Here is a 56,030-nt window from a genome sequence, read left to right on the forward strand (position 1 = left end):
CTCAGGTTGTCATCGTGCCTTACGGCCGAATCACATGATCACGCGGACGTCGTCCAGCTGTCCTGCGAACACGAAAACCCGTGGTCAGCCAAGGGGCCAACCACAGGCAGAGGTTAAAGAACAAGCTAGGTCAACGCTCGTGATCAACACACCTGGCGGCCCACTGTGCTCCAGCCGGCGGGAGCAGGCGGACCACGACATCACCGCCGGTGGACCACGACATCACCGCCGACGGAGTCTGAATCACCGCCGGCGGAGCCTGAGCGGGCCCGTTGGACCACTCCGGCGGGGCCGAGGCTTCTTCGGAGAATCGTGTGGAGGGATCCGTGGCCGTCCGGAGGTCCGGAGGACGGGCGAGGAAGTTCGTTCACGTCGTGCGGTCAGGGGCCGCTGTTCCCCTCGAAGTCGCCCAGGTTGACGAAGCTCACCCGATCGTCCCAGGCGTCCCACGTCACATGCTTCCGGGCGCCCCAGTAGTAGGTTTCGTAGCTCATGAGGTCGCCGTACGCCTCGTTCTCGCGTATTCGATCGGGCCGGCCGAACGTGGTCAGGAACTCCTCGTACGAGGTCAGATGGGCGAAGTGCGAAAGGTGCACGCCGCTGATCGCGAAGCCGACCACTGCTCCGGCGCACACCTTGTAGTTGATCTTGTCGACGCCGTAGAGGAATCCGTCCGACCGGACGACGTCCTCGATGACCTCGTCCAGCGTCAGCCTCCGGCCGTCAGCGTCGTAGTACTCGCTTTCGATGTCGGTCCCCCCGCGATACCGGGCGACGATGGAGGACTGGCCGCCCACGATGCGCCGGCGTGGAACGGTGGCTGCCGGGTCCCCCAGGGATATGCCGTTCACCTCGACACCGGCGAGGTCGAGGTTCGGCCGGTACAGCAGGTCCAGGTTCTCGAGGATCTCGATCATCATCGGAGTCTAGGGGGACGGGCGGCCGGGCTCCGCGCCCCAACAGGAGCGTGACTGAGCGCCGTAGTTGGCCCCAAGGGACAACCACGGCGCTCAGTTGTCATGAGGAGGCGCCGCATCCGGGCTGTGCACGTGTCTGAAGGCGATATGCACTGACGGGCGGGCCGGCCGGGGGCGGCATGCGCTCACCTGCCGAAGCGGCTCTTCTTGGGGGGCTCGGCAGGGATCAGCTCCTGGAAATGGACGAGCTCGGCCGCCCGGACAGTCAAGTGCTCGACCACCGTCGCCGGCTCCTTGTCGCTCTTGGACCAAAGCGACTTGGTCAGCTCGACGAACCAGCTTGTCGGCGAAGTCTGGAACACCATTCGACCGATCGGGGTGCCGCTCAGATGCATGGCGGGGGTGCAGGAGCGGGCGACCTCCTCAGCGCGGGTAACGGCCGCTTCCCTTCCGCCTTCGACCGGAATCTTGCTCGACAACTCCGACTCCCCGTACCGGCTCCGTTCAACCAAGACGTACCAGCTCACAGTTCTGTCCCTCCCGCAGCGTGGCGACCCGCCGCCTCGTGCAGCAACCCGCCCTCGTGTCCATAATCCAGAAACTAACTCGCGGGCCACCTATCGCGCTCAGGGGCCGACTCGCGTACTCAAGGGCCACCTATCGCGCTCAGTCACAAGGAGCCCTCGCTGCGATCACTCCCACGATTGCATAAAAGTGCGGCTCTGCGTATAGTCATGCCATCAACGAGGAGGGCTCCGATGGTGGTCAGCGCAGCAGTGGCAGGGGCGAGCGGATACGCCGGCGGGGAGCTGCTCCGCCTTCTCCTGGCGCACCCCGAGGTCGAGATCGGCGCTCTCACCGGGCACTCCAACGCCGGGCAGGCGCTCGGCCCGCTCCAGCCGCATCTGCGGCCGCTGGCCCACCGGGTGCTGGCACCCACCACCGCCGACGTGCTCGCCGGGCACGACGTCGTCTTCCTGGCGTTGCCGCACGGGCAGTCCGCCGCCGTCGCCGAGCAGCTCGGGGACGACGTCCTGGTGGTCGACATGGGGGCCGACTTCCGGCTCGAGAGCGCCGCCGACTGGGAGAAGTTCTACGGGTCACCGCACGCCGGGACCTGGCCCTACGGGCTGCCCGAACTCCCGGGCGGGCGGGCCGCGCTCGCCGGGGCGCGGCGGATCGCGGTGCCCGGGTGCTACCCGACCGCCGTCTCCCTCGCGCTCTTCCCGGCGTACGAAGCGGGAATCGCCGAACCGGAGGCCGTGATCGTCGCCGCGTCCGGCACCTCCGGGGCGGGCAAGGCGGCCAAGCCGCATCTGCTCGGCTCCGAGGTGATGGGCAGCATGACCCCGTACGGCGTCGGCGGCGGGCACCGCCACACCCCCGAGATGATCCAGAACCTCAGCGCCGCCGCCGGCGAGCCGGTCACCGTCTCCTTCACGCCCACCCTCGCCCCCATGCCGCGCGGCATCCTCGCCACGTGCAGCGCGAGGGCGAGGCCGGGCGTGAGCGCGGAGGGCCTGCGGGCGGTGTACGAGAAGGCGTTCGCGGACGAGCCGTTCGTCGACCTCCTGCCCGAGGGGCAGTGGCCCGCCACCGCCTCGGTGTACGGCTCCAACGCCGTACAGATCCAGGTCGCCCACGACGCGGCGGCCGGGCGGATCATCGTCGTCAGCGCCATCGACAACCTCGCCAAGGGCACCGCGGGCGGCGCCCTCCAGAGCATGAACATCGCCCTCGGACTCCCCGAGGACACGGGTCTTTCGACGATCGGAGTCGCTCCGTGAGCGACGAACGCGCGGCCGCCGGGCCGCGGAAGGCCGCAAAAGCCGCGCCGCTGCGCCGCGCGGTCACAGAAGCGAACAAGGAGATGCAGTGAGCGTCACGGCAGCACAGGGATTCTCGGCGGCGGGCATCGCCGCGGGGATCAAGGACAGCGGTGGCCCGGACCTGGCCCTCGTGGTCAACCACGGGCCGCGCCGCGCCGCCGCGGGCGTCTTCACCTCCAACCGCGTCAAGGCCGCCCCGGTGCTCTGGTCGGAGCAGGTCCTCAAGGGCGGCGAGGTCACCGCCGTCGTCCTCAACTCCGGGGGAGCCAACGCCTGTACGGGCCCCAAGGGTTTCCAGGACACCCACGCCACCGCCGAGAAGGTCGCCGAGGTGCTGGACGGCCACAGTGCGGGCGAGGTCGCCGTCGCCTCCACCGGGCTCATCGGCATCCCGCTCCCCATGGACAAGCTGCTCCCCGGAATCGAGCAGGCGGCGGCCGCCCTCAGCGAGCACGGCGGGGAGAAGGCCGCCATCGCCATCAAGACCACCGACACCGTGCACAAGACGGCCGTCGCGGGCGGCGAGGGCTGGACGGTCGGCGGCATGGCCAAGGGCGCGGGCATGCTCGCCCCCGGCCTCGCCACCATGCTCGTCGTCCTCACCACCGACGCCGATGTCGAGAGCCCCGCGCTGGACGCCGCACTCCGCGACGCCACCCGGACCACCTTCGACCGGGTCGATTCGGACGGCTGCATGTCCACCAACGACACCGTGCTGCTGCTCGCCTCAGGGGCCAGTGGAATCACCCCGGAGCAGGGCGAGTTCGCCGAGGCCGTACGGGTCGTCTGCGACGACCTGGCCCGGCAGCTCATCGGGGACGCCGAGGGCGCGTCCAAGGACATCCGCATCGAGGTGATCAACGCGGCCACCGAGGACGACGCCGTCGAGGTCGGCCGGTCCATCGCCCGCAACAACCTCCTCAAGTGCGCCATCCACGGCGAGGACCCCAACTGGGGCCGTGTCCTGTCCGCCATCGGCACGACGAAGGCCGCCTTCGAGCCGGACCAGCTCAACGTCGCCATCAACGACGTCTGGGTCTGCAGAAACGGCGGTGTGGGGGAGGACCGCGACCTCGTCGACATGCGCTACCGGGAGGTCAAGGTCACCGCCGACCTCGCCGCGGGCGCCGAGTCCGCCGTCATCTGGGCCAACGACCTCACCGCGGACTACGTCCACGAGAACAGCGCGTACAGCTCATGAGCGCCGCACGGAAGCACACCGCACTCCCGAAGGCGCAGATCCTCATCGAGGCGCTGCCCTGGCTGACCCGCCACAACGGCAAGACCGTCGTCATCAAGTTCGGCGGCAACGCCATGATCGACGAGGAGCTGAAGGCCGCCTTCGCCCAGGACGTCGTCTTCCTGCGGCACGCCGGCCTCAAGCCCGTCGTCGTGCACGGCGGCGGCCCGCAGATCAACGCCCAGCTCGACAAGCAGGGCCTGGTCAGCGAGTTCAAGGCCGGGCTGCGGGTCACCACCCCCGAGGCGATGGACGTCGTACGGATGGTGCTCGCCGGACAGGTCCAGCGCGAACTGGTCGGCCTCCTCAACCAGCACGGCCCCCTCGCCGTGGGCATGACCGGCGAGGACGCCCACACCATCACCGCCACCCAGCACCGGCCCACCATCGACGGCGAGTCCGTCGACATCGGCCGGGTCGGCGAGATCACCGCCATCGACACCGGGGCCATCCAGGCGCTCCTGGACGACGGCCGCATCCCGGTCGTCTCCTCCATCGCCCGCTCCGCCGACGACCACCACGTCTACAACGTCAACGCCGACACCGCCGCCGCCGCGCTCGCCGCCGCCCTGAACGCCGAGACGCTGATGGTCCTCACGGACGTCGAGGGGCTGTACGAGGACTGGCCCCACAGCGACGACGTCATCAGCCGCCTCACCGCCACCCAGCTGGAGAAGCTGCTGCCCGAGCTGTCCAGCGGCATGGTCCCCAAGATGCAGGGCTGTCTGCACGCCGTGCGCAACGGTGTCGAGACCGCCCGAGTCATCGACGGCCGGGTCCAGCACTCGATCCTGCTGGAGATCTTCACCGACGAGGGCATCGGCACGATGGTCGTGCCGGACGCCCCCATCGACGTACACACAGGACCTGAACAGGGGGAGTCATGACCGGCACCGGAGGACTCGCGGGAGGACTCACCTCGCGCTGGCAGGACGCGCTGATGGACAACTACGGCACCCCCCGCCTGCCGCTCGTGCGCGGCGAGGGCGCGTACGTCTGGGACGAGGACGGCGCCCGCTACCTCGACTTCGTCGGCGGGATCGCGGTCAACGCCCTCGGCCACGCCCACCCGGCCGTCGTCGAGGCCGTCTCCACCCAGATCGCCTCCCTCGGCCACGTGTCGAACCTGTTCATCGCCCAGCCGCCGGTCGCGCTCGCCGAACGGCTGCTCGGCCTCTTCGGCCGCGCCGGACGGGTCTTCTTCGCCAACTCCGGCGCGGAGGCCAACGAAGCCGCCTTCAAGATCGGCCGGCTCACCGGGCGCACCCGCATGGTCGCCACCGACGGCGGCTTCCACGGCCGGACGATGGGCGCCCTCGCCCTCACCGGCCAGCCCGGGAAGCAGGAGCCGTTCCGCCCGCTGCCCGGCGACGTCACGCACGTGCCGTACGGAGACGCGGACGCGCTCCGGGCAGCGGTCACCACCGACACCGCGCTCGTCGTCGTCGAGCCGATCCAGGGCGAGAACGGCGTCGTCGTCCCGCCCAGGGGCTATCTGGAGGCCGCCCGGGAGATCACCCGCGCCACCGGCACGCTGCTGGTCCTCGACGAGGTCCAGACCGGGATCGGCCGCTGCGGCCAGTGGTTCGAGCACCAGGCCCACCAAGGCGTCGAGCCCGACATCGTCACCCTCGCCAAGGGCCTCGGCGGCGGCCTGCCGATCGGCGCGACCGTCGCGTTCGGCCCGGCGGCCGACCTGCTGAAGCCGGGTCAGCACGGCACGACGTTCGGCGGCAACCCGGTCGCCTGCGCCGCCGGACTCGCCGTCCTGGACACCCTCGCGGCGGACGGCGCGCTCGACGAGGTCAAGCGGCTCGGCGAGAGGATCCGCGACGGCGTGGAGGCGCTGGGACACCCGCTGGTCTCCCATGTCCGCGGCAGCGGCCTGCTGCTGGGTATCGTGCTCACCGGACCCCTCGCACCGAAGGTGCAGCAGGCGGCCCAGGGAGCCGGCCTCCTGGTGAACGCGCCCGCCCCCGATGTCGTACGGCTCATGCCGCCGCTGATCATCGGTGACGCGGAGGTGGACGCGTTCCTGGAGATCCTGCCGAGCGCTCTCGACGCGGCACACGGGGACGGACGATCCGGGGCATGACCCTGCGGAGAATGAGGCGACGACGATGACCGAGGCGCAGGAGACCGAGCACGGCGGACCGTCCGTGCCGCAGACCCGCACCGCCCGCCACCGCCGGATCGTGGACATCCTGAACCGGCAGCCGGTCCGCTCGCAGAGCCAGCTGGCCAAGCTCCTCGCCGACGACGGGCTGAGCGTCACTCAGGCGACGCTCTCCCGCGACCTCGACGAGCTGGGCGCGGTCAAGATCCGCAACACCGGCGGCGAGCTGATCTACGCGGTGCCCAGCGAGGGCGGCTTCCGCACCCCGCAGGCCCCGCTGGGCGGCTCGGCCAAGGAGGAGCGGATGCGCAGGCTCTCGGCCGAACTGCTCATCTCGGCGGAGGCGTCGGCCAATCTCGTGGTGCTGCGTACGCCGCCGGGCGCGGCCCAGTTCCTCGCCTCGGCCATCGACCAGGCCGAACTGCACGACATCCTCGGCACCATCGCGGGCGACGACACGCTGATGCTCATCAGCCGCGACGCGGGCGGCGGCCAGGCGCTCGCCGACCATCTGCTGAGGCTCGCTCAGAACGACCGGTGAGCCGCCCGGTTCAGTAGCGGGTGATCGCGGTCGGGCCCGAGGCGGTCCCGACCGCGATGTGCGGCCGGCGCGCCGGATTCGCCCAGGCCAGGATCTCGGCCATGGCGTCCGCCGGCACGGAGACGCACCCGGCCGTCGCCCCGCGCCCGTTCACATGCAGGAAGATCCCCGCGCCCCGGTTGCGTACCGGACGCTCGTAGTTGAAGCCGATGACCAGCGCGCGGGCGTACTGCGTGCCGTACGCGACCAGGTGCTCGGCCTCCTCCGCCCGGCAGTCGGCGGGTCGCGGCTCCACCCACCGGTTGTACGCGCGCGAGGCGTTGTCCTGGCACCACCAGGAGTCCTCGGTGACCTCGCGGTACGGATACCTCGTCCCGGCCGGGGCCTCCTCGATCCCGAAGGCGTACGGCAGGTCGTACAGGCCGGTCGGCGTGGTGCTGGTGCCCTGCTCCCGGGTCGCGCCATCGGCCAGGCCGTTCGCCCCGAACCGCGCGGGCGCGGACCCGGCCTCCACCCACCGGCCCCCGCGCCGCTCCCACCAGGTCACCGTCCCGGTCGTCGACGCGGTGTCGGGGGCCTCGGCGGTGATGAGCTGGGAGCCGCCGCCGGTGTCCGCCAGCCGGTACGGGAGGGGAGGCGGGTTGTCGGCGGGGGCGGCCCCGAGGGAGCCCAGGGCCAGGGTGAGGAGTACGGCGAAGGTCGGCAGAGGTCGGCGCATGCTCCGGACCGTACGGCCGCCGGGGGCGACGGCCCACCGGACCTGCTCCGTACGGCCCAGCGGCCCGCTCCGCCAAAGGCGCTACCCCGAGGACCTCCCCGCCGAAGGGGCGCTACCCCGAGGACCTCCCCGCCGCCCGCAGCAGCCGCTTTGCCGCCACCCGCACCGCGCGCGGCCGCTCCGGTGCGGTCCGCTCGCGCAGCAGGGCCTCCGGAATCCCGGCGGCCTCCGGCAGCAGGGCCCCGGTCGCCGCCCGCACCACAGCCGGGCTCGGGTCGTCCAACGAGGGCGTCAGCCGCTCCCGTACCACCTCGTCCAGAGCGCGCAGCCCGGTGATCGCGTGCAGGCGCACGGCGGGCACCGGGTGCTCCACCAGCGCCCACAGCCGGTCGGCGTCCGCGCCCCGCTCCCCGCACTCGCCCAGCCCCGCGGCGGCCCCCGGACGCGCGGCCGGTTCGGCGCACAGGGCCCGGCAGACGGGCAGCGGGTCGATGCCGCCCTGCCGCAGCACATAGCGGGCGCAGGCCCGTACGACGGCGGAGCGGTCGGCCAGGAACGGCCGCGCCTCACCGTGGCGACCGGTCCGCCGCAGCGCGGTCACCCCGGCCGCGCGCACCCGGGCGGCGCGGGCCGTCAGCAGCCGGCCGAGCACGGCGACGGCCTCGTCCCCCACGGCGTGCCCGTCCGGCTCCCGCTCCGGCAGGGCCGCGACGGCGGCCTCCGCGCAGAGGTCCTGGAGGGTGACGTCACCGGTGGTCGCGGCCGTCGTGGCCAGCTCCGCCGGGGTCAGCAGTCCGCGCTCCACCGCGATCCGGTACGCCAGCCGGTACGTGGCCCGGTCCCGGCGGGCCGTCAGCGCCACGACGTCCGCCGCCGGGCCCTCCCGCAGCGCGCGCTCCAGCAGGGACCGGGCGCCTTCGCCCCGGGAGCGGCGTGACAGCAGGAGGATCAGCTCGGCGAGGGGGAGCAGGGCGCTCCCGGGCAGCTCGGCGAGGAGCGCCCGGGCCCGCTCCCGTACCGGCAGCGCCCAGTCGGAGCACCGCACCACCAGCAGCGGGCGCAACTCCGGTGCGGTGCGGGCCTCCTCCAGCGCCGCCTCCCGGACCCGGCCGTCCGGGTGGCACAGGGCGATGGCCAGGGGCGGAGGAGACGGCGGCGGGGGAGCCGTGCGGGGAAGGGCCGTTCCGCGCAGCCGGTCCAGCAGCGTCCGGGCCGGCCGTGCCGGCTTCTCGGGCGGGCGGGGCGACAGCCACGGGCGGTCGTCGAGGTTCCGTACACCGGCGTCGAAGGCCACCCACGCCTCGGCCGACGTCACGTCCAGCACCTCGGCCGGCGAAGCGCCCCGGCACACCCGCACCACGGCCCTCAGGGTCTCCCCGTCGCTGCCCTCCACCGCGCACCCTCCCCGTCGTCAGGTGCCGATGTTAGGGGGCCTGCCGGTCGGACGGCGACGAGGTTTTCCGCCCACGAAGCCGCTTGCGCCGCCCTGACCTGCACTTTTGACAAAGCATACGGAGTACCGCATAGTTATACCCATCAGTGATTGCACCGTAAGGAGAAACCCGTGACCGAGCGCGTCGTACTCGCCTACTCGGGCGGCCTGGACACCTCCGTCGCCATCGGCTGGATCGCCGAGGAGACGGGCGCCGAGGTCATCGCCGTCGCCGTGGACGTCGGCCAGGGCGGCGAGGACCTGGACGTCATCCGCAAGCGCGCGCTCGCCTGCGGTGCCGTCGAAGCCGAGGTCGCGGACGCCAAGGACGAGTTCGCCGAGGAGTACTGCCTCCCCGCGATCAAGGCCAACGCCCTCTACATGGACCGCTATCCGCTGGTCTCGGCCCTCTCCCGGCCGACGATCGTCAAGCACCTCGTCGCCGCCGCCAAGAAGCACGACGCCGGGATCGTCGCCCACGGCTGCACCGGCAAGGGCAACGACCAGGTCCGCTTCGAGGCCGGCATCTCCGCGCTCGGCCCCGACCTGAAGTGCATCGCCCCCGTCCGCGACTACGCGATGACCCGGGACAAGGCGATCGCCTTCTGCGAGGAGAAGAACCTCCCGATCGCGACCACCAAGAAGTCCCCGTACTCCATCGACCAGAACGTCTTCGGGCGCGCCGTCGAGACGGGCTTCCTGGAGGACATCTGGAACGCGCCGATCGAGGACATCTACGAGTACACCTCCAACCCCGCGACCCCGCGCGAGGCCGACGAGGTCGTCATCTCCTTCAAGGAAGGCGTGCCGGTCGCCATCGACGGCCGCCCCGTCACCGTCCTCCAGGCGATCCAGCAGCTCAACGAGCGGGCCGGCGCGCAGGGCATCGGCCGGATCGACATGGTCGAGGACCGGCTCGTGGGCATCAAGTCCCGCGAGGTGTACGAGGCGCCCGGCGCGATCGCGCTGATCACCGCCCACCAGGAGCTGGAGAACGTCACCGTCGAGCGCGAGCTCGCCCGCTACAAGCGGCAGGTCGAGCAGCGCTGGGGCGAGATGGTCTACGACGGCCTGTGGTTCTCCCCGCTGAAGCGGGCCCTGGACGGCTTCATCAACGAGGCCAACCAGCACGTCACCGGCGACATCCGGATGACCCTGCACGCGGGCCGCGCGGTCGTCACCGGCCGGAAGTCCGACGAGTCGCTGTACGACTTCAACCTCGCCACCTACGACTCGGGCGACACCTTCGACCAGTCCAAGGCGCAGGGCTTCATCGAGCTCTTCGGCCTCTCGTCCAAGATCGCGGCCAAGCGCGACCTCGCCTGACCCCCTCTCGTTGTACAGCCGCCTCCCCGTCCGCACGCGGCAGGGAGGCGGCCGCATATCCGCACCCGGGCCCACGCCTTGGCCCATGCCTTCGCTTTCTTGAGGAGCACGCAGTGAGCAGCAACAACGGTGACGTCCGGCTCTGGGGCGCGCGTTTCGCCGATGGACCGGCCGAGGCGCTGGCCAAGCTGTCGGCCTCGGTCCACTTCGACTGGCGGCTCGCGCCGTACGACATCGCCGGCTCCCGCGCCCACGCCCGCGTCCTCAACAAGGCCGGTCTGCTCACCGAGGACGAGCTCTCCCGGATGCAGGGGGGCCTTGACCAGCTCGAAGCCGATGTCGCGGACGGATCCTTCACCGGCTCCATCGCGGACGAGGACGTCCACACCGCGCTGGAGCGCGGACTCCTCGAGCGCCTCGGCCCCGACCTCGGCGGCAAGCTGCGGGCCGGCCGGTCGCGCAACGACCAGATCGCCACGCTCTTCCGGATGTACCTGCGCGACCACGCCCGGATCGTCGGCGGCCTGATCGCGGACCTCCAGGGCGCGCTGGTCGGCCTCGCGGAGGCCCACCCGGACGTGGCGATGCCCGGCCGCACCCACCTCCAGCACGCGCAGCCGGTGCTCTTCGCCCACCATGTGCTCGCCCATGTGCAGTCCCTGTCCCGGGACGCCGAGCGGCTGCGCCAGTGGGACGAGCGCACGGCCGTCTCCCCGTACGGCTCCGGAGCGCTCGCCGGGTCCTCGCTCGGGCTCGACCCGGAGGCGGTCGCCGCCGACCTCGGTTTCGAGCACGGTTCGGTCGCCAACTCCATCGACGGCACCGCGTCCCGGGACTTCGTCGCGGAGTTCGCCTTCATCACCGCGATGATCGGCGTCAACCTCTCCCGGATCGCGGAGGAGGTCATCATCTGGAACACGAAGGAGTTCTCCTTCGTCACCCTCCACGACGCCTTCTCCACCGGCTCCTCGATCATGCCGCAGAAGAAGAACCCGGACATCGCGGAGCTGGCCCGGGGCAAGTCCGGCCGCCTCATCGGCAACCTGACCGGCCTGCTCGCCACGCTGAAGGCCCTCCCGCTCGCGTACAACCGCGACCTCCAGGAGGACAAGGAGCCCGTCTTCGACTCCTGCGACCAGCTCGAAGTCCTGCTCCCCGCCTTCACCGGCATGATGGCCACCCTCACCGTCAACCGCGAGCGCATGGAGGAGCTGGCCCCGGCCGGGTTCTCGCTCGCCACCGACATCGCGGAGTGGCTGGTGCGGCAGGGCGTGCCGTTCCGGGTCGCGCACGAGGTCGCGGGCGCGTGCGTCAAGGAGTGCGAGCAGCACGGCATCGAGCTCGACGAGCTCACCGACGAGCAGTTCGCGAAGATCTCCGAGCACCTCACCCCGGAGGTCCGCACGGTCCTCAACGTGCGCGGCGCCCTCGCCTCCCGCGACGGCCGGGGCGGAACGGCCCCCTCCGCCGTCGCCGTACAGCTGGCCGAGGTGAAGAAGGACCTGGAGGCCCAGAACGCCTGGGCGACCGCCCGCCGCTAGCCGTACGGCCTCGCGTACGAGCCGTACGAGCCGTACGACCTCGCGTGCGCACGGTCGCGCCCGGGCGGCGTACGCACGGCGTCGTCGCAGGTGTACGAAAGGTGTCGCGGGCTACGTTGACCGGGGTAGGAGTATCCGCAACCGACCCCGAGGAGCCCGCGATGCCCTTCACCGCCCTGGCCACCGCGACGACCCCGACCGCCCACATCGGACTGGGCCTCGCAGCCGTCGGGAGGCCCGGATACATCAACCTCCACCGCGACCGGGACTTCCCCGAGGGCCGGGAGGTCGAGGCCCTGCGCGCCCGCACCCACGAACTGCTGGACGCGGCGTACGCGCAGGGCGTCCGGTACGTCGACGCGGCCCGCTCCTACGGCCGCGCCGAGGAGTTCCTGGGCGAGTGGCTCGACGCCCGCCCCTCCTTCACCGACCTCGTCGTCGGCTCCAAGTGGGGGTACACCTACACCGCCGACTGGAGCACCGAGGCCGAGGCCCACGAGGTCAAGGACCACGGCCTCGCCACCTTCGAGCGCCAGCGCGCCGAGACCCGCGAACTCCTCGGAGACCGGCTCGACCTCTACCAGATCCACTCGCTCACCCCCGACAGCCCGGCCCTCGCCGACAAGGAACTCCACGAGCGCCTGGCCGCCCTCGCCGCGGACGGCGTCGCGGTCGGCTTCTCCACCAGCGGCCCCGCCCAGGCCGACGCCATCCGGGCCGCGCTCGCGCTCACGGTCGACGGCAACCCCCTCTTCCGTACGGTCCAGGCCACCTACAACGCCCTGGAGACCTCGGCCGCCCCCGCCCTGGCCGAGGCCCATGACGCCGGGCTCACCGTGATCGTCAAGGAGGGCGTGGCCAACGGCCGCCTGGCCGGGGACGAGGCGCCCGCCGTGTTCCGCGAGATCGCCGCCGACGCGGGGGTGGGCGGCGACGCGGTGGCCCTGGCGCTCGTCCTGCACCAGCCGTGGGCCGGGGTCGTCCTCTCCGGCGCGGCGACCGTCACCCAGCTCGCCGGCAACCTCCACGCCCCCGTCGTCGACCTCGACGAGGAGCAGCGGGCCCGGCTGGACGCGCTGGTGGAGGAGCCGGAGTCGTACTGGCGTCACCGCGCCGCCCTGCCCTGGCACTGACAGGCGCCGGGCGTCAGGAGCTCGTCAGGACGACGAGCTCCTGGGTCGCCCGCGTCATCGCCACATACCGGTCGACGGCTCCCTCGACACCCGCCCCGAACGCCTCCGGGTCCACCAGGACCACCAGGTCGAATTCGAGGCCCTTCGACAGCTCCGGGGTCAGCGACCGTACGCGGGACGTCCCCCGGAACGCCGGATCCCCGATGACACACGCCACCCCCTCCGCGTGCGCGCCGAGCCACGCGTCCAGGACCGCGTCCAGGTCCGCGACCGAACCGTGGACGACGGGCCGGCCGCCGGAGCGGACCGAGGCCGGCACGTTGGCGTCCGGCAGCACGGCCCGGATCACCGGCTCGGCCTCCGCCATGACCTCCTTCGGCGTCCGGTAGTTGACGCTCAGGGAGGCCGACGCGACCCGGTCGAGCCCGATCCGCTCCAGCCGCTCCCGCCACGACTCGGTGAACCCGTGCCGGGCCTGGGCGCGGTCCCCGACGACCGTGAAGCTCCGGGACGGGCAGCGCAGCAGCAGCATCTGCCACTCGGCGTCGGTCAGCTCCTGCGCCTCGTCCACGACGATGTGCGCGAACGGGCCCGCGAGCCGGTCCGGTTCGGGGCCGGACGACCCGTCCGGGTCGACCAGGGTGTCCTTCATGTCCTGGCCGTGCAGCATGACCAGCGCGCCTTCGCTGTCGACATCGGCGTCAACCAGGGTCTCGTCCGCCAGCAGCGCGTCGATGACCTGCGCCATGCCCGCGCGTTCGGCGGCCGCGGCCGCCTTCCGCCGACGCCTGCGCCGCGACGCCTCCGGATCCCCGACCCGCTGCCGCGCCGCGTCCAGGATCGGCAGATCGGACACGGTCCACGCCCGCGCCTCGGCACGCTGCAACAGCCGCACTTCGTCCCGGCCGAGCCAGGGCGCGCACCTGCGCAGATACGCGGGGACCGACCACAGGTCCCCGACGACCTCGGCCGCGTCCAGCAGCGGCCACGCCCGGTCGAAGGCGGCGGCCAGCTCCCGGTCCTGCCCCAGCGCCGTCCGGATCAGGTCGGGCGAGACCTCGCCACCGTCGCCGTCCTCCGCGCCGTCACCGCCGTCGTGCTTCTCCACCAGGAGCGTGAGCAGCTCCTCCCAGACCTGGTCGCGCGCCTCGTTGTGCACGGCCCCGGGGCCCGCCGCCTCGAACGCCAGGGCCCAGTCGGCGGCGCTCAGCCGGACGTCCGCCCAGGGGGTCGTGACGGTCATGGACCGGCCGGGCGGCTCCTCGTAGAACCGGACGGCCGCCTCGACCGCCCTCACCAGGCCGGCCGACGCCTTCAGGCGGGCCGCTTCCGGGTCGGTCTCGGCCGCCGCCGTGGCCCCTTCCTCCACCAGGTCCCGCAGGGTGCAGGTCTGCACGCCCTCCTCCCCGAGGCTCGGGAGCACATCGGCGACGTACCCGAGGTAGGGCCGGGACGGGCCGACGAACAGCACGCCGCCCCGCCGGTGCGCGAGGCGCGGGTCGGCGTACAGGAGGTACGCGGACCGGTGGAGGGCGACGACCGTCTTCCCCGTGCCCGGGCCGCCGTCCACCACGAGAGCGCCCCGCGAGCTCGCGCGGATGACGGCGTCCTGGTCGGCCTGGATGGTGCCGAGCACATCACGCATCCGCTCGGACCGGTGGGAGCCCAGACTCGCGATGAACGCGGACTGGTCGTCGAGCGCGGCATGCCCGGCGAAGGCGTCCGGGGAGAACACCTCGTCCCAGTAGTCGCTGATCCGGCCGCCGGTCCAGCGGTATCTGCGGCGGCTCGCCAGACCCATCGGGTTGGCGTGGGTGGCCCCGAAGAACGGCTCGGCGGCGGGGGAGCGCCAGTCGACCAGGAGCCGGCGGCCCTCGCTGTCGGTGAGGCCGAGCCGGCCGACGTACACCGGTTCGGAGCCGTCCTCGCCGACCATGCGCCCGAGGCACAGGTCGAGCCCGAAGCGGCGCAGGGTGCGCAGGCGGGCGGTGAGCCGGTGGATCTCCGCGTCGCGGTCCATCGCCTGCCGGCCCGTGCCGCCGGGCGCCCTGCGCTCGGCGTCGAGGCGGCCGGTCAGCTCGGCGATCGACTCCTCCAGGGTCCGCGCGATGGCCGCGAAGTGCTGCTCGTCGGCGGCGATCAGCGCCGGGCCGGCCTTGGGGGAGAGGTGGTCGGGGAGGTGGAAAGCGCTGGTGGAGAGGGGGTTCACGTGATCCGTTCCGTTCCGGGGTGTCCGTCGAGGGGGCGAGGCCGCTCCAGCGGGTTCAGGCCGCCGGCGCGGGCGCGCCGAACCACCGCCGCAACGCGCCGGCCAGCTCCTCCTGGTCCTCGCCGGCCCACACCACATGTCCGTCAGGGCGCACCAGGACGGCGGGCACGTCCAGTTCCTCCGCTTCCTCCGTTACGTCGACCACGTGGTCGACCCGGTCCCGCCTGCCCGCCACCGACAGCCGGCCGGTCCGGTCGAGCAACAGCCCACGGCCTTCGCGCATGAGCTCGTAGAGGCGGCCGCTCCGCTTCAGCCGCATATCCCGCAGCCGCCGGCCGACGAGGGCGTGGCCCTCCCCGAGGTCGTAGCGGACGTCGACGGCGGTGATCATCCCGGTGACGTACGCGTTCGCCTCCTCGAAGTCCAGCAGCCTCGCGAACAGCTCCCGCAGCGCGGTCGCCCCCGGACTGGTCCCCAGCAGCGTGATCTGCGCGCGGGTGTTGTCCAGCACGCGGGCGCCCACCGGGCGCCGTTCGGCGTGGTAGCTGTCCAACAGCCCTTCCGGGGCCCAGCCGTTGACCTCGGCGGCCAGTTTCCAGCCGAGGTTGAACGCGTCCTGCACCCCGAGGTTGAGCCCCTGTCCGCCGGTCGGCGGGTGGATGTGCGCCGCGTCGCCGGCCAGCAGCACCCGGCCCACCCGGTAGTGCTCGGCCTGCCGGGTGGCGTCCCCGAACCGGGAGAGCCACCGGGGCGCGTGGACGCCGAAGTCGGTGCCCGCGAGCGCCCGCAGCCGCTCCTTGAACTCCTCCAGGGTCGGCGCGGCCGCCCGCTCCCCGGACACGCCCGCGGCGGGCACGATGACGCGGTGCGTCCCGTCCCCGTTGGGGATGGTGCCGAACCGCAGATGTGTCTTGCGGACCTCCTCGACCACGGCGGCCACGACCGCCGGGTCCTCGGCCATCTCCATGTCGCCGAGCAGCGTCTCGACCGTGGCCGGCTCGCCGGGGAACGCGACGCCCAGCTCCCGGCGCACCGCACTGCGGCCGCCGTCGCATCCGACGAGATAGCGCGAGCGCAGCCGGGTCCCGTCCGCGAGCCCGACGTCCACCCCGTCCCCGTCCTGGCCCACCGCGACCACCTCGCGGCCGCGCCGGATCTCCGCGCCGAGCTCGACGGCCCGCTCGTGGAGCAGCCGCTCGGTGACCGGCTGGAGGGTGGAGAGGCCGTAGGGGTGCGCCGTGTCCAGCAGGTCGGGCCACGGCTTCTGGATGCCCCCGAAGAACCCGCCGACCCGGAACTTCTCGCTCACCGCGAGGAACCGCTCCAGCAGCCCGCGCTGGTCCATCACCTCGACGCTCCGCACATGCAGGCCGCGTCCCCGGGACTCCCGGGTCGGCTCGGCCAGCTTCTCCAGCACGACGGTCCGCACCCCGGCCAGCCGCAGTTCGCAGGCCAGCATCAGGCCGGTCGGTCCACCGCCGGCCACGATCACGTCGATCATCACAGTTCCGCCCTTGTCGACGTCGATTTCTCCATGGCCGGCCATCCTCGGCCCGGGCCACGGCCGTCGATTCTGCGGCATTTGGGGGGCCTTGCGGCAAGACCCCCCATGCGCTATATGTTGAGAGTGGCAAGGAGTGGGTTCACCTCCTGCCGCCCCATCGGTCTCGCCGCTCGAAGGCTTCCTCGCGGCCGACCACTCGGCACGGTTCACCGCCGGGGTCTCTCCGCGCCTACCAATGAGACGGAAGTGTCTCACCTGGGTTAGAGTCGTCTCATGACTCTCGACCGTGAGCAGGTGCTGCGCAGCGCCGCCGCCCTGCTGACCCACAAATCGACCGCCACCATGGACGAGGTCGCCAAAGCAGCCGGCATCGGCCGCGCCACCCTCCACCGCCACTTCGCCGGACGCGACGCGCTGGTGAAGGCGCTGGAGGACCTCGGCATCCAGGAGTTCGAAGCGGCCCTGGACGCCGCCCGGCTCGACGAAGGAACCTCTGAGGAGGGGCTGCGCCGCCTCATCGCGGCCGTCGAGCCCAGCGCCGGCCTGCTCTCCTTCCTGGTCACCGAGAACCAGCTCTTCGAGGGCGACCAGGTCAACGAGGGCTGGAACCGGGCCGACGCCCGGGTCTCCGCCTTCTTCCGCCACGGCCAGGAACGCGGCGAATTCCGTATCGACCTCACCCCCGCCTGGCTGACCGAGGCCCTCTACGGGCTCATCGGCACCGGGGCCTGGGCCGTCCAGGTGGGACGGGTCGCCGCACAGGACTTCCCGTACATGATCGTCGAGCTGCTGCTCGGCGGAGCCCGCCGGAGCGTGGAGCAGTGACCAGCATCGACCAGCACCCGAAGACCACGGACGACGTGCGCCGCCCCGGGCGGTGGATCGCGCTCGCCGTGCTCGTCCTCGCCGTGCTGCTGGTGGCCGTCGACGCCACCGTCCTCGGCCTCGCCACCCCGTTCCTCAGCGAGGACCTCGCCCCCACCGGCAACCAGCTGCTCTGGATCGGTGACGTCTACTCCTTCGTCATCGCCGGCCTGCTCGTCTCGATGGGCAGCCTCGGCGACCGTATCGGCCGCAAGAAGCTGCTGCTGGTCGGGGCCGTGGCCTTCGGCGCGGTCTCCGTGCTCAACGCGTACGCGACCACGCCCGAGATGATGATCGTGGCGCGGGCGCTGCTCGGTGTCGCGGGCGCCACCCTCATGCCGTCCACCCTCGCGCTGATCCGCAGCCTCTTCCACGACCCGCGCGAGCGCAGCCTCGCCATCGGCATCTGGGGCGCGATGGCCTCGGCGGGCGCGGCTGTCGGCCCGGTCGTCGGCGGGTTCCTCCTCGAACACTTCTGGTGGGGCTCGGTCTTCCTGATCAACCTGCCCGTGATGGCCGTGCTCGTCGTCGTCGGCGTCAAGCTGATCCCGGAGTCCAAGAACCCCGCTCCGGGCCCGTGGGACATGCTCAGCGTCGGGCTCTCCCTGGTCGGCATGATCGGCATCGTGTACGCCATCAAGGAGACGGCCTCGCACGGTCTCGGCTGGGGGCCGGGCGTGGCGGCCGTGCTCGGCGTCGGCGCGCTCACCTGGTTCGTCCGCAGGCAACTCCGCCTGCCCTCACCGCTGCTGGACATGCGGCTCTTCCACCACCGGGGCTTCTCCGGCGCGGTCCTCGCCGACCTGCTGACGATCCTCGGCCTGTCGGGCCTGGTCTTCTTCCTCTCCCAGTTCCTGCAACTGGTGCAGGGACGGGGCCCCTTGGAGGCGGGCCTGGCCGAACTCCCGGCCGCCATCGGCGCGGTGACCGCCGGTCTGCTGGCCGGATTCGCCGCCCGCCGGTTCTCGGTGCGCTCGGTCGTCGCGGGCGGCCTCGGCGCGGTCGGTCTCGCGCTGGGCACGGTGACCCTGCTCGACCAGCACACCGGCTACCCGCTGCTCGGCTCCATGCTGCTGGTCGTCGGCGTCGGCGCGGGGTTCTCCTTCACCGTCACCGCCGACGTCATCCTCTCCAGCGTCCCGCAGGAGCAGGCCGGCTCCGCGTCGGCCGTCTCGGAGACGGCGTACGAGCTCGGCGCGGCCCTCGGCATCGCCCTGCTCGGCTCCATCGTCACCGGCGTCTACCGGGGCTTCCCGACCCCGTCCGGCATCCCCGCCGACGTCGAGTCGGCGGCCCACGAGTCGCTCGGCGGAGCCGTCGAGGCGGCCACCGCGCTGCCCGCCGCCCAGGCCGGCCCGCTGGTCTCGGCGGCCCAGGAGGCGTTCGTCGACGGGATGCGGTCGGCCGCGGGCGTCGGATCGGCGGTGCTGCTGGCGGCGGCCGTCGCGGCCTGGTTCCTGCTGCGGGGCCAGAAGCTGGAGGACGGCATCGAGCACCCGTAGCCCCCTGTACGTGGAAGGGCCCGCACGGTCCCCGCGGGCGAAAGGGGCCCGCACGGTCCCAGCACGCGGAAGGGCCCGCACGGTCCCGCACGCGGCAGGGCCCGCACCCCCTCGCCGGGGTGCGGGCCCTGCCGCGTGATCAGGCTCTACGAGGTCAGGCGGCCTTGGCCTTCGTCGCGTACATGTCCACGTACTCCTGGCCGGAGAGCCGCATCACCTCGGACATCACCGAGTCGGTCACCGCCCGCAGCACATAGCGGTCGCGGTCCATGCCCTCGTAACGGGAGAACTCCATCGGCTCGCCGAAGCGGACCGTCACCTTGCCCGGCCGGGGCAGTCCCGCGCCGCCCGGCTGGAGCTTGTCGGTGCCGATCATCGCGAACGGGATCACCGGGGCGCCCGTCATCAGCGTCAGCCGCGCGATCCCCGTACGGCCCCGGTAGAGCCGGCCGTCGGGGGAGCGGGTGCCCTCCGGGTAGATCGCGAAGGCTTGGCCCTCCTCCAGCACCCGGCGTCCGGTCATCAGCGCCGCGACACCGCCCCGGCCGCCGTCCCGGTCCACCGGGATCATGCCGCAGCCGGTGAAGAACCAGGCCATCAGGCGGCCCTTGAGGCCCTTGCCCGTCACGTACTCGTCCTTGCCGATGTAGAACACCGGCCGGTCGCAGCAGATCGGCATGATCATCGAGTCGATGAAGGTGAGGTGGTTGCCCGCGAGGATCACCGGCCCGGTACCGGGAATGTTCTCCGCGCCCTCCACCTGTGGGCGGAACATCAGACGCAGGATCGGTCCGAGCACTGCCTTGATGACCGTGAGACGGGACAACGGTTCCTCCGGTGTCGTGGCCGGGCCGGCCGGGGTCGAGTGAGGTGCTGCGGGGTGGTTCGGGGTGGCGTCCGGTGGTGCGGGACGCCGGATCCGGCGGGGTGCGCGTGCCGGACCGTGCGCGTTGCGAGTGTTTGACTGTGCAGGTGAGGACGATACTCGCGGGTATGCGCTGATCGCACATCGGGTTCACGGAGCGGATACGTGGTGTTGACGTGTGTTTCCGCCATGTTCGCCTCCGCTCCGCCCCGCGGACCGCCCGGCCGCCTACGATCGGGCCTCGCCCGACACACCCGGGACAGCACTGAGCGAGGAGCATTCATGACGGAGCGTGTGCCCACCGGTCCCGGCCGCCGAACCCTTCTGGGCGCCGCCGTCCTCGGCTCGGCGGCCCTCGGCCTGACCGGCGCGGCCCAGGCCGCCGAACGGGGGCGCGGCGGCGGCCACAGCTCCCTGCGGGACCTGCCCGTGCCCACGGTGATCGGCCACCGGGGGGCCAGCGGCTACCGCCCCGAGCACACCCTCGGCTCCTACCAGCTGGCGCTGGACCTGGGCGCGCACATCGTGGAGCAGGACCTCGTGCCCACCAAGGACGGCCACCTGGTCTGCCGGCACGAGAACGACATCACCGGCACCACGGACGTCGCCGACCACCCCGAGTTCGCCGGTCGCAAGGCCACCAAGAGCATCGACGGCGTCTCCTACACCGGCTGGTTCACCGAGGACTTCACCCTCGCGGAGCTCAAGACCCTGCGGGCCAAGGAGCGCATCCCCGGCAACCGCCCCGACAACACCCTCTACGACGGCCGCTGGACCATCCCCACCTTCGATGAGGTCCTGCGCTGGGCCGAGAAGGAGGGCCGCAAGCGGGGCAAGCCCGTCTGGCTGTACGTGGAGACCAAGCACCCCACCTACTTCCGGAGCCTGGGCCTCGGCCTGGAGGAGCCCCTCGCCCGGCTGCTGCGCCGCCACGGCCGGGACCGCGAGAACTCCCCGCTCATCCTCCAGTCCTTCGAGCCCGGCTCGATCCAGCGCCTCGCCCGGCTGGTGGACACCCCGCGCGTCGTGCTGCTCTCCGGCCCGACGACACGCCCCTGGGACTTCGTCGAGTCCGGCGACCCGCGCACGGTGGCCGACCTGGTGAAGCCCGCCGGGCTGAAGTGGATCGCCTCCTACGCCCAGGGCATCGGCCCCACGCTCGACCTGGTCATCCCCAAGGACGCCGCCGGCCGGCTCACCACGCCGACCACCCTGGTCAAGGACGCGCACGCCCGCGGCCTGCGCCTGCACCCGTACACGCTGCGCAACGAGAACAGCTTCCTGCCCGCCGACTTCCGGCGCGGCACCGACCCCAACGCCTACGGTGACGTCTTCGGCGCCTACGCCGCCTACTTCGCCACCGGCATCGACGGCATCTTCACCGACCACCCGGACACCGCCCTGCTCGCGGCGGCGGACTTCAGGGCGCGCTGAACCGCGCCGCCCGCACGGGCCGGGGTGCGGACACGCGTGGGCCGGCCAGATCGCGGCCGGTGAGCGACCCGGCCCCGACCGTGGTCCAGTCGGTGCGGCGCACCACGGCGACATGCCCTTCCCCGTGGGCCCTGCCGTCCTTCCAGTCGTCGGGAGGCGCCATCAGGACCCGGAGGTCCTGATCGTTCAGCCACTCCAGTCCCAGGACCTGGCGGCCGATGCGGTGCTCGATGAGCGACAGGGCGGTACCGGATTCCAACCGAACGAGCAGGAGCTCCCCTCCGAAGAAGTAGCCGCCGTCGTACTCGCCCGACCCCACGACGAGCAGGGGGAGAGCGGGATGGAAGGCCATCGCGTGCACGGGGTACCGCGAGTGCAGGAGCCAGCGGCGGCGGGCGCGGTCGGTGACATGGAAGAGGGCGACCGTCTCCGTATCCGGCTCGTCCTCGTCGCACTCGCGTGATCCGGCCACGGCAACCAGGCTTCGCCGCTCGTCCCCGACGACCAGGACGGGCTCGCCGAGCTCCGCGAAGGCGGCGTCGGCGCTGAAGCCGGCGTCGGAGCTGTCGTGATCAGCCGGAATCGATGTCATGCCGAGGATCCTCTCAGGATGGGGACCGCTGGGCCGGCCCGGTCCGCCCCCTCAACTCCACCGCGCACCGCGCACCGCGCACTCGCCGGATGAAGCCCCCAGCCGGCCGGCCGCCGTCAGCCGCCGGGCCCGTACCCGCGCCGGCCGTGAGGCCGCGCTCACCGCGTCAGCCGCCCGGCCCGTCCATGCCCCGGTCGGGTGGTGGCGTCCGCGCGGGGCAACCGGTCGCGCCGCCACCACGTCCGCCGGGGCATGACGCTTCTCGATCATGAACCCGACCCGGCCGCCGCCACCGCCCTCGTCGTCCGCGCCTTACAGCCCCTGGTGCGGGCGGAGGCGAGAGCCGAGGCCCCGGCCGCCGGCCTCGACCCCGCCGACCTCGAACAGACCGTGTGGCTGCGGCTGCTGGAGCGCCCCGTCGCCGGACCGCCCCGCGACCCGGCCCGCTGGGTGCGCGACACCGTACGCGCGGAGGCCCGCCGGGGACGCCGCACGGTCCTGCGGGAGCGCCCGTACGCCGGGACGGAACCCGCCGCCCCGCCTACCGGCTGCCCGGAACGCGCCGCCCTCGGGGCCGCCGAACGCCGGGCGCTGCGGGCCGCGCTGGCCCGGCTGCCCGGCCGCTGTTCCCGGCTGCTGGAGGCGATGCTCGCCCCCTCCGACCCGACCTACCGGGAAATCGCAGGGGAGTTGGGTATGTCACAGGGGAGTTTGGGGCCGATCCGTTCCCGTTGCCTTGGATGTCTGCGCAGAATGCTGACGGCGGAGGTTGCCGCTCCTGAACTGCGGGGAAGAGGGCGGTAGGCAACCAGGCGAACAGGTGAGCGGGAGGCGTGCACACATGGGCATGAGCGTGATCATCTCGGCGGCGACGGCACAGGACGTGGAGCAGATCTTCCGGCTCCAGTACCTCTGCTTCCAGCGTGAGGCGGAGCTGTACGACAACTACCGGATCGACCCGCTCGTCCAGACCCTCGACACCGTGCGCGGCGAGGTCGCCGACGACCTGGTGTTCGTGGCCCGTCTCGGCGACGAAGTCGTGGGCTCGGTACGCGGATTCACCGATCCGGACGGCACCGGCCAGATCGGCAAGCTCTGCGTCCACCCCCGGCTCCAGGGCCACGGGCTCGGCACCCGGCTGCTGAAGGCGGCGGAAGCGGCCCTGGCGGCCGACCGCGCGGCCACCCGCTTCCGGCTGCACAGCGGACACCGCAGCGAGAGCAACCTCCGGCTCTACCGCCGGGCCGGTTACGCCCAGGTCGGAGCCGCCACGGGCACGGACGGCGTCCAGCTGATCCTGCTGGAGAAGGAAGCGGCGGCCCAGGAGTTCGTGGCCAGCGCCTGATCCCCGCCACCAGCGCCTGATTCCCGTCCCCGGCCGCGCGGCCGGGGATCAGGCGCGCTTGGCGCGCCGCAGCCAGATCATCCCGGTGACCGGCAGGATCACCGGGATGAACAGGTACCCCATCCCGAAGTCCGACCAGACGGTGGAGTCGGGGAAGGCGGACGGCTCGGCCAGCGTCCACGCGCCCACGACGAGGACGCCCAGCAGCTCGGCGGCGCAGCACGCCAGCGCCGCCCGGCGGGCCTTCTCGCCCCCGCGCACCAGCGAATACGTGATGAACCCGTAGACGACGGCGGCGACGGCCGAGAGCGAGTAGGCGAGCGGCGCCCGGTCGAAGCCCCGGATCACCTCGACGATCGAGCGCGAGGCCGCGGCCACGGTGAACACCCCGTAGAACCAGACGAGCACCCTGCCGGGACCACTGCCCAGCTCGAAGGCCGGCTTCGCGGCCGGAGGGGCGGCGGCGGAGCCCGCAACGGAAGAACCGGCGGGGGAGCCCGCAGCGGGGGAATCGGCGGCGGAGCCCGTGGCAGGGAAGTCGTCCGGACGCCGGTCGGTGTCGCTCACGTCAGTTTCCCCAGATGTCGTAGAGGCGTACTTCGAGGACCGCCAGCACGAGCGCGCCCGCCGCCACCGTCACCGAGCCCCAGCGGGTCCGCTCGGACAGCGACAGGAAGCCGGCCGCCGGAACGGCCGCGAACGAGCCGATCAGATAGGCGATGAACACGGCCATCCCCTGCTCCGGCCGCTCCCCGCGCGCCAGCTGCACGACGCCCACCACCAACTGGGCCAGCGCCAGGACGGTCACGACGGCCATCCCGATGAAGTGCCAGTCCTTCGTCGGCTGGTCCTTGTAGGCGGCGTGTCCGCACCAGGCGGCGAGGGCGAGCGCGGTCACGGCGACCGCGATCGTCAGGGCGTCAAGCATGTAGCGAGGGTATTACGGCCGGACCGCCCGCCCGCGTGCGGCCCCACCCCGCCCCACCCCGTCCCGGCCCGGCGGCGGCGATCGTGGCCTTGGCCACAACGAGCATCCTCCCGGACCCCGGAGAGGGCCGCCCCCAGGGCTGGACGACCCCCTCGAACACCCCTATAAGTGCAGGTCAAGGCCCTTTTGGCGGACATCGGCGGGGCAGCCGGAAACGCCGCCGCCGACCATCCATGGCTGTCCGCTATTCGGACAGCCGGGATCGCGCGGACGTTACGTCTGTTTTACTTGGGCCCATGACCACGACGAGCAGCCGCACCCTTGCGACCGAGGCGATCTGTACGCCCGGTGCTCGTTGTATGTGTCGAATGCGCGCCTTCTGAGGGCCCCCGCCTGAGTCTCGCGCCCCGAAGTGAGACCCGAGCCCCGCGCCGTTCGCCCCCTGTGGAACGAGCCGCCCGAGCATGCGCTGTGTCCCCCCGGCCGACCGCCGTACACACAGCCGTGCTGAGACGTGACCGGCCGACCAAGTCCGAACAGTCTCTTCAGACGATTGCCCCGTGCCCGGCGGACACCGCGCCGCGCACTCGACAGTGACGGAAACCCCTGTGATCACCACTACGGGCCTCACGAAGGTCTACCAGTCGCGCGACCGTGAGGTCACCGCACTCGAAGGAGTCGACCTCCACGTCCGTGAGGGCGAGATATACGGCGTCATCGGACAGAGCGGCGCCGGGAAGTCCTCCCTGATCCGCTGCGTCAACCTGCTGGAGCGGCCCACCTCCGGCACGGTCACCGTGGCCGGCCAGGACCTCACCGCCCTCGCCGGGCGGGGCCGGCGGGCCGGCGCGGAACTGCGCGCGGCCCGCACCCGGATCGGCATGGTCTTCCAGCACTTCAACCTGCTGGACTCGCGCACCGTCCTGGACAACGTGGAACTCCCCCTGGAGATCCTCGGCGTCTCCGGCCAGGAGCGCACCCGCAAGGCCAAGGAGCTCCTCGACCTGGTCGGCCTCGCCGAAAAGGCGAAGTCCTACCCCAAGCAGCTCTCCGGCGGCCAGAAGCAGCGCGTCGGCATCGCCCGCGCCCTGGCCGGCGACCCCAAGGTGCTGCTCTCCGACGAGGCGACCTCCGCCCTCGACCCCGAGACCACCCGCTCCATCCTCCAGCTGCTGCGCGACCTCAACCAGCAGCTCGGCCTCACCATCCTGCTGATCACGCACGAGATGGAGGTCGTCAAGACCATCTGCGACTCCGCCGCCCTCATGGAGCGCGGCCGGATCGTGGAGTCCGGCACGGTCGGCGGACTGCTCGCCACCCCCGGCTCCCAGTTGGCCGGTGAGCTGTTCCCGGTCGGCGGGACCGCCTCCGGACCCGACCGTACGGTCGTGGACGTCACCTTCCACGGGGCGGCCGCCACCCAGCCGGTGATCTCGCAGCTCTCGCGTACGTACAACATCGACATCTCGATCCTCGGCGCCGCGATGGACACCGTGGGCGGCAAGCAGATCGGCCGGATGCGCATCGAGCTGCCCGGCCGGTTCGAGGAGAACGTCGTCCCCATCGGCTTCCTGCGCGAACAGGGCCTCCAGGCCGAGGTCGTCGAGGACGAGAACGGCCCCCGGCCCCCGGCGGCCGTCGTACCGGAGCAGACGCCCGCCGCGATCACCAAGGAGGTCGTCAAGTGACCTGGTCCGAAATGCAGCCCCTGCTCACCCAGGGCACCGTCGACACCCTCTACATGGTGCTGTGGTCGACGCTGGTCACCGTCGCCGGCGGACTGCCGCTCGGCGTCCTGCTGGTCCTCACCGACAAGGGCGGACTGCTCCAGAACACCGTGGTGAACAAGGTCACCGGCGTGATCGTGAACATCGGCCGCTCGCTGCCCTTCATCATCCTGCTGATCGCCCTGATCCCCTTCACCACCTGGGTCGTCGGCACCTTCATCGGCCCCACCGCGATGATCGTGCCGCTCGCCGTGGGCGCCATCCCGTTCTTCGCCCGGCTCGTCGAGACGGCGATCCGCGAGGTCGACCACGGGCTGGTCGAAGCGGTGCAGTCGATGGGCGGGTCCATCCCCACCATCGTCCGCAAGGTGCTCCTGCCGCAGGCGCTGCCCTCGCTCGTCTCGGGCGTCACCACCACCCTCATCGTGCTCATCGGCTACTCCGCGATGGCCGGTGCGGTCGGCGGCGAAGGACTCGGCTCCAAGGCCGTGACCTACGGATTCCAGCGCTTCGACAACCAGTTCATGCTGATCACCGTGGCGCTGCTGATCGTGCTCGTCAGCGTGATCCAGCTGATCGGCGACATCGCCGTCCGGCTGCTGGCCCGCCGGGGCCTCACCACCTGAGGCCACCGGGCCTCCCCCGAACCTTCCCGTCCCCACCGAGCCCGAACTCCTTGTCCGGGCGCACCACCACCACAAGAAAGAGGCACTTTTCGTGCGTAGGAACATCAAGATCACCGCAGCTGTCGCTTCCGCCGCCGCCCTCGCCCTGGGCCTCAGCGCCTGCGGTACGGACTCCGACCCGGCCTCCTCCAAGAGCGAGGGCGGGGCGAAGGCCGACACCTCCAAGGCCCTCGTCGTCGCCGCGTCCCCGACGCCGCACGCCGACATCCTGAACTTCGTCAAGAAGAACCTGGCGGAGAAGGAGGGCCTGAAGCTGGAGGTCAAGGAGTTCACGGACTACGTCCTGCCGAACACCGCCACCCAGTCCGGCCAGGTCGACGCCAACTTCTTCCAGCACAAGCCCTACCTGGACGACTTCAACGAGAAGAACAAGACCACCATCGTCCCGGTCGTCAATGTGCACCTGGAGCCCCTGGGCCTCTACTCCAAGAAGCTCAAGGACCTCAAGGACATCAAGTCGGGCCAGACCATAGCCATCCCCAACGACACCACCAACGGCGGCCGCGCCCTCCAGCTGCTCGCCGAGAACGGCCTGATCACGCTCAAGGACGGCGTCGGCAGCGCCGCCAAGCTGAGCGACATCAGCGACAAGAAGGGCCTGGAGTTCAAGGAGCTGGAGGCCGCCACCGTGCCCCGCGCCCTGAACGACGTGGACGCCGCCGTCATCAACGGCAACTACGCCCTGGAGGCCAAGCTCTCCCCGGCCAAGGACTCCCTCGCCCTGGAGAAGGCCGAGGGCAACCCGTACGCCAACTTCCTGGCGGTCAAGGACGGCAACGAGAAGGACCCGCGCGTCGAGAAGCTCGCGAAGCTCCTCAACTCCGACGAGGTCAAGAAGTTCATCGAGGACACCTACCAGGGCTCGATCGTCGCCTCCTTCGGCGCCCCGGCCTAGGGCGTGTCCGGCGGGCGTGTCCGGCGGATCTTGACCGGCGGCGTGACCCCGGTCCTGATCCGCCGGGCAGCGCCTGGTCCTTGAGCCCGCCAAGTCCTGACCTCCGGAAGGGACTTGATCGACGGAGCCCCGCACCTTCCCCGTGAAGGCGCGGGGCTCCGTCGTGCGGACCCACCCATGCGCGACGCGGACCCGATGCTGCATGCTGTGCTTTTACCCGGTCTTCGCTTTTACCCGGTCTTCTGCATGGAGCTGCGCATGACTAGCACCTTTCCGTCCGTCTCCATCAGCACGGACAGGTTGGTGATGCGCCCCTTCGACATGGCCGACATCCCCGCGTACATCGAGATGATGAACGACGAGGCGGTCATCGCCTGGACGGACGGGCCGCACCCGTACACCCAGGTCGACGCCGAACGCTGGGTCCGCAGGATCGCCCCCGGGGAACGCACCTCGGGCCACGGCATCGCCCTCGCCGTCACCGAGTTCCTCACCCAGCGGCTCGTCGGCGCCGTCCGCCTCCTCAACACCGACTGGCGCACCCTGGCCACCGAGGTGCGCTACATCACCGCCCCCTGGGCCCGCGGCGAGGGTTACGCCACCGAGTCCGTGCTGGCGGTCGCCGAATGGCTCTTCCGCGACCAGGGGTTCGAACGCCTGGAGCTGCGCACCCCCGCCGACAACACCGCCTCCCAGCAGGTCGCGCAGAAGCTGGGCTGCATCAGTGAGGGCGTCCTGCGCAACGCCCGGATCGCCCGGACCCGCACCGAGAACGGCACCGACGGCGGCTGGACCGACATCCGCACCGACCTGATCGTCTGGGGGCTGCTGCCCGAGGACCTCGAAGGCGTCGCCGAGCAACTGGCCGACGCCGGCGGCTACGGCACGTACAACGACTGGAACTGACCCCGCACGGACCCGCCCAGGAACGTTCCGCCGCCCGCGCGAGGCCCGTACCCGACCGCCCTGCGGGCCCGACCACGGCCGACCCCCGGCCTCCGGTCGGCCTCCGGTCCGGACCAGGTACTCTCACCCCTGCCCGGCACCGCACGGGCGAAGCCCCACCCCTCCGAGACCCCAGGAGACAGACGACGATGGCCGACCGGGTCACGGTGATCGGCTGGGACGGCTCGCCACTGACCAGAACGGCCACGGCCGCCCTCTCGGCCGCCACGCTCGTCGCGGGCGCCGCACACCACCTCGCCCTGCCCGAGATACCGCGCGACGCCGAGCGCATCCGCCTCGGCAGCGTCGACCTGGCCGCCCGCCGCATCGCCGGCCACCGCGGCAGCCCCGTCGTCCTCGCGGACGGCGACCCCGGCTTCTTCGGCGTCGTCCGCACCCTGCGCGCCCCCGAGCACGGCCTCGAGGTCGAGGTCGTCCCCGCCGTCTCCGCCGTGGCCTCCGCCTTCGCCCGGGCCGGGATGCCCTGGGACGACGCCCAGATCGTCGTCGCCCACCCCCGCACCCTGCGCCGCGCCGTCAACGTCTGCCGGGCCCACCACAAGGTCGCCGTCCTCACCTCGCCCGGCGCGGGCCCCGCCGAACTGGCCCTCCTCCTCGAAGGCGTCCACCGCACCTTCGTGATCTGCGAGGAGCTCGGCGCCGACCGCGAACGCGTCACCGTCCTCACCTCCGACAAGGTCGCCGACCACACCTGGCGCGACCCCAACGTCGTCATCGTCATCGGCGGCGGCCCCGAGACCACCGCCACCGGCGCGTGGATCGCCGGCCGTGAGCCCGCCTACCCCCAGGGCGTCCGGGGCTGGGCCCTGCCCGCCGCCGCCTACCGGGAGGCGGGCGCGGAACGCATGCAGGAGTCCGGCGAGGGGGAGTCCCCGAACCTGCGCGCCGCCCAGCTCGCCCGCCTCGGCCCCCGCACCGGCGACCTCGTCTGGGACATCGGCTGCGGCAGCGGAGCCCTGGCCGTGGAGGCGGCGCGCTTCGGCGCGGCCGTCCTGGCGGTGGACGCCGACCCCGGAGCCTGCTCCCGTACGGACGCGGCCGCCCGCGCCTTCGGCGTACCGCTCCAGATCGTCTGCGGCCGGGCCCCGCACGTGCTGGAACGGCTCCCCGAACCCGATGTCGTACGGGTCGGGGGCGGCGGCGTCCCGGTGGTCAGGGCGATCGTGGACCGCCGCCCGGAACGCATCGTCACGCACGCCTCCACCCGGGACGAGGCCGAGGCCATCGGCGCGGCGCTCACCGGCAACGGCTACACCGTCGAGTGCTCGCTGCTCCAGTCCGTCGACCTGGACACGGAGGTGTGGACCGAGCGTGAACGGTCCGTCGTGTTCCTTCTCTCCGCCCGGCGTTCGAACCTCGCCCCCTGACCTTTCCGCCCGGTACGGGAGGTAGGCTGGCCGATTGTTGTACCGCGCCCGGACGTTCGTCGTTTCGTTCGTCAATGTCCGGAAAAGTGGACTGTTTTGGTCCGCACTGTGGTACGGCACCACCCGGGGGACGCGCAACGTGGCGCAGTCCACAGCGAGCCGTGGCAGAACTGCCTGCCGCGGCGGCGAACGGCCGCGAGAATGAGAAGGTCCGCGGGCGTTTCGTGCCGCGCGGCGAGCCCGCTCGTTCTTCATGACGAGCACCGGCGTGCCGTGGTTCGGCGTCCCGGGCGAAGGGCCGAAGGAGCACTGACGATGGGCGAGGGGTACGCATGACTGACACCGGCCAGATCCCGGGCGAGGGACTGCCGGAGAACGCAGGCATGGTGGAGCAGCCGGGCATCCCCGCCCCGGACGCGTACACCTTCCTCGACCCCTCCGAGCACGCACCCGAGGACGACGACCTCCTGCTGATGCCGACGTCCCAGGGAGCCTGGAGCGACCCGCAGTCGGTCCCGGCCCAGGGCCCGCAGAGCGCCCCGGCCCCGGCCCCGACCGCCCCGGCCCCGCCGCAGACCCCGGCCCAGGTCCCCGCGCCCCAGCAGGTCCAGGCCGCGCAGCAGGTTCCGGCCGAGCCGCAGCCCGCGTACGCGACACAGCCGCAGGTTCCCGCGCAGGGCCAGGAGCCCCAGCCGCCCGCCGCCCCGACTGTTCCCGTTCCTTCCGCCGCTCCCGCCGCCCAGGCGGTTCCGGCTGCGCACACCGCTTCGACCGTTCAGACCCCTTCGACCGTTCAGACCGTGACCCACGGAACCCATGAGTCCGGGGGCCGTGACACCGGCTTCGTCGACCTCAACGGGGTCCGCATCCCGGCTCCGGCCGCCGCGCCCGCGCAGCCGCCCGCCCCGGTCGGCGCGCCCGCCGCCCGTCGCCCGCTGCACCGGGGCCCCGCCTCGGCCGAGGCGCCGTCGTACGCCGGTGGTACGCAGGGCGGCGGCGTGGTCCGCTCGCTGGCCGACCGGGGTCCCGCCGGGGCCGTCCGGACCGCGCCTCCCGCCCGCCACGCGAGCCCGCCCGCGGCCGGACCCGAGTACTTCGACGCCCCGGCCGATGAGGCCCCCCTGCTGCCGGGCCCGCAGCTGGGCGAGATCCCGCCGCAGGGCGCGTCCCCGTGGGGTGCCGCGCCAAAACCGCAGCCCGAGCCCGAGCAGCCCGCCCCGCAGGCGGGGGCGGAGGCGGCGGTTGCGCCCGAGTCCGAACCTGAACGTGAGCCTGAGCCTGAGGAGCCGGTGCAGGCTGAGGTGGAGGCTGAGCCCGAGGTTGTGGCGGTGGCCGAGGCCGAGGCCCCTGCCGAGCCCGAGCAGCCGGTCCAGGCCGATGCGGTCGTGGAGGCGGAGGCCGCCGCTCCGGAGGCCGCCGCTCCGGTGGAGGCCGCTCCGGTCCGGGCCGAGGAGCCGGTCCAGCCGGAGGTGGCCGTCGAGCCGGAGCCGGTCGCGGCAGAAACGGTCGTTCACGAGCCTGTCGACGCCGAGCCCGTCACTGCCGCGCAGCCGGAGGCTCCGGCGGAGTCGGAGGTCCAGGTCCAGGTTCCGGAGGAGGAGCCGGCCGAGGCGCTCGCCGCGGCCCCGGCCGAGCTGCCCGCCGAGATCCCCGTGGAGGAGTCGGCGGTTTCCGCTGACGTCCCGGTGGACGCCGCTGTGGAGGAGCCCCAGGCCCCCGTACAGCAGGTCGAGCCGGCCGAAGAGATCCCGGCCCCGGTTCCCTCCTCGGCGATCGAGTCCCCGGCGACCGACGAGACCCCGGAAACCGTGGAGGCCCCTGAGCCCGCCGCCACCGTTGAGCCGGAACCCGTGGTCGCGCCCGTGGAGCCGGAGCCCGTACAGCTTCCCGCCGAGCCGGCGGCCCCCGCAGCCGTGACGGACGCCGAGGACGGCACCGGCCCCGAGGTCATCGAGACCCCGGAGCTGGAGGAGCCGCAGGAGCTCGTCCAGTACGTCGAACAGCCGGCAGAGCAGCCGACGGAACAGCCGGTCGGGCAGCAGACGGAACAGAAGACGGAACAGCCGGTCGAGCAGCCCGTCGCGGTGGCGGCGTCTGCGGAGACGACAGCTGAGGAAACGGCACTCGCGGAAACGGTCTCCACACAAACGGTCTCCACGGAAGCGGTCTCCACGGAGACGATCTCCGCCGAGACGGCCCCCGAGGACACCGTGGCGGTCACGGACACGGCCCCCGCAGAGGCGTTCACCCCGCCCGCGCCCGGCTACGACGATGCCGAGCGCGAAGCGGTGCTCCGGGTCATGCGCGAGCGCCGGGACATCCGCAACGGCTTCCGCAGCGACCCGATCCCGCACGAGGTGCTGCTCCGCGTCCTGGAGGCCGCGCACACCGCGCCGAGCGTCGGCCACTCCCAGCCCTGGGACTTCGTCGTCATCCGGTCCGCCGAGACGCGCCGTTCGATGCACGAACTGGCCCAGCGCCAGCGGGAGGCGTACGCCAAGTCGCTCCCCAAGGGCAGGGCGAAGCAGTTCAAGGAACTGAAGATCGAGGCGATCCTCGACACCCCGGTCAACATCGTCGTCACCGCCGACCCCACCCGGGGCGGCAGGCACACCCTCGGCCGCCACACCCAGCCGCAGATGGCCCCCTACTCCTCGGCGCTGGCCGTGGAGAACCTGTGGCTGGCCGCCCGTGCCGAGGGCCTGGGCGTCGGCTGGGTCAGCTTCTTCGACGAGCGCGAGATGGTCCGCGCGCTGGGCCTGCCGGAGCACCTTGAGGTGGTGGCGTACCTCTGCGTCGGTTACGTCGACGAGTTCCCCGAGGAGCCCGAACTGCTCCAGGCCGGCTGGTCCAAGCGCCGCCCGCTCTCGTGGGTCGTCCACGAGGAGACGTACGGCCGGCGCGCGCTGCCCGGCGAGGAGCCGCACGACCTGCTCCAGGAGACCATCGCCGGCATCCGCCCGCTGGACGCGAAGGCGCTCGGCGAGGCATGGGAGCGGCAGAAGCGGATGACGAAGCCCGCCGGGGCGCTCGGCATCCTGGAGATCATCTCCGCGCAGCTGTCCGGGCTCTCCCGGATGTGCCCGCCGCCGATCCCGGAGCCCGCGGCCGTCGCGATCTTCGCCGGCGACCACGGGGTGCACGCCCAGGGCGTGACCGCCTGGCCGCAGGAGGTCACCGCCCAGATGGTGGCGAACTTCCTCGGCGGGGGAGCCGTCTGCAACGCGTTCGCCGCGCAGGTCGGCGCGGAGGTGTGCGTGGTCGACGTCGGCGTCGCCACGGACCTGCCCGCGACCCCGGGCCTGCTGCCCCGCAAGGTGCGCAAGGGCACCGCGGACTTCACCACCGGCCCGGCCCTCACCCGCGACGAGGTCCTCGCCGCGATCGAGGTCGGCATCGAGACGGCCCGCGATCTGGTGGCGGCGGGAAACAAGGCGCTCCTCACCGGAGAGATGGGCATCGCCAACACCACGGCGTCGGCCGCGCTGATCTGCGTGTACACAGGGGTCGACGCCTCCGAGGTGACCGGCCGGGGGACCGGCATCAACGACGAGATGCACGCCCGCAAGGTCGACGTCGTACGCCGTGCGCTCGACCTCCACCAGCCGGACGCCTCCGACCCGGTCGGCGTGCTCGCGGCGGTCGGCGGCCTGGAGCACGCCGCGATGGCGGGCTTCCTCCTCGGCGGAGCCTCCCTGCGTACGCCGGTGATCCTGGACGGCGTGAGCGCGGGCGCGGCGGCGCTCGTCGCCCGGGCCATCGCCCCCGAGGCGCTCGCCGCCTGCATCGCCGGCCACCGCAGCGCGGAGCCCGGCCATGTGGCCGCCCTCAACAAGCTGGGCCTGCGCCCGCTGGTGGACCTCGACCTGCGCCTGGGCGAGGGCACGGGCGCGCTGCTGGCGCTGCCGATCGTGCAGAGCGCGGCGCGGGCGATGCACGAGGTGGCGACGTTCGACGCGGCGGGAGTGACGGAGAAGTAGTACGGGGCGGGGCGCCATTTCAGCCCTTCCGGGTCCGCCACTCCAGCCCCTCCGGCGTTCGAGGAGCGGGGTCCGGGCGGAGCCCCGAATCCTCAGCCCGTCTGGCGCTTGAGGACAAGGGGGTCCGGGCGGGGCCCCGGTTCCGGGAAGGGACAGGGTGGGGGACAGGCCCGCCCCAGGCATCCCACCCCGCCGGGCCCCGCCCAGGGCCCGGCCCCAGGCCCCGTTCCCCACCCACCCCGTATCGTGTTCCCCACCCAGGAACCCCCACTTCCGCACGTCACAGCCGCTCCACAGCCGCAGCGGCCCTACGCAGCACCCCGCACGAGGAGCCCGCACCGCCATGGCCGAGCACGCAGACCGCGGAGATCACACCGACCACGCAGGTCACGGCGACCACGCAGGTCACGGCGACCACACGGGTCACGCGGGTCCCACGGATCGCACCGATCGCGCAGACCACCCCGCGTACCCCGTAGGACTGCGCCTGCACGGCCGCCGCGTCGTCGTCGTCGGCGGCGGCCAGGTCGCCCAGCGCCGCCTGCCGCAGCTCATCGCCACCGGCGCGGTCATCACGCTCGTCTCGCCGTCCGCGACCCCCTCCGTCGAGGCGATGGCGGACGCGGGGGAGATCCGCTGGGAGCGCCGCCGCTACGAGGACGGCGACCTCGCCGACACCTGGTACGCCCTGGTCGCCTCCTCCGACACCGACGCCAACGACGCCGCCTCCGCCGAGGCCGAGCGCACCCGCACCTGGTGCGTACGGGCCGACGACGCCGAGGCCGCGACCGCCTGGACCCCGGCCACCGGCCGCAGCGAGAACGTCACGGTCGCCGTCCTCACCACCACCTCCCAGGGCCGCGACCCCCGGCACTCCGCCGCCATCCGCGACGCCATCGTCGAGGGCCTGCGCGACGGCACCCTCGCCGCCCCGCACCACCGCACCCGCGCCCCCGGCGTCGCGCTGGTCGGCGGCGGCCCCGGCGACCCGGACCTGATCACGGTGCGCGGCCGCCGCCTCCTGGCCGAGGCGGACGTGGTCATCGCCGACCGCCTCGGCCCCCGCGACCTGCTGGACGAACTGCCCCCGCACGTCGAAGTGATCGACGCGGCGAAGATCCCGTACGGGCGGTTCATGGCCCAGGAGGCGATCAACCAGGCGCTCATCGAGCACGCCAAGGCGGGCAAGGCCGTGGTCCGGCTCAAGGGCGGCGACCCGTTCGTCTTCGGACGGGGCATGGAGGAGGCCCAGGCCCTGGCCGCCGAGGGCATCCCGTGCACGGTCGTCCCCGGCATCTCCAGCACCATCTCCGTCCCCGGCGCGGCCGGTATCCCGGTCACCCACCGCGGAGTGGCCCACGAGTTCACCGTGGTCAGCGGCCATGTCGCGCCCGAGGACCCGCGCTCCCTGGTCGACTGGGAGGCCATCGCCCGACTGCGCGGCACCCTCGTGCTGCTGATGGCGGTCGACAAGATCGGGGCCATCGCCGCCGCCCTGATCGCCCACGGCAAGGACCCGGCCACCCCGGTCGCGCTCGTCCAGGAGGGCACCACCGCCGCCCAGCGCCGCGTCGACGCGACCCTCGCGGACGTCGGTGAACGCGCGGTCGCGGAGGACGTACGCCCGCCCGCCGTGATCGTCGTCGGCGAGGTCGTCGCGGTCGGCCCGCACTCCGCACCGCGCCAGGACCAGCCGCCGGCCGAATGACGGCGGACCCCGGCCCTCCCCGCACGTAACCCGCGGTTACGCATCTCATCCCAGGCGTTGGCACCACACACCGGACAAGGCAGTATCACCCTGTGGCAGATCTCATCACCGTCGACGACCCCGACGACCCGCGCCTGAGCGACTACATCGGGCTGACCGACGTCGAGCTGCGGCGACGGCGCGAGCCCGCCGAGGGCCTCTTCATCGCGGAGGGCGAGAAGGTCATCAGACGCGCCCGGCACGCCGGGTACGAGATGCGCTCGATGCTGCTCTCCGCCAAGTGGGTCGACGTCATGCGCGACGTCATCGACGAGGTCCCGGCCCCCGTGTACGCGGTCGCCCCCGAGCTCGTCGAACGCGTCACCGGCTACCACGTCCACCGGGGGGCGCTCGCCTCCATGCAGCGCAAGCCGCTGCCCACCTCCGACGAGCTCCTCACCACCGCACGCCGGGTGGTGGTCATGGAGTCGGTCAACGACCACACCAACATCGGCGCGATCTTCCGCAGCGCGGCCGCCCTCGGCATGGACGCCGTCCTGCTCTCCCCGGACTGCGCCGACCCGCTCTACCGGCGCTCGGTGAAGGTCTCGATGGGCGCGGTCTTCTCCGTCCCGTACGCCCGGCTCGAAGCCTGGCCCAAGACGCTGGAGACCGTACGGGAAGCGGGCTTCCGGCTTCTCGCCCTCACCCCGGACGCCAAGGCCACCAGCATCGACGAGGCGGCCCCGCACCGGCTGGAGCGGGTCGCGCTGATGCTGGGCGCGGAGGGCGAGGGGCTCTCCACGAAGGCGCTGATGGCCGCCGACGAGTGGGTCCGCATCCCGATGGCGCACGGCGTCGACTCACTGAACGTCGGCGCGGCGGCCGCGGTCGCCTTCTACGCGGTGGCGACGGGCCGCCCGGAGAACTGAGCCCGGACCACGCAGCCGGGCGTCGGTCCGGCCGGAGGGTCAGTCCTACCGGCCGTCAGTCCCACAAGGGCAGCGAGTCCGACAGGGCGGCCAGTCCTACCGGACGTCAGCCCCACAAGGGCAGCCAGTCCAACCGGGCGTCAGTCCGGCAAGGCAGCCAGTCCGACAGGGCGATCAGTCCGGCAAGGCGGTCAGTCCCGCCGCCCCGCAGCACCGCCCGCAGACGCACCGCCGGGCCCGGACACGGCGTCTGCCTGCACCTGCACCTGCACCTGCGGCCCCCGCCCCGGCTCCTCGCTCCCGCCCAGCCCGCGCGCTGGCCCCTGGCAACCCTGCGCCGCCGCGATCCCGAGCGCCACCAGCAGCGTCACCACCACGAACACCACCAGCCGCTGGCGCAGCAGCCGCGGATTGGCCGGCCGCCGTCCCGCCGAGGTCGTCCGGCTCCCGGAGCGGGTCCCCGGCCTGCCGTTCGTCCCGTTCGTCGCGCCCGGCCGCTTCCCGGACCCCGTGGTGCTGCGCTGCGGCCGCTGCGGGCGGGACCCCCCGGTGCGCGGCGCGCCCGAACGCGAGGGTGCGGGACGCCGCCCCTGCTGCGGGCGGGCCGCCGAGGTAGGGCCCTCCGTGCGGCGGGTGTGCTGCTCGGTGTACGGGCCGTCGAGCCGCCCGGTCGCCCGGTCCGCCTCCTGGGCCGAGCGCTGGGCGGGCGGCCGGCCCTCGTGCAGGCCCTGCGCCTCGCGCGCCGCGATCTCCTTGAGCCGCATGGACAGTTGGAGGGTGCTCGGCCGCTCCTCCGGGTCCTTCGCCAGACAGGCGCGGATCAGCGGGGCCAGCGCGTCGTGCACGCCGTGCAGTTGCGCCTCCTCGTGCACCACGCGGTAGAGCATCACCTCGGAACTGCCGTGCCCGAAGGGGGAGTCGGCCATGGCCGCGTACGCGAGGGTCGCGCCGAGCGAGAAGACGTCCGTCGCGGGTGTCACCGCCGCGCCCCGGACCTGCTCGGGAGCGAGGAAGCCGGGCGACCCCACCGCCGTACCGACGTGAGTCAGCGTGCTGGCCCCGGTCGCCCAGGCGATGCCGAAGTCGATGATGCGGGGGCCCTTGGGGGAGAGGAGGATGTTCGACGGCTTCAGATCGCGGTGGACCACCCCCGCCTCGTGCACCGCGACCAGGCCCTCGGAGAGCGCCGCCCCGATCGAGGCCACGTCGACGGCGGCCAGGGGGCCCTCCTCGGCGACCTTGTCGTGCAGGGAGGGGCCGGGGACGTACTGCGTCGCGAACCACGGGCGGTCCGCCTCCAGGTCGGCGGCGACCAGCCGGGCCGTGCAGCCGCCCCGGATCCGCCGCGCGGCGGACACCTCGCGTGCGAACCGCGAACGGAACTCCTGGTCCTCCGCCAGATCCGGCCGGATCACCTTGAGCGCCACCCGCTGACCGCGCCGGTCCGAGCCGAGGTAGACCACGCCCATGCCGCCCGCGCCGAGACGCCGGTGCAGCCGGAACGAGCCGACGAGACGCGGGTCCTCGCGCCGGAGCCGCATCATCGCCATCGTCTGCCCATCCCCGCTGCCTGGTCCGCCTGACGAGGCACAGCTTACGTACCCCGCGCCCGGCGCGCTCAGAGGCCGCGCCCTCGCCGGGGATTCGATTGCCCGTGCCGGACGGCCGGAATGAGGCGGTGTCAGAGTGCGGCGGATCCCGACGCTTCGGCCCGCGGAGAAGGACAAAAGGCCGTCACAGAAGGGAGGTTGGATCACGGCGGGATGACCGGAACGAGCCGGTCGCGGGCAGCGGGGACACCACCCGGACGTACGCGGCGGCGGCCCCCGGAGGCGGCCCCGGAGGGGAGCACACCGCCCTGCGCGAGGCTCGGGAAGTGAGTGAAGTCACCCGGGCACGTCCTTCCGGGGGAGGGTGTCCCCACCGTGACCCCTCCGGGATGACCCCCAGGCTCCGTGGACCGTCTCCACCCAGGGGAGTACGCCGACCACCGGTGGCTCATCCTCCGGGAGGCCCGGTACTCGGTACGCGGGCATGACGCCCCGTGCGCGCCGGTTACCTAATGTTGAGATCAAGCGGCGGGCGCAGCACTCGTCCCCCGAGGTCCACGCCCGCCGCCCCACTCATCAGGTCAGGAGAGGAACCATGTCGGACACGGCAACGCGGACGATGATCCGCACGCAGGGACGCAGGGTTTACGCCTCGTTCGGCGCACGCCCGTCCGGCACGCGTCACCCCTTGGTGGCGACGGCCATGGTCCTTCCCCTGGCGGCCCTGCTGGTGGTCGTCTTCGGCGGCTGGGAAGCAGTGGTCACACATGCGTCGTCCGTGGCGGTGATGCTGGGGCGCTGAGCGCGCCCAGGGTCCGGAAGAGCGGTCCGGGCCCAGGTATCCGGCCAACAGCCCCGTGGGGACGGGGGTACGGCGGGCGGCAGCGTTTGTCCGGTCAGCTGGGGAGCTGACCGGGCATCGCGCTGTTCGGGCCCGTACGCTCCGGCGGCCGGGCCGGTCGGCCTCGCCGGACGATCCGGTACGAGCCCGGCGAGGCCCCCGGCCCCGTGTCAGCACCGCAGGGCGCGGCCCCGCCGGCCGTCGTGGCCCGGCCCTGATCCGCCGGACCCCACCAGCCCCGTCCGGCGTCGCGGCCCTCCGACCCGCCGCCCCCGCGTACGCTCGACGGCGACCGGTGGCAGTCGCCGGGACCGAACGCCGCCGGGGGAGCCGTTGCGTACCAGCTCAGTCGCCCACGAGCTGGGCGTCCGCGCGCACGGCCTCGCCCACCCGCCGGAGGCCCCCTGCGCCTGCGAGCCGCCCCGGGTCCTGGCGGACCGGCCGGACGGCACCGTGGTCCGCAGCGGCCCGGTCGTGGCCAAGGCCCACGCCGCCGACGCCGACCGCGAGGCGCTGGCGGCCCGCCTGGCCCTGGCGGCGGCCCCGCAGCTGACGGGCATCCTGCTGCCACCGCTGCGTACGCCGGACGCTCGGGGCGCTTCGGACGCCCTCGGGACCACCACCCGCCCCATCACCCTCTGGCCGTACGGCGACCCCGTCGACCCCGCCGACCCCGACGCGGCCCCCTGGGCGGCAGCGGCCGTCCTGCTCGCCCGCCTCCACCGGGCCGTGCCCCCTTCCCCGCTCCCGCCGATGCGCGGCCCGGCCAAGGCGGCCCGGGCGGTCGCCCGGATGTGCGCCGCCCTCCCCGGCGACGGCGACGTCCTCCCCGTACAGGCGGCCTGGCGCGCCCTGCCGGCCTGGGCCCGGGGCGAGGCCGCGCCGCCCACCGCGCGGGCCGGCTTCCTGTGCCACGGCGATCTGCACCTGGGGCAGCTGGTGCGCCATCCCGCCCCGGACGGGCCCTGGTTGCTCATCGACGTGGACGACGCGGGGCGGGGGGACCCCGCTTGGGACCTCGCCCGGCCCGCCGCCTGGTACGCGGCCGGGGTGCTGCCCCCCGAGGACTGGATGCTGTTCCTGGACGCCTACCGGAACGCCAAGGGGCCCGCCGTGCCCGCCGAAGGGGATCCCTGGCCCCAACTGGACGTCCCCGCCCGCGCGCTGACCGTCCAGACGGCGGCCGTCGCCCTGGTCAAATGCGCCGCCGAGGGACGGGAGCCGGACGAGATGGAGCAGTCGATGATCGAGTCCTGTGCCCGAATCGCTACATTCCCACCCGAGTTGACGGCCGGGCCCGCGTCGTAGGCTGAACCGACCGCGGCCGGGCAGACATTCCGGCGGCGGCACGACGAGGGTGAGGGGTCGAGCCGAAGATGCAGTGTCCGAAGTGTCACGCGCAGATGCACACGTACAACCGCAACGGCGTCCAGATCGAGCAGTGCAGCGGCTGCCGGGGGATATTCCTCGACTACGGCGAGCTGGAGTCGCTGACCCGGCTGGAGTCGCAGTGGGCCCAGCAGGCCCCGCCCCCGCCGCCCGCCCCGCAGCAGCAGGGGTACCCGGCATCGGCCCCGCCCGCCCACGCGCCCGCCTGGGGAGCCCCTCAGCACGGTGGTGGTGCGTACGGCGGGCACTACGGCCACCGTCGCCAGAAGGGCTTCGGCCGGATGCTCTTCTCGTCCTGACCGCCACCGGTACGACGAAAGAACCCCCGGTCGTCGGAACGACCGGGGGTTCTCGGTGGTGCGCGATACTGGGATTGAACCAGTGACCTCTTCCGTGTCAGGGAAGCGCTCTCCCGCTGAGCTAATCGCGCAGGGTGGCCCTGCGTGCACTGCGTGACACCGTGCTTGTGCTGCGTGCGCGATACTGGGATTGAACCAGTGACCTCTTCCGTGTCAGGGAAGCGCTCTCCCGCTGAGCTAATCGCGCGGGGATCCTTGCGGACCGATGATCCTTGCGGATCAGTGGACGATACTGGGATTGAACCAGTGACCTCTTCCGTGTCAGGGAAGCGCTCTCCCGCTGAGCTAATCGTCCTTGGAGGTGGAGACGGGATTTGAACCCGTGTAGACGGCTTTGCAGGCCGTTGCCTCGCCTCTCGGCCACTCCACCAGGGACGGGAAATCGGGAAGATCCCCCGTCTTCTGCGAGCGGACGACCAGGTTCGAACTGGCGACCTCAACCTTGGCAAGGTTGCGCTCTACCAACTGAGCTACGTCCGCTTGTCTTTCCCGGCCCGCTTGCGCGTCCCGGCGACGTGTTGAACTCTAGCGGATTCCCGGGCCAGTACAAAAACGCGTTTGCGCAGCTTGCCGCCGTACCTTCGCCCCGGCACGGGTCGCGGAGCCACCCCGGCGCAGGTCACGCCGCCGCCCGGCGCAGGTCATCGCGGGCCGTCCTAGACTCACCAGCGTGTTCCCCCTCGCTCCCATGGCCCGCTTCGGCGGCCTCGTCGCCTCCGGACTCCAGGACGTGACCCACGATCCCGCGGCCCTCGACTCGTCCGGTTTCTGGGTCGTCTGTGCCGATTTCGAGGGTCGTACGGTCTGCGCCCGCTTCTCCTCCGTGCGCCGCGAACAGGTGCCCGCCCCCGTGCCCGGAGCCTGGCGCGGGCCCGCCGCCGACCGGTGGACGACCTCGCTGGACCGTGACGCCTACACGGCGGGGGTGCGGCGGATCCGTGAATACATCGCGGCCGGGGAGGTCTATCAGGCCAACCTCTGCCGGGTCCTCTCCGCGCCCCTGCCCGACCCCGGCCGGGCCGACGTCGACGCCCTGACCGCCCTGCTCGCGCGCGGCAACCCGGCTCCGTACGCAGGAACGATTCGGCTGCCCGGTCACGGCGTCGAGGTCGCTACCGCGTCCCCCGAGCTCTTCCTCCGCCGCGACGGGCGGACCGTCGAATCCGGGCCGATCAAGGGGACCGGGCGCACGGAGGGCGATCTGCTGGAGAAGGATCACGCGGAGAACGTCATGATCGTCGACCTGGTCCGCAACGACCTGGGCCGCGTCTGCGCCACCGGCAGCGTCAGCGTCCCCGACCTGTGCGTGGTGGAGAAGCACCCGGGCCTGGTGCACCTCGTGTCCACCGTGCGGGGCGAGCTGGCCGAGGGGGCGGGGTGGCCGGAGCTGCTCGCGGCGGCGTTCCCGCCCGGCTCCGTCACCGGAGCGCCGAAGTCCAGCGCGCTGCGGATCATCGAGGAGCTGGAGCGGTCCCCGCGCGGGCCCTACTGCGGCGCGGTCGGCTGGGTCGACGCCGACCGGTCCACGGCCTCCCTGGCGGTGGGCATACGGACGTTCTGGATCGACCGGACCGGCACCGTGCCGCTCCTGCGCTTCGGGACCGGAGCCGGCATCACCTGGGGCTCCGACCCGGAGCGCGAATGGGACGAGACCGAGCTCAAGGCGTCCCGGCTGCTCGCTGTAGCGTCGGGCGCGATCGATGGTGAGACAGGAAGGACCGCGTCATGAGGATCTGGGTCAACGGCGGGCTGCGGGATGCCGAGGACGCCCGGCTGTCGGTGCTCGACCACGGGCTGACCGTGGGCGACGGCATCTTCGAGACGGTCCGCACCAGCGAGGGCCGGCCCTTCGCCCTCACCCGCCACCTCGACCGCCTCACCCGGTCCGCACGCGGCCTCGGGCTGCCCGACCCGGACCTGGACGAGGTCCGGCGGGCCACCGCGGCGGTCGTCGACGCCAACCCCGTACCGCTGGGGCGGCTGCGGATCACCTACACCGGCGGGCTCTCCCCGCTCGGCTCGGACCGGGGGACCGCCGGGCCCAGCCTCGTCGTCGCGCTCGACGGGGTGAGCCGCCGCCCGGACACCACGGCGGTGATCACGGTCCCCTGGACCCGCAACGAACGCGGCGCGCTCACCGGGCTCAAGACCACCTCGTACGCCGAGAACGTCGTCGCCCTGGCCAGGGCCCGGGAGCGGGGCGCGTCCGAGGCGCTGTTCCCGAACACGGCCGGCCGGCTCTGCGAGGGGACCGGGTCCAATGTGTTCGTCGTGCTGGACGGCCGCATCCACACCCCGCCGGTCGCCTCCGGGTGCCTCGCGGGGATCACCCGGGCGCTGGCCGTGGAGTGGACCGGCGCGGAGGAGACCGACCTGCCGATGGAGGTGCTCGCCGAGGCCGACGAGGTGTTCCTCACCTCCACGCTCCGCGACGTCCAGGCCGTCCACCGGGTCGACGACCGGGAGCTGGGCCCCGAGCCCGGGCCGGTGACGGCGAAGGCCATGCGCGTCTTCGACGAGCGGGCCGGGAACGACCTGGACCCGTAGTTCCTCCCGTCAGGAACGGGCCGGGCCGAAAAAGCGCGTGACGTCCGTCGTCCCAGGGGATACAAACCCTTGATGACGACGACACTCCGGCCGTCCGGGCCGCTCCGGCAAGGCGCTGACGGCGCACGGGCGCGCAGCTACGACGTGTGCGACAACGGGCGGCCCGTCGGCGCCGTATCGATCAGCACCGACGACGCGTTCGGCGCGACGGCCGGAGTGGTGCGCTCCCTGATCGTCGACGAGCCCCGGCGCAGACGCGGCCGGGGCGTCATCGCCGCGCTCGCCGCCGAAGAGGTGCTGCGGGGCTGGGGGTGCACCCAGGTGCGGGCGGAGGTCCCGGCCGGGAACGAGCCCGCGCGGCGGCTGGCGGCGGCGCTGGGCTACACCGAGCGCGGCCGCAACATGCTCAAGACCCTGGGCCCGGACACCGCCCCGCTGCCGGACGGCCTCACCTCGCGCCCGATGAGCGGGGAGGAGTACGCCGGCTGGCTGCGCGACGCGGTGGAGTCGTACGCGCGGGAGTGGGTCGCCCGGGGCGTGCCGCCCGAGCAGGCCCGGATCAAGTCCGAGGCCGACCACGCCGGGAACCTCCCGGACGGCCTGGCCACCGAGGGCGTGCGCTTCCAGGTCCTGGTGTTCGAGGGCGAGGTGGTCGGCCACGTCTGGGTCGCCCGGCGCGACCTGCCGCCGGGCGGGATCGCCGGGTACGTCTTCGACGTCGAGGTGCGCGAGGCGTACCGGGGCCGTGGCTACGGGCGGGCCCTGATGCTCGTCGCCGAGGACGTCACCCGCGCCTGGGGCCTCGACCGCCTGGGCCTCCACGTCTTCGCCGCCAACACCCCGGCGCTGCGGCTGTACGAGTCCCTCGGCTATGCGACGACGCGGTACAGCCTGGCCAAAGCGCTGTAGGCCGGGGACGCCGTGAGGCCGGTGGGGCCGGGAAACGCCGTGGGCCGGTGGGGGAGCGGCGACCGGAGGTCAGGCCCCCGGTGCGGCCAGGAGCCGGTCGACGATCTCCTCGATCCGCTCGCGCAGCCCTTCCTGGCTCTTGCCGCCGTCCAGCCGCTCGCCTCCGACCACATAGGTCGGTGTGCCGGTGACCCCGATCGCCCTGCCCTCGGCCTGGTCGGCGTCGACGATCAGCAGATGGCGGCCGTCGATGAGCGCGGTGTCGAACTCCTCGGCGTCCAGGCCCAGTTCGCGGGCGGTATCGAGCAGCACCGGCTCACCGGTCCGGCCGAGGTCGGCGGTCCTCGCGAGCAGCGCCTCGACGTACGGCCAGTCCTGTCCCTGGGCGGCGGCCTCCTCGGCGGCCTGTGCCGCGGCGTACGCGTGCTTGTTCTTCTCCAGCGGGAAGTGCCGGAGCCGGATCTCGACGCGGTCGCCGTACCGGGCGCGCAGGGCGTGTACGTCGCTGAGGGCTCGGTGGCAGTCCGGGCACTGGAGATCGAACCAGGCGTCGAGGACGACCGGTGCCGCAGGGGTGGAATCGCTCATGGGGCCAGTCTTCCAGACCGGGCGGACAGCCTCTCCCCTCGGGCTCGGGAGCGGGTCCCGCCGAACCGTGGGCGGGGGCCGCGGGTCCCGAACCGGCCGGAGACCGGGAGCTGAACCGGCCCCTGACCGGCACCTGCGGAGGAGCGCGGCCCTGAGATGTCCCTGAAGTGGACCGGTGCCGTGGCCCCGACGCAGGTGGCCGGTGCAGGATGGAGGGGACGTTTCCCCTGCGCCTGGAGGCTCCGATGCTTGCCGAGACCATCTGTTCCGCGGCGTCGGCGGCGGGCCTGGGCATCGCCGCGATCACCGCCTACCGCAAGCGGTTCCTCACGGCGACCAGGATCGCCGCCTACTCCCTCGTCCCCGTGGGCCTCGTCCTGACGGGTGTCGTCGCGTGGGTCTCGGGCATCGCCCTCAAGCCGAGCGTCTGGGCCGGTTTCGGTGTGCTGGGCCTCGCCTGGCTGCTCTTCATGACCACCCGGGCCGTCGAGCGCCGCAGCGGAACCACCCGGGCGGAGCGCAAGGCCGCACGGGCCGCCGAGAAGAACGAGGCCGTCGCCCCGGGGGCCTCCGCGCCCTCGCTCGGCGCGGGGAGCCGACCCCGGCCGGCGGCGCAGGCGGCGGCGAAGCCGGGCAAGAGGCAGGAGTCGGCCGCGCCCGGCGAGGACTTCAGCGACATCGAGGCCATCCTCAAGAAGCACGGCATCTGACACGGCATCCGACGGGGTGGGTCACGCTGGACCCGAACACCTGACGGCATCCCGTACGCCGGAGCGAATCCGAAGGGCCACGGGACGGTGAACTCCCTGGGTAATTACACCGGTTGATCACCAACCGGGTCGCGGGTGAGTCATGATCGCCCCGAAATGGTGGACACATCCCGGGGCGAGGCCCCCGCACCCCCTGCCGAAGAGCCCCGTGGCTGCCTCTTCGCGCTGTCCCAGCCACCCCTGATGATCTTCCTCACGGTGATCGGGAGCCTGCTGCTGATGGCGGCGCTGCACGACCTGTTCCTGTTATGACCCGCGTTATGACCCGCGTCTTCCCGTGACGACCGTCCCGTGGGCCGATTCCGTCAGCCCGCGGCTTCCCGTCGCCGGGCCCGGTACGCCGCGACGTGCAGTCGGTTGCCGCAGGTGCGGCTGGAGCAGTAGCGGCGGGAGCGGTTGCGCGACAGGTCCACGAAGGCTCGCCCGCAGTCCGGGGCTTCGCACCGCCGCAGCCGCTCCTGCTCGCCGGCCACGATGATGAAGGCCAGGGCCATGCCGCAGTCGGCCGCGAGGTGGTCGGCGAGCGAGGCGTCGGGCGCGAAGTAGTGCACGTGCCAGTCGTAGCCGTCGTGATCGGTGAGCTGGGGCGTGGTCCCGGCCGCCGCGACGAGCCGGTTGACGAGGTCGACGGCGGTACGGGCGTCGGGCGCCGCGAAGACCTCGGCGAACCGGCTCCGCACGTCCCGCACGGCGGTCAGGTCCCTCTCCCCGAGGGCGTCGACGCCGCTGATGTGGTGCTGCTCGGCGAACGCGTACAGCGCCGCGACGTCGCCGAGCCCGTCGAGTCCGTCATCGAGACCGTCGCCGAGTCCGTCCACGAGTCCGTCGGTGGCGCCGTCATTCGGCGGTTCGCCCTCCGGTGCGGTGTTCACCAGATCGACCACCGTGTCGAGGGCGATCCGGGTGTCGTGGGGGATCAGCACGTTTCGCTCCCTGGCCTCCGGCGGGCGGGTGCCCGCCGATGGCGGCTGACTCTACTGGCTCCGCCCGGGCGCAGGCCGGGCCGGTGCGGGCCCGAGGGGGCGTAAGCGCCACTCGATGGCCCCCGAGCCGCCGCCGGGGCCGTGGCGGCACGCGCAGGCGCCGTCACCGCGGTGGATCCGCGGTGACGGCGCCTGTGCCTGCCGTATGAGGTTGTCCGCGCGACGCCGTCTCCCCGAGTCGGACGGCGCCGGGCAGTTCTCGGCCTGGCTCAGTTCTCGGCCAGGATGTGGGAGAGCTCCGTGTCGAGATCGAAGTGACGATGCTCGGTGCCGGGCGGAACCGCGGCGTCGGTCCTCTTCAGGAACGACTCCAGGGCCCGCGCCGGAGCTTCGAGCAGGGCTTCGCCCTCTGGTGAGCTCAGGGCGATGCAGACGACGCCTTGGCCGTGACTACGTGATGGCCAGACGCGGACGTCTCCGGTGCCGGTGGGCCGGTGCAGCCCCTCGGCAAGGAGGTCACGGGCGAATACCCATTCGACCGTCTCCTCCGCTCCGGTGTGGAAGGTGGCGTGCACGGCATAGGGATCGGCCGTGTCATACCGCAGGCCCGCGGGTACAGGCAGTGAGGACTCGCTCGACACAACGAGGCGCAGGTGCAGCTCGCAGCTGACCGTGGTGTTCATAAGCGCCAGGGCCTTTCGCTCAGTGTGCGCTCGGGGATTCGCACGTCGGCGAAATCGACATGCCACCTACGGTGGCGTTGTAAACCCCTCTGACCCATTTGTGATGCTTCGGGTCCCTCGCCCAGCGGTGTGTAACTTTGGGTTATGCACCCATTCAAGTGACGACGGCGGGTCGGGTAGGTTGAGCTTCATGAACGCGGAGAGTGACGAGCGGATCGAGGTCCCCGAGAAGGCGGCCCCCGAGTCCGCTACGGGGGGCACGACCAAACCGGAGCGTGAGCTGGGATCTCGGGCGCCGGGCTTCATCAAGGCGTCCAAGGCGCTCCACCTCAGCTGGCAGGTCGGCGTCTTCGTCGTCGGCCTCGGCGTCGTGGTGGCAGGCGTGCTGATGCTGGTGCTGCCGGGGCCCGGGTGGCTGGTGATCTTCGGCGGCATGGCGATCTGGGCGACCGAGTTCGTCTGGGCCCAGCTGGTGCTGCGCTGGACGAAGCGCAAGGTCACCGAGGCCGCGCAGCGGGCCCTTGATCCCAAGGTCCGGCGGCGCAACGTCATCCTCACCACGGTGGGGCTGGTGATCATGGCGGTGCTGATCGGGATCTACGTCTGGAAGTTCGGCCTGGCCCTGCCGTGGACGGTCGACGAGTAGCCCGGGCACGGTCCGAAAGCACCGCTGACATGGGGTAATGTTTGCGGTGCGCCCGGGCGATTAGCTCAGTGGGAGAGCGCTTCGTTCACACCGAAGAGGTCACTGGTTCGAACCCAGTATCGCCCACCCGGACAGAGGGCCCGGAGACTTTCCGAAGTCTCCGGGCCCTCTGCGTTGCCCATCGGCGGCCGGACGGCCCGGCGGCCCGGCGTCCGCCGGTGGGGAGCCCGCCGCGTGCGACCTCCCCACCGGCGAATCACCGGCGAACCACCGGCGAACGGCTCACCGCATCCGCCGCAGCGCGTCCTTCACCCGTCGCGCGTCGCGCAGCCGCTGTTCGTACGTCGCGCCCACCGCCAGCAGCAGCAGTCCGGCCAGCGCCGGCGGCACCCAGCGCGGCAGGGCCCCGGCCACCTGGACGACGTACGGCGCAAGCTCGTGCAGGGCGTCCACGGCCAGCACCGCGCCGCCGAGCACCAGCAGCGCCCGCAGCCGGTACTTCGCCCCCAGCAGCGTGATGACCAGCGCCGCCACGCCCAGCAGCAGGGGGCGCAGCCAGTCGGGGTCGGTCCAGGCCACGGCCAGGCTCGGCAGCAGCGTCGCGGCGAGCCCCGGCCCGTACGCCGTCCACGAGGACGCCTCGGGGTCCTTGCGCCGCCGCAGTACGCCGATCAGCAGGGCGGGCACCGTCACCGGCAGGGTGTACGCCTCCGGCCCCGACACCTCCGACGCCGCCAGCCGGACCCACGTGGCCGCCACGAACAGCACCGCCGCCGTCCAGCCCGCCGCCCGACGCCGCTCCGGCCGCACCGCGGCCCCCGCCGCCAGCACGCCGCACAGCGCGAGCACCAGGGCCAGGAACGGCGCGTCCCCCACCGCCAGCCCCAGCGCGACCAGCGCCCCCGGCAATCCGGCCAGCTCCACCGGCAGCGCCACCGGGTGCAGCCGCAGCCGTGCCCCCAGCAGCACCGTCAGCGCGGGCGCCACGAGCACCAGCGGCGCGGCCTCGTGCGGCGCGAGGTCCAGCGACCGGCCCGCGCACACCGTCAGGACCGTGCCCCACACCACCGCGGCGACCGCCAGCACCGCCTGCACCGGCACCGCACGCGTCCGCAGCGCCGCCCCCGCGAACAGCACCATCAGCGCCCCGACCACCGCGTACGTCGCGGCCTCCGCCGCGAGCGACAGCAGCGCCACGCTCACCGCCCCGGCCGCCGCACACACCAGCGCGGTCACCGTCACGCCCACCCCGGGGCCCCCGCGCGTGCCCGCCGACCACACGGCCACCGCCAGCAGCCCCGCCACGAGCACCGTCTCCACGACCACCGCGACCGGGTACGGGACGCCCAGCGTCGCCGCCGCCAGCAGCAGCGCCCCCCAGCCGAGGCCCAGCGCCCCCGCGCCCGCCGCGCCGCGCACCGCCGCACCCGGCGACAGCAGCGGAGCGGAGACCCGCGTCAGCGGCGTCCACCACCGGTACGCCGCCCCGAGCGCCCCGGCGACGACCGCGAGCACCACCGGAGCCGCGACCGTCAGGGACCACGGGGCCGACGCCCCGAGCGCGCCCCGGAACCCCTCCGGAGCCCCCTCCCACGCCTCGGTCACCAGCGTGACCGGCCCCAGCAGCACCTCCGCGACCGGGGGAGCGGCCCACACCAGCGCACCGCTCACCACCACACCGGCCGCCAGCAGCACCCCGCGCCCCGCGTCGCGCGGAAGCCGCGCCCGTACGATGAACAGCAGGGCCAGCCCGCAGAGCAGATACGCCGGGACGTGCCAAGGCCCCGGCACCGCCGACCGCAGCACGCCGCCGACCGCGGCCACCGCCGCCAGACCGGCCACCGCACCGCCCACCCGCGCGAAGCCGTTCGGCGCGTGCCACGCCCCGGCCAGGGCCGCCACGGCCGCCGTCAGCAGCAGCGCACCCGGCAGGAACGCCCCGAGCGGACTGTCGGCCGTCAGCGACTGCGCCAGCCCCACCAGCAGCGCGCAGGGCCCCGTCACCGCCAGGCCGATCCCCGCCGTGATCCGGACCCCGAGCCCCTTGCCCCACAGCGCGATCGCCCCGTCCAGCACCGCCGTCGCCAGCAGCGCCCACCCGACCACGATCGCCGGCGCGTCCGCGGCCCAGGCCCCCAGCAGCAGCGGCCACTGGGCGAACACCACCGCGGCGGGCAGCGGCAGGTGCAGCCGGCCCAGCGCCAGGCCGTAGGCCGTCCAGAGCGCCGCGAGGACCGCCGAGGCCACGGCCGTGAACGCGAGCCCGTCCACGTCGGGCGCGGCCACCGCGTGGACCGCGTAGACGTCCAGCAGGGTCAGCACCAGGGCGAGCGCCGCCAGCGCCTCGGCGGTGGCCATCAGCTTGCGGCGCAGCAGGACCGCCGGGGCGGCGAGCGCCGCGACGGTCACCAGCGCCAGGACGGCGGAACGGCCGGCGATGCCCATGGAGCCCCAGCTGACCAGCGTGAACGCGATGGCCGCGATCGTCAGCAGCAGACCGCCGAGCGTCAGCAGCACGTTCTGCGCACTGCGCGGAGCGGACGAGGCCCCTGCCGTCCGCGGGACCGCGCCCCACGGCTGCACCGGAGGCCGCCCGGCGGGCGGCGGGCCCCAGTGCGGCGCACCCGGCGCCGGAGCGTGGGCCCGGGCCTGGAGCTGGAGGGCTCGGACCACCCAGGCGCGGCGGGTCAGCAGCTGGGCCCTGCGGGCGTCCAGCTGAGCCAGTTCTCGGTCGAGGAGCGCCAGTTCCTCGGCGGGCGGCGGCACGTGTTCCATGTACGGGAGTGTCGCCCCGGCCCCCGGCCCCGTACATGCGCTCGGATACTCAGTTCCCGCGTTTTCGCGTCTGAGTAAGCGGGCCGGGCGGGCGGGCCGAGGGGACCCGCGTACGTGCCGGGGCGGCGCGGCCGGAAGCGGTTTGAACGAAGCCCGTCCGGCCCTGTATGGTTCAACCCGTTCCCGGGCGATTAGCTCAGTGGGAGAGCGCTTCGTTCACACCGAAGAGGTCACTGGTTCGAACCCAGTATCGCCCACCGGGGAAAGCCGGTCCGCCAGTATTGAGGCGGACCGGCTTTCGCATGTTCAGGCCGGTGAACTCCTATGCCGCCGCGGGCAGTTCCGGGCGCAGCGGCCACGCCGGGTCGACCGCCTCCGGGGTCCCGCTCTTGGCGAACCACGCCTCCAGGCCGCGCGCCTGCGCCGCGTGCCAGGTGGCCTGGAGGGTGTGCAGCTCGGCCGGGGAGAGCCGCTCGATCCGGGAGGAGAAGCGCCGGCACACCGCGCGCACCAGCTCCAGCGAGGCCGTGGCGTCGGCCGCCGCGTCGTGCGCGCCGTCGAGCGGCACCCCGTACAGCTCGCACAGGTCCGTGAGCGTGCGGCGGCCCTTGCGGTAGCGGTCCAGGTGCTTGTCCAGCACCCGGGGGTCCACCACCCGCAGCGGCACGTCCGCCATGTACCCGGCGAGCGACGAGGCCCGGTGCCGCTTCAGTTCGCGGTCCAGCAGCGTCAGGTCGAACGGCGCGTTCATCACGACCAGCGGACGGCCGGTCGCGCACTGCTCGGCCAGGGAACGGGCTATCTCGTCCATCACCGGAGCGGGCCAGCGGCCGTTGCGATGAAGGTGATCGTCGGTCAGACCGTGGATCTCGGTGGCCCCGGCCGGGACCGGAACGCCCGGGTCGACCAGCCAGCGGGTGACGCGGACGCGTCCGCCCGTCGTGTCCTGCGCGACGAGAGCGGCCGAAACGATCCGGTCCCGCTCGACGTCCACGCCTGTCGTCTCCGTGTCAAAAGCGGCCAGAGGCCCTTCGAACCAGTGCATCATCCCCGAACTCCTCGCACCTGCACGGCAGATGGAGTGAATCCCCCCTGCCCGATATCGGTGATACCCGTGCTGTTTGCCTGATAAGCGGTTTGCGGGCGTTCTCCTGCGGTGACAACACAGGTGAGGGGGAGGGAAGTTGATCCCCCGGTCACCTCTGACGGCACGCCCGGAAGGCACACGGAGCCATGGCGCTCGCGCAGCCCGACCCAGGGGGCCCCGCCCGCGCCGAAGACCTCGGGCCGGCGTCGCGGCGGAACGCACCGCTGCGCGGATCCCTCGCCACCACCGCCTGCATGGAGACCCTTCAGGTGGGCTACCTGCACGCCGTCGCGGCGGCGGCGGGCTGCTCGCTGTCCCAGCCCTTCCCCGACAACGGCATCGACTGGCACGTCAGCCACGGCGCGGCCGCCCACACCGTCGACGACGAAGTGACCATCAAGGTGCAGCTCAAGTGCACCTACCAGATACCGCCGCACCCGGCGGGCGGGGCGTTCTCCTTCACGCTCGACAACGCCCATCTCGTCAAACTCGCCCGCACCCCGGTGTCGGTGCACAAGATCCTGGTCGTGATGCTCGTGCCCCGCAGCCAGGACGAGTGGCTGAGCGCCGGGCCCGGCAGCCTCGATCTGCGGCACTGCTGCTACTGGACCAACCTGGCCGGCCACGCGGTGACGGGCCGGTACCGGACCACCGTGCGCATCGACACCTCACGGATCTTCGACGACCGCGCACTCTGCGAGATCATGGCCCGGGTCGGGGCCGGAGGGAGACCTTGATGCACCGGTCGATGGACGAGCCCACGGGACCGGCGCAACTGCCCGGCGCCCGGTCCCACCCCGCCGTGAGCACGGAGTACGCCGACGCCGGCGACGGCGCCCCGCTGCCCGACCCGGCGGTGCTCGTCGCGCTCCTGCACCGCAACGGCTGGCAGCGGCGCGGGGGAGCGGCCGGGCGGTACAGCCGCTGGTCCCCGCCCGGACCGGCCGCCGGGGGAGCGAGCCTGCTGGTGCCCGAGAGCGCCGCTTTCCCCGACAGCGACGACCTGCTGGCCGAGGCGCTCACCGCGCTCTCCCGCAGCGCCGCCCCCTCCGCCCGGGACATCCTGGTCTCCCTCGCCGTCCCCAGCGACGAGATCCGCTGGTGGCGCGAGGTCCCCGAGTCGGCGGCCGGGGCGGCGGGCGCCTCGGGGTGGGCCGAGGCGGAGGAGCTGAGGGCGGCGGCCCGGCAGATCCTCCTGGCCGGTGCGCTCGCGGCCCGTGGCCGGGCCGGCTACCACGGGGCCCGGCACCGCAGGAAGGCCCGGGCCGCGCTGGAGGGGACGCTCGTCGGGCCCGCGCCGGGCGGACGCCGGCTCACCGCGTTCGTGCCCGTCGACTCCGGGCGCGCCGTCGCCGTACAGCTCTGCCACGCCCTGCACGCCACCCGCGAGGCTGTGGACTACCAGCGGGCCACCGGCGGCATGGCGGCCTTCGACAGCGCGGTGGCGGCGGGCGTCAGCCGGGAGCTGACCGAGGCCCTGGTGACCCTGGTGCGCGGCAGCGAGGGGGCCGGGATCGACGTGCGGTGGGCGCCCGCCGCCGGCGCCCCGGACGGCTGCCCGGCCCGCCCCGCGCCCGTCGAGTTCTCCCCGGGCGACCTCCCCGCCCTGCGCTCCGCCGGGGCCCGCTACCTCCGCGAGGAGCCCGCCGCGCCGGTCCGGATCACCGGGGCCGTGGTCCGGCTGCGGCGCTCGGGGCCGCGCGGCCCCGGGATCGTACGGCTGCGGGTACTGGCGGGGGCGGAGGTCGCGCACGTGCGGGTGGAGCTGGACGAGGAGGCGTACCGGATCGCGGGCCACGCCCACCTGGTGGGGCTGCCGCTGCGGGTGGAGGGGTTCCTGGAGCGGCGGGGCGGCTTCCGGCGGCTCACCGGGGCGTCGCAGGTCGCGCCCGTCCAGGTCGACGAGGCCGAGCGGGACCGGCTGATGAAGTCGCTCCAGGAGAACGTGGACTTCTTCGAGGAGGCGTGCGCGGGGGAGGAGCCCTCGTAGCGAGGGGTAAGGCGTTCGCATCGGGGGCGTACGGCTCGGTACGATCCCTGGTGACCACCCCGATAACAGGGAGGTCATCCCCCTCAGTCAGGAGAGACCGGTGTCAGACGTCCGTGTGATCATCCAGCGCGATTCCGAGCGGGAAGAGCACGTGGTGACGACGGGCACGACCGCCGGCGAGCTCTTCCCCGGTCAGCGCACGGTCGTCGCCGCGCGCATCGGCGGCGAGCTGAAGGACCTCTCGTACGAGCTCCAGGACGGCGAGTCCGTCGAGCCGGTGGAGATCTCCTCCGAGGACGGCCTCGACATCCTGCGCCACTCCACCGCGCACGTCATGGCCCAGGCCGTGCAGGAGCTCTTCCCCGAGGCCAAGCTCGGCATCGGCCCGCCGGTCAAGGACGGCTTCTACTACGACTTCGACGTCGAGAAGCCGTTCACGCCCGAGGACCTCAAGACCATCGAGAAGAAGATGCAGGAGATCCAGAAGCGGGGCCAGAAGTTCTCCCGCCGCGTGGTCTCCGACGAGGCCGCCCGCGAGGAGCTCGCCGACGAGCCGTACAAGCTGGAGCTCATCGGCATCAAGGGCTCCGCGTCCTCGGACGACGGCGCGGACGTCGAGGTGGGCGGCGGCGAGCTGACCATCTACGACAACCTGGACGCCAAGACCGGCGACCTGTGCTGGAAGGACCTCTGTCGCGGTCCGCACCTGCCGACCACCCGGTTCATCCCGGCGTTCAAGCTGATGCGCAACGCCGCCGCCTACTGGCGCGGCAGCGAGAAGAACCCGATGCTCCAGCGCATCTACGGCACCGCCTGGCCGACCAAGGACGAGCTGAAGGCGCACCTGGAGTTCCTGGAGGAGGCCGCCAAGCGCGACCACCGCAAGCTCGGCAACGAGCTGGACCTCTTCTCCTTCCCCGACGAGATCGGCCCCGGCCTCGCGGTCTTCCACCCCAAGGGCGGCGTCATCCGCCGGGCCATGGAGGACTACTCGCGCCGCCGTCACGAGGAGGAGGGCTACGAGTTCGTCTACAGCCCGCACGCCACCAAGGGCAAGCTCTTCGAGAAGTCCGGCCACCTGGACTGGTACGCGGACGGCATGTACCCGCCCATGCAGCTCGACGACGGGGTGGACTACTACCTCAAGCCGATGAACTGCCCGATGCACAACCTGATCTTCGACGCGCGCGGCCGCTCCTACCGCGAACTGCCGCTGCGCCTCTTCGAGTTCGGCACGGTCTACCGGTACGAGAAGTCGGGCGTCGTGCACGGCCTGACCCGCTCGCGCGGCTTCACGCAGGACGACGCGCACATCTACTGCACCAAGGAGCAGATGGCGCAGGAGCTCGACCGCACGCTCACCTTCGTGCTCAACCTGCTCCGCGACTACGGGCTCACCGACTTCTACCTGGAGCTCTCCACCAAGGACCCGGAGAAGTACGTCGGCTCCGACGACGCCTGGGAGGAGGCCACCGAGACGCTGCGCCAGGTCGCCGAGAAGCAGGGGCTGCCCCTGGTCCCGGACCCGGGCGGCGCCGCGTTCTACGGCCCGAAGATCTCCGTGCAGTGCAAGGACGCCATCGGCCGCACCTGGCAGATGTCGACCGTGCAGCTCGACTTCAACCTGCCGGAGCGCTTCGACCTGGAGTACACCGGCCCGGACGGCTCCAAGCAGCGCCCGGTGATGATCCACCGCGCCCTGTTCGGCTCCATCGAGCGCTTCTTCGCCGTGCTGCTGGAGCACTACGCGGGCGCGTTCCCGGTCTGGCTCGCCCCGGTCCAGGCGGTCGGCATCCCGATCGGCGACGCCCACATCCCCTACCTCCAGGAGTTCGCCGCCACGGCGCGCAAGCAGGGGCTGCGGGTGGACGTGGACGCCTCATCGGACCGGATGCAGAAGAAGATCCGCAACCAGCAGAAGGCCAAGGTGCCCTTCATGATCATCGCTGGTGATGAGGACATGGCCAACGGCGCCGTCTCCTTCCGCTACCGCGACGGTTCGCAGGAGAACGGTGTTCCGGTCGACGAGGCCATCGCCAAGATCGCGAAGGCCGTCGAGGACCGCGTGCAGGTCTGATCCGTACGACGGGAACGGCCCCCGGAGCGCTACCCGCGCTCCGGGGGCCGTTTCTCGTCCTCCCGCGTGAACACCTGGATCAGCCAGGACGAGAACGAGCCCGTCACCGCGCCCAGCAGGGCGAGACCGCAGGCCATCAGCCCCGCCGCCACCACCCGCCCCCAGAACGTGACCGGGGTGGCGTCCCCGTAACCGACCGTCGTGAGCGTCGTGCACGCCCACCACACCGCGTCCCCGAACGTGCGGATCGAGGCGTCGGGGGCCCGGTGCTCCACGTGGTAGACCGCGAGCGAGGCGGAGAAGCCGAGCAGGCCGGCGGCCATGCCCGCGTACGCCATCACCCGCGCGTACAGGTCGAGGCGCGGCCGGTCGTGGCGCCGCTGCACCGCCTGGTAGACCTGCACCATCCGCAGCGGGCGCAGCAGCGGCAGCAGCAGGACCAGGGTGTCGAGCACGTGGGTGTGGACGAACCGCGCGCCCAGGCCGCTGAGCCGCACCCGTACCGCGTAGTCCGCCAGGAACAGCAGCCATGTCGACCAGACCAGGGTCAGGGAGATGTCGTGCCACGGCTGGGCCTCGCGCGGGGCCAGGACCCGGACCGCGTACCCGGCCAGGAAGAG

At 72.8% G+C, this 56,030-nt stretch carries 50 protein-coding genes and 7 tRNA genes (1 of these 57 running past the window's edge); 35 read left to right on the forward strand and 22 right to left on the reverse strand.

The genetic code is table 11. The annotated features are described in order from the left end of the window. Positions 1-380 precede the first annotated feature (380 nt). Together ACLJPL_RS26590 and ACLJPL_RS26595 are read right to left on the reverse strand one after the other, a co-directional pair. Positions 381-917, reverse strand: a complete 537-nt coding sequence (locus tag ACLJPL_RS26590; RefSeq protein ID WP_411083474.1) for a hypothetical protein — start codon at positions 915-917, stop codon at positions 381-383. 185 nt (positions 918-1,102) lie between these two features. Continuing rightward, positions 1,103-1,396: a hypothetical protein gene (locus ACLJPL_RS26595; RefSeq protein WP_411083475.1), complete on the reverse strand. Its 294-nt coding sequence runs from the start codon at positions 1,394-1,396 to the stop codon at positions 1,103-1,105. Between the two features lie 279 nt (positions 1,397-1,675). Here ACLJPL_RS26595 and argC point away from each other — a divergent pair, with 279 nt between their 5' ends. The 5 genes from argC to ACLJPL_RS26620 all read left to right on the forward strand — a co-directional run bounded on the left by argC (position 1,676) and on the right by ACLJPL_RS26620 (position 6,643). After that, the gene (argC, locus tag ACLJPL_RS26600) at positions 1,676-2,704 is read left to right on the forward strand and encodes an N-acetyl-gamma-glutamyl-phosphate reductase (protein ID WP_411083476.1); all 1,029 of its coding nucleotides are present in this window, start codon (positions 1,676-1,678) and stop codon (positions 2,702-2,704) included. Positions 2,705-2,792: 88 nt separating this feature from the next. Then, positions 2,793-3,947, forward strand: coding sequence for a bifunctional glutamate N-acetyltransferase/amino-acid acetyltransferase ArgJ (argJ, locus tag ACLJPL_RS26605; protein WP_411083477.1), 1,155 nt, complete (start codon positions 2,793-2,795; stop codon positions 3,945-3,947). Continuing rightward, positions 3,944-4,873, forward strand: coding sequence for an acetylglutamate kinase (argB, locus tag ACLJPL_RS26610; protein WP_411083478.1), 930 nt, complete (start codon positions 3,944-3,946; stop codon positions 4,871-4,873). Before argJ ends, argB begins: the two co-directional genes overlap by 4 nt. Continuing rightward, the gene (locus tag ACLJPL_RS26615) at positions 4,870-6,081 is read left to right on the forward strand and encodes an acetylornithine transaminase (protein WP_411083479.1); all 1,212 of its coding nucleotides are present in this window, start codon (positions 4,870-4,872) and stop codon (positions 6,079-6,081) included. Before argB ends, ACLJPL_RS26615 begins: the two co-directional genes overlap by 4 nt. A gap of 25 nt (positions 6,082-6,106) precedes the next feature. Continuing rightward, positions 6,107-6,643: an arginine repressor gene (locus ACLJPL_RS26620; RefSeq protein ID WP_015607443.1), complete on the forward strand. Its 537-nt coding sequence runs from the start codon at positions 6,107-6,109 to the stop codon at positions 6,641-6,643. A gap of 10 nt (positions 6,644-6,653) precedes the next feature. Here the strand turns inward: ACLJPL_RS26620 and ACLJPL_RS26625 are convergent, their stop codons facing one another. After that, positions 6,654-7,361: a L,D-transpeptidase family protein gene (locus tag ACLJPL_RS26625; protein ID WP_411083480.1), complete on the reverse strand. Its 708-nt coding sequence runs from the start codon at positions 7,359-7,361 to the stop codon at positions 6,654-6,656. 112 nt (positions 7,362-7,473) lie between these two features. Further along, on the reverse strand, positions 7,474-8,754 hold the full coding sequence (locus ACLJPL_RS26630; protein WP_411083481.1) for a hypothetical protein: 1,281 nt from the start codon (positions 8,752-8,754) through the stop codon (positions 7,474-7,476). A 171-nt stretch (positions 8,755-8,925) separates the two neighbouring features. Here ACLJPL_RS26630 and ACLJPL_RS26635 point away from each other — a divergent pair, with 171 nt between their 5' ends. The 3 genes from ACLJPL_RS26635 (at position 8,926) to ACLJPL_RS26645 (ending at position 12,793) form a co-directional block, all read left to right on the forward strand. Then, positions 8,926-10,119, forward strand: coding sequence for an argininosuccinate synthase (locus ACLJPL_RS26635; protein WP_201105399.1), 1,194 nt, complete (start codon positions 8,926-8,928; stop codon positions 10,117-10,119). A gap of 113 nt (positions 10,120-10,232) precedes the next feature. Then, on the forward strand, positions 10,233-11,660 hold the full coding sequence (gene argH, locus ACLJPL_RS26640; protein WP_411083482.1) for an argininosuccinate lyase: 1,428 nt from the start codon (positions 10,233-10,235) through the stop codon (positions 11,658-11,660). A 161-nt stretch (positions 11,661-11,821) separates the two neighbouring features. Next, positions 11,822-12,793: an aldo/keto reductase gene (locus tag ACLJPL_RS26645; protein WP_411083483.1), complete on the forward strand. Its 972-nt coding sequence runs from the start codon at positions 11,822-11,824 to the stop codon at positions 12,791-12,793. A 13-nt stretch (positions 12,794-12,806) separates the two neighbouring features. On the opposite strand, the gene helR is transcribed toward ACLJPL_RS26645, so the two are convergent. Both helR and rox read right to left on the reverse strand, forming a co-directional pair. After that, positions 12,807-15,002: an RNA polymerase recycling motor ATPase HelR gene (helR, locus tag ACLJPL_RS26650; protein ID WP_411083484.1), complete on the reverse strand. Its 2,196-nt coding sequence runs from the start codon at positions 15,000-15,002 to the stop codon at positions 12,807-12,809. Between the two features lie 55 nt (positions 15,003-15,057). Next, positions 15,058-16,503 (reverse strand): rifampin monooxygenase, encoded by a 1,446-nt coding sequence (rox, locus tag ACLJPL_RS26655; RefSeq protein WP_411083485.1) that lies wholly within the window; start codon positions 16,501-16,503, stop codon positions 15,058-15,060. A gap of 276 nt (positions 16,504-16,779) precedes the next feature. Between rox and ACLJPL_RS26660 the strand changes: the two genes are divergently transcribed. Then, a complete protein-coding gene (locus ACLJPL_RS26660) occupies positions 16,780-17,331 on the forward strand; it encodes a TetR/AcrR family transcriptional regulator (RefSeq protein ID WP_411083486.1) in 552 nt (183 codons plus the stop codon). Next, positions 17,328-18,872 carry an MFS transporter gene (locus ACLJPL_RS26665; RefSeq protein ID WP_411083487.1) on the forward strand — a complete coding sequence of 515 codons (1,545 nt, stop codon included), beginning with the start codon at positions 17,328-17,330 and terminating at the stop codon, positions 18,870-18,872. Before ACLJPL_RS26660 ends, ACLJPL_RS26665 begins: the two co-directional genes overlap by 4 nt. 154 nt (positions 18,873-19,026) lie before the next feature. Here ACLJPL_RS26665 and ACLJPL_RS26670 read toward each other — a convergent pair whose 3' ends face one another. Continuing rightward, positions 19,027-19,698: a lysophospholipid acyltransferase family protein gene (locus tag ACLJPL_RS26670; RefSeq protein ID WP_411083488.1), complete on the reverse strand. Its 672-nt coding sequence runs from the start codon at positions 19,696-19,698 to the stop codon at positions 19,027-19,029. 321 nt (positions 19,699-20,019) lie between these two features. Here ACLJPL_RS26670 and ACLJPL_RS26675 point away from each other — a divergent pair, with 321 nt between their 5' ends. Next, positions 20,020-21,171: a glycerophosphodiester phosphodiesterase gene (locus ACLJPL_RS26675; protein ID WP_411083489.1), complete on the forward strand. Its 1,152-nt coding sequence runs from the start codon at positions 20,020-20,022 to the stop codon at positions 21,169-21,171. Here the strand turns inward: ACLJPL_RS26675 and ACLJPL_RS26680 are convergent. Then, positions 21,158-21,763 carry a hypothetical protein gene (locus ACLJPL_RS26680; protein ID WP_411083490.1) on the reverse strand — a complete coding sequence of 202 codons (606 nt, stop codon included), beginning with the start codon at positions 21,761-21,763 and terminating at the stop codon, positions 21,158-21,160. The two genes, ACLJPL_RS26675 and ACLJPL_RS26680, sit on opposite strands and share 14 nt — an antisense overlap. A gap of 252 nt (positions 21,764-22,015) precedes the next feature. Here ACLJPL_RS26680 and ACLJPL_RS26685 point away from each other — a divergent pair, with 252 nt between their 5' ends. Both ACLJPL_RS26685 and ACLJPL_RS26690 read left to right on the forward strand, forming a co-directional pair. Then, the gene (locus ACLJPL_RS26685; protein WP_411083491.1) at positions 22,016-22,567 is read left to right on the forward strand and encodes a sigma-70 family RNA polymerase sigma factor; all 552 of its coding nucleotides are present in this window, start codon (positions 22,016-22,018) and stop codon (positions 22,565-22,567) included. 37 nt (positions 22,568-22,604) lie between these two features. Then, positions 22,605-23,108, forward strand: coding sequence for a GNAT family N-acetyltransferase (locus tag ACLJPL_RS26690; RefSeq protein ID WP_411083492.1), 504 nt, complete (start codon positions 22,605-22,607; stop codon positions 23,106-23,108). Positions 23,109-23,156: 48 nt separating this feature from the next. On the opposite strand, the gene ACLJPL_RS26695 is transcribed toward ACLJPL_RS26690, so the two are convergent. Both ACLJPL_RS26695 and ACLJPL_RS26700 read right to left on the reverse strand, forming a co-directional pair. Then, entirely contained in the window at positions 23,157-23,537 is a 381-nt protein-coding gene (locus ACLJPL_RS26695; protein ID WP_411083632.1) for a hypothetical protein, read from the reverse strand. A 139-nt stretch (positions 23,538-23,676) separates the two neighbouring features. Next, positions 23,677-24,036, reverse strand: a complete 360-nt coding sequence (locus tag ACLJPL_RS26700; RefSeq protein ID WP_401367039.1) for a hypothetical protein — start codon at positions 24,034-24,036, stop codon at positions 23,677-23,679. A 608-nt stretch (positions 24,037-24,644) separates the two neighbouring features. Here ACLJPL_RS26700 and ACLJPL_RS26705 point away from each other — a divergent pair. The 8 genes from ACLJPL_RS26705 (at position 24,645) to ACLJPL_RS26740 (ending at position 36,276) form a co-directional block, all read left to right on the forward strand. Next, positions 24,645-25,724 carry a methionine ABC transporter ATP-binding protein gene (locus tag ACLJPL_RS26705; RefSeq protein ID WP_411083493.1) on the forward strand — a complete coding sequence of 360 codons (1,080 nt, stop codon included), beginning with the start codon at positions 24,645-24,647 and terminating at the stop codon, positions 25,722-25,724. Next, positions 25,721-26,389, forward strand: a complete 669-nt coding sequence (locus ACLJPL_RS26710; RefSeq protein ID WP_411083494.1) for a methionine ABC transporter permease — start codon at positions 25,721-25,723, stop codon at positions 26,387-26,389. The genes ACLJPL_RS26705 and ACLJPL_RS26710 overlap by 4 nt, the downstream gene beginning before the upstream one ends. 91 nt (positions 26,390-26,480) lie before the next feature. After that, the gene (locus tag ACLJPL_RS26715; protein ID WP_411083495.1) at positions 26,481-27,344 is read left to right on the forward strand and encodes a MetQ/NlpA family ABC transporter substrate-binding protein; all 864 of its coding nucleotides are present in this window, start codon (positions 26,481-26,483) and stop codon (positions 27,342-27,344) included. Positions 27,345-27,602: 258 nt separating this feature from the next. Beyond that, entirely contained in the window at positions 27,603-28,250 is a 648-nt protein-coding gene (locus tag ACLJPL_RS26720) for a GNAT family N-acetyltransferase (RefSeq protein ID WP_411083496.1), read from the forward strand. Positions 28,251-28,438: 188 nt separating this feature from the next. Beyond that, positions 28,439-29,677 carry a precorrin-6y C5,15-methyltransferase (decarboxylating) subunit CbiE gene (gene cbiE / locus ACLJPL_RS26725; protein WP_411083497.1) on the forward strand — a complete coding sequence of 413 codons (1,239 nt, stop codon included), beginning with the start codon at positions 28,439-28,441 and terminating at the stop codon, positions 29,675-29,677. Between the two features lie 332 nt (positions 29,678-30,009). After that, positions 30,010-33,657: a nicotinate-nucleotide--dimethylbenzimidazole phosphoribosyltransferase gene (cobT, locus tag ACLJPL_RS26730; protein WP_411083498.1), complete on the forward strand. Its 3,648-nt coding sequence runs from the start codon at positions 30,010-30,012 to the stop codon at positions 33,655-33,657. 343 nt (positions 33,658-34,000) lie between these two features. Further along, positions 34,001-35,365 carry a uroporphyrinogen-III C-methyltransferase gene (gene cobA / locus ACLJPL_RS26735; RefSeq protein WP_411083499.1) on the forward strand — a complete coding sequence of 455 codons (1,365 nt, stop codon included), beginning with the start codon at positions 34,001-34,003 and terminating at the stop codon, positions 35,363-35,365. Between the two features lie 92 nt (positions 35,366-35,457). Beyond that, positions 35,458-36,276, forward strand: a complete 819-nt coding sequence (locus ACLJPL_RS26740; protein ID WP_411083500.1) for a TrmH family RNA methyltransferase — start codon at positions 35,458-35,460, stop codon at positions 36,274-36,276. A 191-nt stretch (positions 36,277-36,467) separates the two neighbouring features. Here the strand turns inward: ACLJPL_RS26740 and ACLJPL_RS26745 are convergent, their stop codons facing one another. Further along, the gene (locus tag ACLJPL_RS26745; RefSeq protein ID WP_411083501.1) at positions 36,468-37,826 is read right to left on the reverse strand and encodes a protein kinase domain-containing protein; all 1,359 of its coding nucleotides are present in this window, start codon (positions 37,824-37,826) and stop codon (positions 36,468-36,470) included. Positions 37,827-38,421: 595 nt separating this feature from the next. On the opposite strand from ACLJPL_RS26745, the gene ACLJPL_RS26750 reads away from it, so the two are divergent. From ACLJPL_RS26750 to ACLJPL_RS26760, 3 genes are all read left to right on the forward strand, one after another. Continuing rightward, complete coding sequence (locus tag ACLJPL_RS26750; RefSeq protein ID WP_411083502.1) at positions 38,422-38,628, forward strand: hypothetical protein; 207 nt, start codon at positions 38,422-38,424, stop codon at positions 38,626-38,628. Positions 38,629-39,000: 372 nt separating this feature from the next. After that, a complete protein-coding gene (locus ACLJPL_RS26755) occupies positions 39,001-39,975 on the forward strand; it encodes a phosphotransferase family protein (RefSeq protein WP_411083503.1) in 975 nt (324 codons plus the stop codon). Positions 39,976-40,043: 68 nt separating this feature from the next. After that, the gene (locus ACLJPL_RS26760; RefSeq protein WP_411083504.1) at positions 40,044-40,355 is read left to right on the forward strand and encodes a zf-TFIIB domain-containing protein; all 312 of its coding nucleotides are present in this window, start codon (positions 40,044-40,046) and stop codon (positions 40,353-40,355) included. Positions 40,356-40,411: 56 nt separating this feature from the next. Here the strand turns inward: ACLJPL_RS26760 and ACLJPL_RS26765 are convergent. From ACLJPL_RS26765 to ACLJPL_RS26785, 5 genes are all read right to left on the reverse strand, one after another. Further along, positions 40,412-40,486: transfer RNA gene (locus ACLJPL_RS26765), tRNA-Val, on the reverse strand. Positions 40,487-40,530: 44 nt separating this feature from the next. After that, a tRNA-Val gene (locus ACLJPL_RS26770) sits at positions 40,531-40,602 on the reverse strand. Between the two features lie 36 nt (positions 40,603-40,638). Next, positions 40,639-40,710: transfer RNA gene (locus tag ACLJPL_RS26775), tRNA-Val, on the reverse strand. A gap of 1 nt (position 40,711) precedes the next feature. Beyond that, a tRNA-Cys gene (locus tag ACLJPL_RS26780) sits at positions 40,712-40,785 on the reverse strand. 37 nt (positions 40,786-40,822) lie between these two features. Next, positions 40,823-40,895: transfer RNA gene (locus tag ACLJPL_RS26785), tRNA-Gly, on the reverse strand. A 208-nt stretch (positions 40,896-41,103) separates the two neighbouring features. Between ACLJPL_RS26785 and ACLJPL_RS26790 the strand changes: the two genes are divergently transcribed. The 3 genes from ACLJPL_RS26790 (at position 41,104) to ACLJPL_RS26800 (ending at position 43,871) form a co-directional block, all read left to right on the forward strand. Then, entirely contained in the window at positions 41,104-42,144 is a 1,041-nt protein-coding gene (locus tag ACLJPL_RS26790; RefSeq protein WP_411083633.1) for a chorismate-binding protein, read from the forward strand. Then, the gene (locus ACLJPL_RS26795; protein WP_411083505.1) at positions 42,141-42,962 is read left to right on the forward strand and encodes an aminotransferase class IV; all 822 of its coding nucleotides are present in this window, start codon (positions 42,141-42,143) and stop codon (positions 42,960-42,962) included. Before ACLJPL_RS26790 ends, ACLJPL_RS26795 begins: the two co-directional genes overlap by 4 nt. Positions 42,963-43,034: 72 nt before the next feature. Further along, positions 43,035-43,871, forward strand: coding sequence for a GNAT family N-acetyltransferase (locus ACLJPL_RS26800; RefSeq protein ID WP_411083506.1), 837 nt, complete (start codon positions 43,035-43,037; stop codon positions 43,869-43,871). 69 nt (positions 43,872-43,940) lie between these two features. Here ACLJPL_RS26800 and ACLJPL_RS26805 read toward each other — a convergent pair whose 3' ends face one another. Continuing rightward, on the reverse strand, positions 43,941-44,459 hold the full coding sequence (locus tag ACLJPL_RS26805) for a DsbA family protein (protein ID WP_411083507.1): 519 nt from the start codon (positions 44,457-44,459) through the stop codon (positions 43,941-43,943). A 245-nt stretch (positions 44,460-44,704) separates the two neighbouring features. Here ACLJPL_RS26805 and ACLJPL_RS26810 point away from each other — a divergent pair, with 245 nt between their 5' ends. Next, positions 44,705-45,169: a hypothetical protein gene (locus ACLJPL_RS26810; protein WP_411083508.1), complete on the forward strand. Its 465-nt coding sequence runs from the start codon at positions 44,705-44,707 to the stop codon at positions 45,167-45,169. A gap of 156 nt (positions 45,170-45,325) precedes the next feature. Then, positions 45,326-45,481, forward strand: a complete 156-nt coding sequence (locus ACLJPL_RS26815) for a hypothetical protein (RefSeq protein ID WP_164711272.1) — start codon at positions 45,326-45,328, stop codon at positions 45,479-45,481. Between the two features lie 53 nt (positions 45,482-45,534). On the opposite strand, the gene ACLJPL_RS26820 is transcribed toward ACLJPL_RS26815, so the two are convergent. Further along, positions 45,535-46,152 carry a CGNR zinc finger domain-containing protein gene (locus tag ACLJPL_RS26820; RefSeq protein ID WP_411083509.1) on the reverse strand — a complete coding sequence of 206 codons (618 nt, stop codon included), beginning with the start codon at positions 46,150-46,152 and terminating at the stop codon, positions 45,535-45,537. Positions 46,153-46,421: 269 nt separating this feature from the next. Next, positions 46,422-46,835, reverse strand: a complete 414-nt coding sequence (locus ACLJPL_RS26825) for an SsgA family sporulation/cell division regulator (RefSeq protein ID WP_003987206.1) — start codon at positions 46,833-46,835, stop codon at positions 46,422-46,424. A 190-nt stretch (positions 46,836-47,025) separates the two neighbouring features. Between ACLJPL_RS26825 and ACLJPL_RS26830 the strand changes: the two genes are divergently transcribed. Together ACLJPL_RS26830 and ACLJPL_RS26835 are read left to right on the forward strand one after the other, a co-directional pair. Beyond that, positions 47,026-47,481 (forward strand): TIGR02611 family protein, encoded by a 456-nt coding sequence (locus ACLJPL_RS26830; protein WP_411083510.1) that lies wholly within the window; start codon positions 47,026-47,028, stop codon positions 47,479-47,481. A gap of 54 nt (positions 47,482-47,535) precedes the next feature. After that, positions 47,536-47,607, forward strand: a tRNA-Val gene (locus ACLJPL_RS26835). Positions 47,608-47,763: 156 nt separating this feature from the next. Here the strand turns inward: ACLJPL_RS26835 and ACLJPL_RS26840 are convergent. Further along, positions 47,764-50,256: an SCO7613 C-terminal domain-containing membrane protein gene (locus ACLJPL_RS26840; RefSeq protein ID WP_411083511.1), complete on the reverse strand. Its 2,493-nt coding sequence runs from the start codon at positions 50,254-50,256 to the stop codon at positions 47,764-47,766. Between the two features lie 185 nt (positions 50,257-50,441). On the opposite strand from ACLJPL_RS26840, the gene ACLJPL_RS26845 reads away from it, so the two are divergent. Beyond that, positions 50,442-50,513 (forward strand) — tRNA-Val (locus ACLJPL_RS26845). Between the two features lie 65 nt (positions 50,514-50,578). Here ACLJPL_RS26845 and ACLJPL_RS26850 read toward each other — a convergent pair. Further along, a complete protein-coding gene (locus ACLJPL_RS26850; protein WP_411083512.1) occupies positions 50,579-51,304 on the reverse strand; it encodes a 3'-5' exonuclease in 726 nt (241 codons plus the stop codon). A 185-nt stretch (positions 51,305-51,489) separates the two neighbouring features. On the opposite strand from ACLJPL_RS26850, the gene ACLJPL_RS26855 reads away from it, so the two are divergent. From ACLJPL_RS26855 to thrS, 3 genes are all read left to right on the forward strand, one after another. Then, the gene (locus ACLJPL_RS26855) at positions 51,490-52,080 is read left to right on the forward strand and encodes a DUF4365 domain-containing protein (RefSeq protein WP_411083513.1); all 591 of its coding nucleotides are present in this window, start codon (positions 51,490-51,492) and stop codon (positions 52,078-52,080) included. Beyond that, entirely contained in the window at positions 52,080-53,333 is a 1,254-nt protein-coding gene (locus ACLJPL_RS26860; RefSeq protein WP_411083514.1) for a hypothetical protein, read from the forward strand. The genes ACLJPL_RS26855 and ACLJPL_RS26860 overlap by 1 nt, the downstream gene beginning before the upstream one ends. 100 nt (positions 53,334-53,433) lie before the next feature. Next, positions 53,434-55,410, forward strand: coding sequence for a threonine--tRNA ligase (gene thrS, locus ACLJPL_RS26865; RefSeq protein WP_411083515.1), 1,977 nt, complete (start codon positions 53,434-53,436; stop codon positions 55,408-55,410). Positions 55,411-55,439: 29 nt separating this feature from the next. On the opposite strand, the gene ACLJPL_RS26870 is transcribed toward thrS, so the two are convergent. Beyond that, a protein-coding gene (locus tag ACLJPL_RS26870) for a potassium channel family protein (RefSeq protein WP_411083516.1) crosses the window boundary here: on the reverse strand, positions 55,440-56,030 show its 3' portion. 87 nt of this gene lie beyond the right edge of the window; only the last 591 of its 678 coding nucleotides appear in the window; its start codon lies beyond the right edge, outside the window — the gene reads right to left on this strand; its stop codon occupies positions 55,440-55,442.

It is taken from the genome of Streptomyces sp. cmx-18-6 (genome assembly GCF_046548915.1).
Classification (GTDB): domain Bacteria; phylum Actinomycetota; class Actinomycetes; order Streptomycetales; family Streptomycetaceae; genus Streptomyces.

Bases quoted from the DNA above. Each gene is read 5' to 3' on its own strand.
- ACLJPL_RS26590 (WP_411083474.1), bottom strand. From the start codon at position 917: ATGATCGAGATCCTCGAGAACCTGGACCTGCTGTACCGGCCGAACCTC.
- argC (WP_411083476.1), top strand. From the start codon at position 1,676: ATGGTGGTCAGCGCAGCAGTGGCAGGGGCGAGCGGATACGCCGGCGGG.
- argB (WP_411083478.1), top strand. From the start codon at position 3,944: ATGAGCGCCGCACGGAAGCACACCGCACTCCCGAAGGCGCAGATCCTC.
- ACLJPL_RS26615 (WP_411083479.1), top strand. From the start codon at position 4,870: ATGACCGGCACCGGAGGACTCGCGGGAGGACTCACCTCGCGCTGGCAG.
- ACLJPL_RS26620 (WP_015607443.1), top strand. From the start codon at position 6,107: ATGACCGAGGCGCAGGAGACCGAGCACGGCGGACCGTCCGTGCCGCAG.
- ACLJPL_RS26625 (WP_411083480.1), bottom strand. From the start codon at position 7,361: ATGCGCCGACCTCTGCCGACCTTCGCCGTACTCCTCACCCTGGCCCTG.
- ACLJPL_RS26645 (WP_411083483.1), top strand. From the start codon at position 11,822: ATGCCCTTCACCGCCCTGGCCACCGCGACGACCCCGACCGCCCACATC.
- rox (WP_411083485.1), bottom strand. From the start codon at position 16,503: ATGATCGACGTGATCGTGGCCGGCGGTGGACCGACCGGCCTGATGCTG.
- ACLJPL_RS26660 (WP_411083486.1), top strand. From the start codon at position 16,780: ATGACTCTCGACCGTGAGCAGGTGCTGCGCAGCGCCGCCGCCCTGCTG.
- ACLJPL_RS26675 (WP_411083489.1), top strand. From the start codon at position 20,020: ATGACGGAGCGTGTGCCCACCGGTCCCGGCCGCCGAACCCTTCTGGGC.
- ACLJPL_RS26680 (WP_411083490.1), bottom strand. From the start codon at position 21,763: ATGACATCGATTCCGGCTGATCACGACAGCTCCGACGCCGGCTTCAGC.
- ACLJPL_RS26685 (WP_411083491.1), top strand. From the start codon at position 22,016: ATGACGCTTCTCGATCATGAACCCGACCCGGCCGCCGCCACCGCCCTC.
- ACLJPL_RS26690 (WP_411083492.1), top strand. From the start codon at position 22,605: ATGGGCATGAGCGTGATCATCTCGGCGGCGACGGCACAGGACGTGGAG.
- ACLJPL_RS26700 (WP_401367039.1), bottom strand. From the start codon at position 24,036: ATGCTTGACGCCCTGACGATCGCGGTCGCCGTGACCGCGCTCGCCCTC.
- ACLJPL_RS26720 (WP_411083496.1), top strand. From the start codon at position 27,603: ATGACTAGCACCTTTCCGTCCGTCTCCATCAGCACGGACAGGTTGGTG.
- cbiE (WP_411083497.1), top strand. From the start codon at position 28,439: ATGGCCGACCGGGTCACGGTGATCGGCTGGGACGGCTCGCCACTGACC.
- cobT (WP_411083498.1), top strand. From the start codon at position 30,010: ATGACTGACACCGGCCAGATCCCGGGCGAGGGACTGCCGGAGAACGCA.
- cobA (WP_411083499.1), top strand. From the start codon at position 34,001: ATGGCCGAGCACGCAGACCGCGGAGATCACACCGACCACGCAGGTCAC.
- ACLJPL_RS26745 (WP_411083501.1), bottom strand. From the start codon at position 37,826: ATGGCGATGATGCGGCTCCGGCGCGAGGACCCGCGTCTCGTCGGCTCG.
- ACLJPL_RS26750 (WP_411083502.1), top strand. From the start codon at position 38,422: ATGTCGGACACGGCAACGCGGACGATGATCCGCACGCAGGGACGCAGG.
- ACLJPL_RS26760 (WP_411083504.1), top strand. From the start codon at position 40,044: ATGCAGTGTCCGAAGTGTCACGCGCAGATGCACACGTACAACCGCAAC.
- ACLJPL_RS26790 (WP_411083633.1), top strand. From the start codon at position 41,104: ATGGCCCGCTTCGGCGGCCTCGTCGCCTCCGGACTCCAGGACGTGACC.
- ACLJPL_RS26795 (WP_411083505.1), top strand. From the start codon at position 42,141: ATGAGGATCTGGGTCAACGGCGGGCTGCGGGATGCCGAGGACGCCCGG.
- ACLJPL_RS26800 (WP_411083506.1), top strand. From the start codon at position 43,035: ATGACGACGACACTCCGGCCGTCCGGGCCGCTCCGGCAAGGCGCTGAC.
- ACLJPL_RS26805 (WP_411083507.1), bottom strand. From the start codon at position 44,459: ATGAGCGATTCCACCCCTGCGGCACCGGTCGTCCTCGACGCCTGGTTC.
- ACLJPL_RS26810 (WP_411083508.1), top strand. From the start codon at position 44,705: ATGCTTGCCGAGACCATCTGTTCCGCGGCGTCGGCGGCGGGCCTGGGC.
- ACLJPL_RS26815 (WP_164711272.1), top strand. From the start codon at position 45,326: ATGGTGGACACATCCCGGGGCGAGGCCCCCGCACCCCCTGCCGAAGAG.
- ACLJPL_RS26825 (WP_003987206.1), bottom strand. From the start codon at position 46,835: ATGAACACCACGGTCAGCTGCGAGCTGCACCTGCGCCTCGTTGTGTCG.
- ACLJPL_RS26830 (WP_411083510.1), top strand. From the start codon at position 47,026: ATGAACGCGGAGAGTGACGAGCGGATCGAGGTCCCCGAGAAGGCGGCC.
- ACLJPL_RS26840 (WP_411083511.1), bottom strand. From the start codon at position 50,256: ATGGAACACGTGCCGCCGCCCGCCGAGGAACTGGCGCTCCTCGACCGA.
- ACLJPL_RS26850 (WP_411083512.1), bottom strand. From the start codon at position 51,304: ATGATGCACTGGTTCGAAGGGCCTCTGGCCGCTTTTGACACGGAGACG.
- ACLJPL_RS26855 (WP_411083513.1), top strand. From the start codon at position 51,490: ATGGCGCTCGCGCAGCCCGACCCAGGGGGCCCCGCCCGCGCCGAAGAC.
- ACLJPL_RS26860 (WP_411083514.1), top strand. From the start codon at position 52,080: ATGCACCGGTCGATGGACGAGCCCACGGGACCGGCGCAACTGCCCGGC.